The following is a 56346-nucleotide window of genomic DNA, read 5'->3' as shown; positions in this document are numbered from 1 at the left end:
AATGTCACCCCGGTCCAGAGCACCCTGGAGGTAAAGTAGCCGCGATGATCTTCATCGTGGTGAAATTCGCGGTCAAGCCGGAGTGGGCTGAGCGCTGGCCGCAGCTGGTGGCCGGCTTCACCGAAGCCACCCGCGCTGAGCCGGGCAACCTGTGGTTCGAGTGGTCGCGCAGCCTCGACGACCCCAACGAGTACGTACTCGTCGAGGCTTTCCGCGACGCTGACGCCGGTGCCGCGCACGTCAACAGCGACCACTTCAAGCAGGCCATGGCTGACACGCCGCAGGCGCTGGTGTCGACTCCGAAGATCATCAGCCAGCAGATCGACGCCACCGACTGGTCGCCGATGGGCGAGTTGACTATCGACTGAGGTCCACCTGGCACCCCGGGGCGCCGGGCCTGCGGTCGTCTAGCGCACGACCACGATCTCGCGGCCCAGCTGATAACCGGGGGCCAACGGCAAGATGTCGCCGCTCCAGAATGACCCGGGGTCAAACCAGTTCGAGCTCTTGTGGGTAGACAGCAGCCCCATCTCCTCGTAGGTGATGGCCACGGTCTCGGCACAGTACGCGGTCTGCAAGCCGGTTTTGCTGCGTGCCTTGCGCCGCTGGCTGAGTTCTTCGACCTTGCGGTCCACAAATGGGATACCACGGGTCCAGTCCCGGGCCGTCGGCAGCCGGCCCCGCAGCCACCGGCCGGTGAGCCGCGCGGTGGTGGGAAACGCGGTGCCGTCCAACCGCGCGATCGTCTGCAGCAGGCGGTTCTCCTGCTGGCGGGTGATGGTCCCGCTGAGTTGGCGTAGCCAGCAGCGCTGCTCGTAGCGGCCCATCCACTGCTCGACGGCTGCCCGGGCGTCGTTGAGCTGCACGCCACGGTGATTGGTGCCGGTCCAGTAGTCGTGCAGTTTGTCGCCGAGCTCGGCATGCCAGATCAGCGGCGGCAGGTCATCGAGGGCCACTGTCATCCCGACGTGATTCACCGGAGCGTTGGACAGCGTTTGGATGGCGCGGTCGGGACCGGAACGGCCTCGGAACAGCCAGATGTCGCCCGTGCGCGTTTCAGCGAGTGCACGCTCCAAAGTCACGGTGTGTTCATCCACGTTCAGCACCATAAAGTGTGAGCGTGCGCAACATCTGGAAATGGATCGGCCTGGCGGGCGTGGTCGGGGTTGCCGCCGGGGGGGTGCTGGTGGTGCGGGACCAGCGCCGGCGACGGGCTTACACGCCCGAGGAAGTCCGTGCGCGGCTGCATGAGCGGCTGGCCGAGGCCGGCGGAGACGGGTAGCGCGGATTACTCGCCGTCGACGTCGACCGCGTAGAGGCGGTGCGTGCCGGCGAAGCCCTTCAGTTCGGCGTCGCGGCCGGTGCCGACGGTGATGTCGTCGCATTCCTTGACGGCCTCGCGCACCGGTCCGCTGATCAGGATCTGGCCGCCCTCGGCGGCCGCGGCCACCCGCGCGGCCATCGCGACGTTGCGTCCGAACAAGTCGTCACCGCGGCGCACCGAGCGGCCCATGTGCACCCCGATCCGGACCCGGATCTGCTGCTGCGATTTGCGCCCGCGCCGCGACTGCAGGGCGTGCTGGATGGCGAGGGCGCAGCGCACCGCCTGGTCGGGTTGGGCGAACGCGATCATGAAGCCGTCGCCCTGGCTCTTGACCACATGCCCGGAGTGCTGGGCGACCAGACGTTGCACCATCTCGTCGTGCCGGGCGATCAGCTTCACCCAGGCGCGGTCCCCGATCCGCTCGTTGAGCGCGGTGGACCCCTCGATGTCGGTGAACAGCACCACCACATGACCGTTCGGGGTCAGGCGGGCCAAGTCGGGTCGTTCCACCTCCGCCCAGTCGGCAAGGTCCTCGATCGAACTGCGCACGGCCGCGCCAAACCCCTGCCTGCGCACCAGGTTCGCGGTCTGCCACACCGTCTTGACGGCCTCACGTCCGCCGGAAAGCAACAGGTTGCGGGTGTCGACCCGGCCGCGCAGCGCCTCGAGCTGGGCTTGAGCCGTCCGCAGCTGCCGGGTCAACGCCGCCAGGGCCACGGCCTCGGTGATCGCCACCGTCGCCAGCACACCGGCCGCCAGCAGCGTCGGTGTCAGCCATCCGATCCCGAACATTCAGCCCGACACGAACTCGACGACGGCGGCGCTGAAGGCATCGTTGTCGTCGCCGGCCGCGGTGTGCCCGGCGTCGGACAACTCGACGAGGCGCGCGCCGGGGACCTTGGACAGGAAATCCGCGACGCCCTCGACGCTGACCACATCGGACAGCTTGCCGCGGATAAGCAGGATCGGGATCTGCAGCCCCATCGCGGCGGCCTCGATCTTCTCGGTGCGCAACGCCGGATCGTCACCGGGTTTGGTCATCAGCGCCGGATCCCAGTGCCAATACCAGCGGCCGTCGCGAAACCGCAGATTCTTCTTCAATCCCTCGGGACTGCGGGGCTTGGTCCGGTGCGGCAGATATGCGGCGACGGCGTCGGCGGCCTGTTCGAGGGAATCGAAGCCGTCGATGTGGCTGAACATGAAGTCGCGGATCCGGGCGCTGCCGTCCTTCTCGTAGCGCGGGACCACGTCGACCAACACCAGCTTGGTCACGCGCTGCGGCCCGGCCTCCTCGGCCACCAGGATGCCGGTCAGCCCGCCCATGCTGGCCCCGATCAGTGCCACCGGCCGGCCGATCGCATCGATCACCGCGAGGGCGTCGGCGGTGAGCGTCTCGATGGCGTAGTCGGCGTTCGGTGAGCGGGAGCTGTCACCGTGGCCGCGGGTGTCGAGCGCGACGACGTGATAACCGCGGTCGGCCAGGATCTGGCCGGTCTTATGCCAGGAGTGCCGATTCTGTCCACCGCCGTGCAGCATCACGATCGTCGGGTGCTGTGCGGCTTCGGCGGCGCCCCGGTTCCACTCGTCGGCGACCAGCACCACTCCGCCGACGCCGTCGTACTCGACGGTCTGGGCTGTGCGCATCTCAAGATGGTAGATAGTTTGGACGACAGGACGGACAGAAACGCCTGCCCGGACCGGTCTGGGGGTATCAGATGAGTGAACCGCGGTGGATCGATGTCTCGACGCCCGGGGTCGCGCTCAAGGCATTGAGCTGGGGCACGCCGGGTGACCCGGTGGCGTTGTGCCTGCACGGGTTTCCCGACACCGCCTACGGCTGGCGCCGGCTGGCGCCGCGGCTGGTCGAGGCCGGCTGGCATGTGGTGGCGCCGTTCATGCGCGGCTACGCGCCGTCGTCGATCCCCGCCGACGGCAGCTACCACGTCGGCGCGTTGATGGATGACGCCTTGCGGGTGTACGCCGCGGTCGGCGGGACCGGCCGCGACGTGGTGATCGGTCATGACTGGGGTGCGTTGGCCGCCACCGGTCTGGCTGCGTTGCCGGACAGTCCGTTCAGCAAGGCGGTGATCATGGCGGTGCCCCCGCCGGCGGCGCTTCGGGGGGCCCGCGGCGCGGGCCGGTTCAGCCTGCTCGGCCGCCTGCCGGGGCAACTGCTGCGCAGCTGGTACATCGGCTATTTCCAGCTGCCGTGGCTGCCGGACCGTTCCGCCTCGTGGGTGCTGCCGCTGTTGTGGCGGCGGTGGTCGCCGGGGTATGCCGCCGACGAGGATCTGCGGCACGTCGATGCGGCTATCGGAACGCCGGAGGGCTGGCGGGCAGCACTCGGGCCGTACCGGGCGCTGCGCAGTCTGCGGGTGCCCGATCGCTACGCCGATCTGCACCGGCATTGGCTGCAGTTGCCGCGGTTGCAGACCCTGTATCTGCATGGGCGCACCGATGGCTGCATGTCGCCGGCGTTCACGCGGTGGGTGCAGCCGGTGTTGCCAGCGGGCAGTGCGCTGGCCGTCGTCGAGAATGCCGGTCATTTCCTGCAACTCGAGCAGCCCGATGAGGTCGCCGATCGGGTGCTGCAATTCCTGACCCCATGAGCGGGGCCTGACCTGATGCGTGCGCGCCCGATGGCCGCGATCGACGCGCAGTTCTATTGGATGTCCGTGAAGATCCCCAGCGACCAGTTCCTGCTGTATGCCTTCGCCGGGGTGCCCGCCGACCTCGATGAGGCGATCGCCGAGCTGCTCGACCGAGCCCGAACGATCCCGGACCTGAACATTCGGGTCGCCGATGCCGGTGCGCTGCGCTACCCGCGGTGGGTGCCGATCACCGAGCCGATCGGTGCGGTGCGGCATCGGGCGCCCGGCGACAGCTGGCCCGGGTGCCTGGATGCGGTCGCGGGCCTGACCGACGACCAGCTCGACGTCCGAACGGCGCCGTGGCGGTTGCATGTGTTCGCACCGGTCCACGACATCCCCGGGCACCGGGGGGCGGGCACGGTGGCGGTGCTACAGGTGGCGCATGCCCTCGCCGACGGTGGGCGGGCCTCAGCCTTGGCCGCCTGGCTGTTCGGCCGGGACGCACCGGTCGGCGCGGTGCAGGCGCCAAGTCGTGAGTGCCTGCCGTGGCGTGCGGTTGTCGCGGCGCGCGCCCACCGCAGCCGGGTGGCAGACACGGCGGCGGGTCTGTTGCCGCCTCCGGTCGGCGACCGCCCGCCGTTGGCCACCAACAACCGGCCGGCCGGCGCCCGGACAGTGCGAACCCTGGTGCGGCGGCGCAGCGAACTGCGCGGGCCGACCGTCACCGTGGCGGCGCTGTCGGCGGTGTCGGCAGCGCTGGCGGAATACCTCGACGAGCCCTGCGGTGAGTTGGGCGCCGAAGTGCCGATGGCCAAAGCGGGTGCGCGCCAAGCCCACAACCACTTCGGCAATATCGCGGTCGGGCTCTACCCGCTCCTGGGCCACGATGCCCGCTGTGAGCGGATCGCCGCGGACGTCGCCGGGGGCCGGCTCCGCGGCCGCCACCCCGCTGCGGCGGCGGCCGACCGGGCCTTCGCCGCCACACCCGCGGCGCTGCTGCACTGGGGCGTAGCCCATTTCGATCCCGACACCCGGCCGGAGCGGGTCACCGGAAACACCGTGGTCTCCAGCGTGTACCGCGGCGCCGCGGACCTGCGTTTCGGTGCGGCGCCGGTATTGCTGACCGCAGGGTTTCCGGCACTGTCCCCGGCCATGGGCCTGACCCATGGGGTGCACGGCATCGGCGACACCGTGGTCGTGAGTGTGCACGCCGCCGAATCCGCGGTCGGCGATATCGGGGTATATCTGCAATTGCTGGACGCCGCATTGTAGTTTGAGCACATGGTCACTGCTGCTGATGTCGCATTGCTGCTCCTGCGTCTGGTTCTCGGCCTGACTATGGCCGCTCACGGGTTCAACAAGTTCTTCGGCGGCGGCCGAATCCCCGGTACCGCGGGATGGTTCGAAAGCATCGGGATGAAGTACGGCAAGTTGCAGGCAGTGACGGCGGCCACCGCGGAGATCGTCGCCGGGCTGGGGCTGGCGGTAGGTTTGCTGACCCCGATCGCCGCCGCGGGATTCGTGGCGCTGATGGCGGTGGCGGTGTGGACCGTGCACCGCGGCAACGGCTTCTTCGTGCTGACCAACGGCTGGGAATACAATCTGGTGCTTGCCGCCGGCGCCGTCGTGGTGGCGATGCTCGGGCCGGGCTATCTCAGCGCGGACCACCAGATCTTCAGCCACTGCTGGAAGAACGGCTGGCCGGGCCTGTGGATCTCGCTGGGCCTCGGCCTGGCGGGCGCCATCGGTCAGCTGGCCCTGTTCTACCGTCCGGTCGGCACCGACACCACCGGCGAGTAGGGCAGCCCGCTGCCGGCGTTCTCGTCGACGACGACCCGCCGGCCCAGATAGGGGAATGCTCGCTGAGGGCACGCCTGCCGTTCGCAGATCTTGCAACCCGCTCCGATCGGCACCACGGTGGCGGCGTCATCCAGGGCCACGCCGGTCGAATACACCAGCTTGTCCGCATGCGCCAGGTCGCAACCCAGTCCCACGGCGAAAGTCTTGTGCTGGCCCAGATAGCCGCGCCCCTCGGGCGGTGTGGTGGTGGCGATCCAGAAGTACTTGCGGCCGTCGGGCATCTGGGCCACCTGGGTCACGATCCGGCCCGGTTGGCTGAACGCGTCGTGGACCACCCACAGCGGGCAGCTTCCGCCGACGCGGCTGAAGTGAAACGCAGTGGCCGACTGCCGCTTCGAGATGTTCCCCGCCTTGTCGGTACGCACGAAGATGAACGGCACCCCACGTCGTCCGGGCTGTTGCAGGGTCGACAGGCGATGGCACACCGTTTCGAAGCCGACCTCGAACCGGCGTCCCAGTAGGTCGATGTCGTAGCGCAGCTCGGTTGCAGAACGCTGAAACTGCCGATACGGCAACAGGAACGCTCCGGCGAAGTAGTTGGCCAGACCGATCTTGGCCACATCGCGAGACTCCGGGCTCAATGCCTGGTCTTGCGCCACGATCTCCGACATCAACTCCTGCTGGGTCAGTAGTGCCAGTTGGGTGGCGATCTGGAAGGCTCGCTGCCCCGCCCGCAACCAATGCGCGATGCGCAGCACCCGCGTCGCAGGGTCGAAGACACGCTTGATTCCCGCGGGCAGGTCGTCGACGATTGCCACGGTGATGTCGAATCGGTCAGCCATCAACGTGGACAGCTGAATATCCAAGCCACCGAAGCGCATCCCGGTCTCGGCGAACAGCCTCTCGGCGGCATTGTCGAGGTCACCGATGTAGTTGTTGCGGTCGTAGAAGAAGTCGCGGACCTCCTCAAACGGCATGGGCGGCGTCACTGCCTGCGCCGAGTCACCCGCGATCTGTGAACGGTAGGACTCCAATTCCTCGGTGGCCGCGCGCAGTTGGCGATGCATGGTCAGCAGGCTGTTACCGATCTCGGGCATGCGCGCGACGAGTTCCTCGATCTGGCTGTCGCTGGCGGCGTGTTCGCCGGCCGTTGCGGTGAACATATCGCGCAGTTCGGCCACCAGCCGGGCATCGGCGTCCCCGGAGAAGTACTGCGCGGGCAGGCTGAACCGATCGGTGAGCGCCAGCAACACCGGAACGGTGATGGGCCGCTGGTCGTTTTCGAGCTGGTTGACGTAGCTGGTCGACAGGTTCAGCGCGCGTGCCAGGGCCACCTGGGTCAGGCCATGCTCTTGTCGCAGGCGGCGCAGCCGGGCCCCGGCGAACGTCCGTGCGGTGGTGGGTGCCATGGGATGCAGCGTAACTCGCCAAGGCATTCGCAAGGTTCGCAATTCCGGGGCTGTTAGGACGCATTAATACGCATTTCCAGGGTATGTCGGGGTCCAACTGTCGTGCGTAGGGTGTGGAATATGCAGCTACACGACGTCCGGACCCGACGCAGTGCCGAGGACTTCCCCCGCTCCGAGCACCTCGCTTGGAAGATCGCGCAGGTGGCCGCCGACCCGGTGGAGGTCCCCGAGGACACCGCCGCCATGATCATCAACCGGATCATCGACAACGCCGCCGTCAGCGCCGCTTCGGTGCTGCGCCGGCCGGTGACCGTGGCCCGCCGCCAAGCCCTGGCACACCCGTCGGCCCCCGGCGCCACCGTCTTCGGCGTCGAGGGCAGCTACTCCGCCGAATGGGCCGCCTGGGCCAACGGCACCGCGGTGCGCGAACTGGACTTCCACGACACCTTCCTGGCCGCGGAGTACTCGCACCCCGGCGACAACATCCCCCCGCTGGTGGCGGTCGCCCAGCAGCTCGGGGTCAGCGGGGCCGACCTGATCCGCGGCCTGGCCACCGCCTACGAGATCCAGGTCGACCTGGTCAAGGGCATCTGCCTGCACGAACACAAGATCGACCACGTCGCGCACTTGGGCCCGTCGGTGGCCGCCGGAATCGGCACCATGTTGCGGCTGGACCCCGAGGTGATCTACTCCGCCGTCGGCCAGGCGCTGCACCTGACCACCGCCACCCGCCAGTCCCGCAAGGGCCTGATCTCCAGCTGGAAGGCCTACGCGCCGGCCTGGGCCGGCAAGGTCGGCATCGAAGCCGTAGACCGCGCGATGCGCGGTGAAGGCGCACCGGCCCCGATCTGGGAGGGCGAAGACGGTGTCATCGCCTGGATGCTGTCGGGCAAAGACCACACCTACCAGGTGCCGCTGCCCGGCCCGGGCGAGGCCAAGCGCGCCATCCTGGACACCTACACCAAGGAGCACTCCGCGGAATACCAGAGCCAGGCCCTGATCGACCTGGCCAAGCGGCTCCGCGAGCGGATCGCCGACCTGAGCCAGGTGGCCACCATCGTGCTGCACACCAGCCACCACACCCACTACGTGATCGGCACCGGCTCAGGCGACCCGCAGAAATTCGACCCGGACGCCTCGCGGGAAACCCTGGACCACTCGGTGATGTACATCTTCGCCGTCGCCCTGGAGGACGGCAGCTGGCACCACGTCCGGTCTTACAGCCCAGAACGTGCACACCGGCCCGAGACCATCGCACTGTGGCGCAAGATCTCCACCGTCGAGGACCCGGAGTGGACCCGGCGCTACCACTCGACCGACCCAGGCGAGAAGGCGTTCGGGGCGCGCGCCGAGATCACCTTGGTCAGTGGCGAAGTCATCACCGACGAGCTCGCGATCGCCGACGCTCACCCGCTGGGAGCCCGACCGTTCGAACGCAAGCAGTACATCGGCAAGTTCACCGAACTCGCCGAGGGCGTGGTGAGCTCGGCCGAGCAGGAGCGGTTTCTCGCCGCGGCGGAGGGGCTGGCGGGACTGAGCGGTGCGCAGCTCACCGGGCTCAACATCGTCGTCGAACAGTCGGTGCTGGACCAGGCTCCGGCGACGCCCGACGGGATCTTCCGGTGAGTGGGCTGCTCGGGTCCGCCGCGGCTCCGGCAGAGAAACGAGCGGCATTGCGGGCCGGTCTGGAATCCGGACGGCTGCAACGGTTCCCGGGGGCCCTCTCGCCCCTGGTCGCCAAGCTGGTGGCCGAGATCGGATTCGAAGGCGTCTACGTCTCCGGTGCGGCGCTCTCGGCCGACCTGGGACTGCCCGACATCGGGCTGACCACGCTGACCGAGGTGGCCGGGCGCGGCGCAGCGATCGCGGCGGCCACCAACCTGCCCACCTTCATCGACGCCGACACCGGCTTCGGCGAGCCGATGAGCGCCGCACGCACCGTCACGATGCTCGAAGACGCCGGGCTGGCCGGGTGCCACCTCGAGGACCAGGTCAACCCCAAGCGGTGCGGGCACCTCGACGGCAAAGCCGTGGTGCCGGTAGATGAGATGGTCAAGCGGCTGCGGGCCGCGGTCGCCGCCCGGCGGGACCCGAATTTCGTCATCTGTGCGCGCACTGATGCCGCCGGCATCGAAGGGCTTCGGCCGGCGATCGATCGTGCGAAGGCCTATGCCGACGCCGGGGCGGATCTGATCTTCACCGAAGCCCTACGCGGGCCGGCCGAATTCGAAGCATTCCGCGCCGCGGTGACCACGCCGCTGCTGGCCAACATGACTGAGTTCGGCAAGTCGGAGCTGCTGACCGCCGCCCAACTGTGCGATCTCGGCTACAACGCGGTGATCTACCCCGTCACCACGCTGCGACTGGCGATGTTCGCCGTCGAAGCCGGCCTGCGCGAGATCGATTCGGCGGGAACGCAGTCGGGGTTGCTGGATCAGATGCAGCAGCGCAGCCGGCTTTACGAGCTGCTGCGCTACGCCGAGTACAGCCAATTCGATGACGACATCTTCGCCTTCACGTTAGGAGCGGGCCAGTGACTATCTCCCCGGATGTGCCGGAAATCCGCAAAGGGCTCGCCGGCGTCGTCGTCGACACCACCGCCATCTCCAAGGTGGTGCCGGAGACCAACTCCCTGACCTACCGCGGTTACCCCGTGCAGGATCTGGCCGCGCACTGCACCTTCGAGCAGGTCGCCTACCTGTTGTGGCACGGCGAGCTGCCGAGCGACGCCGAGCTGGCGCTGTTCTGCCAGCGGGAGCGGGCGGCGCGGCGGGCGGACCGCTCGCTGCTGTCGTTGGTGGACAAGCTGCCGGAGAACTGCCATCCGATGGACGTGGTGCGCACCGCGATCAGTTACCTGGGCGCCGAGGATGCCGAAGAAGACGACGCCAGCGAGTCGGCGAACTTCACCAAGGCGCTGCGGATGTTCGCGGTGCTGCCCACCATCGTGGCGGCCGACATGCGCCGCCGGCGCGGTCTGGACACGATCGCGCCGCACAGCCACCTCGGCTACTGCGAGAACTTCCTGCGGATGTGCTTCGGCGAGGTGCCCGATCCGGTGATCGTGGCGGCCTTCGAGCAGTCCATGACGCTGTATGCCGAGCACAGCTTCAACGCATCCACGTTTGCCGCGCGGGTGGTCACCTCCACCCAGTCCGACATCTACAGCGCGGTCACGGCGGCCATCGGCGCGCTCAAGGGTTCGCTGCACGGCGGTGCCAACGAGGCGGTCATGCACGACATGATCGAGATCGGTGAGCCGGCCCGGGCGGCGGCGTGGCTGCACGCCAAGCTGTCACGCAAGGAGAAGGTGATGGGCTTCGGTCACCGCGTGTACAAGCACGGCGACTCCCGGGTGCCGACCATGAAGGCAGCCTTGGAGCGGATCGCGGAGGCAACGGACGGCCGGGTCTGGCTGGACATCTACCGCATCTTGGAGACCGAGATGTACGCCGCCACCGGGATCAAGCCCAACCTGGACTTCCCGACCGGTCCGGCCTACTACCTGATGGGCTTCGACATCCCGATGTTCACCCCGTTGTTCGTGATGAGCCGTATCACCGGATGGACCGCCCACATCATGGAGCAGACGGCGTCCAACGCGCTGATCCGACCGCTGAGCGCCTACTCGGGCAGCCCGCAGCGCGTCCTCAAGGCGGTGTGACGGCGCCGGTGGCCGTCCGCGTGTTCGCGGGGCCGGGTTTCGGCCCATAGATCTAGAACACGTTCTAGTCTTGGCTGCATGGGATTTCTCAAACCTCAACTGCCCGTAGTCGACTTCGCGGAGTGGAGCAAGGGCACGCGCAGCGAGAAGATCCGGCCGATGGCCCGGCACTGGGCGGAGGTGGGTTTCGGCACGCCGGTGGCGCTGCACCTTTTCTACGTATTCAAGATCGGCCTCTACGTCTTGGGTGCCTGGCTGTTTGTGCTGACCACCGCCGGTATCGACGGCTTCACGCAGGTGCGGCAGTGGTGGAGCGAGCCGATCGTCTTCGAGAAGGTCGTGCTCTACACGATGCTGTTCGAGGTGATCGGCCTGGGCTGCGGCTTCGGCCCGCTCAACAACCGCTTCTTCCCGCCGATGGGTTCGATCCTGTACTGGCTGCGGCCTGGCACCATCCGGTTGCCACCGTGGCCGGGGCGCATCCCGCTGACCTCGGGCACCGCCCGCACCCCCCTGGACGCAGCGCTCTACGCGGCGCTGCTGGCGCTGCTGCTGGTGGGGCTGGTCTCCGACGGCACCGGCCCCATCGCCGCATTGCGCACCGAGATCGGGGTGCTGCCGCACTGGCAGATCGTGGCGATTCTGGCGGTGCTGGCGGTGCTCGGCCTACGCGACAAGGTGATCTTCCTGGCCGCCCGCGGCGAGGTGTACGCGCCGCTGGCCGCGGCGTTCCTGTTCACCGGTGCCGACATGATCATCGCGGCCAAGGCGATCTTCATGGTGATCTGGCTGGGCGCGGCTACCTCGAAGCTCAACCGGCATTTCCCGTTCGTGATCTCGACGATGATGAGCAACAACCCGCTGATCCGGCCGAAGGCACTCAAACGCGCCTTCTTCAAGAACTTCCCCGACGACCTGCGCCCCGGCGGGCCGTCGGTGGCACTGGCGCACATGAGCACCGCGATCGAGATGCTGGTGCCGCTGCCGCTGTTCTTCTGTCACGGTGGCCTGCCCACCGCCATCGCGGCAACCGTGATGGTCGCCTTCCATCTGGGGATCCTCGCAGCCATCCCGATGGGCGTGCCGCTGGAATGGAACGTCTTCATGATTTTCGGAGTGTTGTCGCTGTTCGTCGCACGTGCCGACCTGGGACTGTCCGACATCACCAATCCGCTGCTGGTGGCACTGCTGTTCGCCGTCAGCGCCGGCACCGTGGTGCTGGGAAACCTGTTCCCGCAGAAGATCTCGTTCCTGCCCGGGATGCGGTACTACGCCGGTAACTGGGACACCACGCTGTGGTGCCTGAAGCCCTCGGCTGAAGAGAAGATCGCGCGGGGAATCGTCGCGATCGCCAGCATGCCCGCCGCGCAGCTGGAACGTTTCTACGGCAGCCCCGAGGCCGCCCAGATCCCGATCTACATGGGCTACGCGTTCCGCGGGTTCAACACCCACGGCCGGGCGCTGTTCAGCCTGGCGCACCGGGCCATGGCCGACGGCGACGAGAGCGACTACTCGCTGACCGACGGGGAGCGGATCTGTTCCACGGCGGTGGGTTGGAACTTCGGCGACGGCCACATGACCAACGAGCAGCTGATCGAGGCGTTGCAGCAGCGCTGCGGATTCGAGCCGGGGGAGGTGCGGGTGGTGATTCTCGATGCGCAGCCGATCCACCGCCAGACCCAGACCTATCGGCTGGTGGACGCGGCCACCGGCGAGTTCGAACGCGGATACGTCAAGGTGGCGGACATGGTGCAGTGCCAGCCGTGGCAGGACGATCTGCCTATCTACGTCGAAGGCGCCCCGACGGTGTGATCCAGATAACTGGTCCAACCAGTTGACCAGTAGTGCTCGGGTGCCTGACGATGGAACCCATGGATTTGGCGCCCATCTCCCGCACCGCGATCTCCGACACGATCTTCGTGCGGCTGGTCGAGGAGATCCTGACCGGACGCCTGCCCGCCGGCGAGCCCCTTCCGTCGGAACGCGAATTGGCGCTGACCCTGCAGGTCAACCGCCACGCCGTGCGCGAAGCCCTCAAACGGCTGCAGCAGGCGGGCCTGGTCCGGATCAGCCACGGCGGCAAGACACGGGTGCTCGACTGGCGCCAGAGCGCCGGCCTGGATGCCCTGACCGGGCTGGCCGTGGCCGGGGCGATCCCCACCCGCCAGATCATCGGCGACGTCGCCGTGATGCGACGCTCCATCGCCGCAGACGCCGCACGCCTGTGTGCGCGCAACGCCACCCCGCAGCAGCGGGCCGCGATCACCGCTGCCGCGGCGGCCTACCCGCCCGCCGACGACCTGCACGCCCTCGCCGAAGCCGACCTGACGTTCTGGATCGCCGTTATTGACGGGTCCGAAAATATTGCCTACCGGCTCGCCCTCAACACCCTCGTCGCGGCATACGAGGAGATGGGCCGCGAGGGCATCTACGCCCTGGGCGTCGCCGAGTTCGCCGACCGCAGCGCTCACATCGAGCTGGCCGCCGCCATCGCGGCCGCCGACGAGGACGAGGCCTACCGCCTCGCCGACGAGTTGCTGACCCGGTTCGTCACGGCCTGCCAGTCCGGCGCCGAGGGAGAGGAATAGTCGGCATGTTCGACCTCATCGCGCACGCCATTCCGGTCTTCGTGCTCTGCCTGGTCCTGGAAGCCGTGTCATTCGCCGTGCGGCCCGACGACGACGAGCTCGGTTACGAACTGCGCGACACCGGCACCAGCCTGGCGATGGGCATCGGCAACGTCATCATCAACATCGGCTGGAAACTGGCGGTGCTGGCCATCTTCAGCGCGGCCTACCTGCTGGCGCCGGTTCACCTGCCCGCGTCCAATCCACTGACCTGGATCGCGCTGTTCGTCGCCGACGACTTCGCCTACTACTGGTATCACCGCACCCACCACACCATCCGGGTGTTCTGGGCCAGTCACGTGGTGCACCACTCCAGCCGGCACTACAACCTGTCCACGGCCCTGCGCCAGACCTGGACGCCGTTCACCTCGGTTCCGTTCTGGATCCTGCTGGCCTTCGCCGGATTCGCCCCGTGGATGATCCTGCTGCAGCAGTCGGTCAGCCTGCTCTACCAGTTCTTCATCCACACCGAGCGCGTCGGAAAGCTCTGGCGACCCGTCGAATTCGTCTTCAATACCCCGTCGCATCACCGGGTGCACCACGGGGCGAACGCGAAGTATCTGGACAAGAACTACGGCGGAATCCTCATCGTCTGGGACCGGCTGTTCGGCACCTTCGAGCCCGAGGACGAGCGCGTCGTCTACGGCTTGACCAAGAACATCGACACGTTCAACCCGGTGCGGGTGGCTACCCACGAGTACGTCGCGATCTGGCGTGACATCCGCGCGGCCCGCTGCTGGCGTGCGGTGTGGGGCCACCTGTTCCGCGGTCCGGGATGGCAGCCCGCTGGTTAAGAGCCGGGCACCCACTCGTCGTAGAACGGCGGCATCTGCGAGGCCCGAGCGCTGAAGTGCGGGGCGCGCTTTTCCAGGAAGGCGCGCACGCCGTCGGCGCCGTCGCCGATGCTGGTGTAGAACATCGCCAGCGAGTCCACCCGGTGTGCCTCGACCGGGTCGGGCTGCGCGGAGTTGCGGTAGAGCATCTGGCGGATCAGCGCGAAGGAGACCGGCGAGCGGCCCTTGGTCCAGGCATCGGCCAGCGCCCGCGCCTCGGCCAGAAGTGTCTCCGGTTGGTGAATCGCCTGGGCGATCCCACATGCGTGCGCAGCCTCGGCATCGAGAATGTCGGCGCGGTAGAGCAGGTCCAGAGCCGTTGGCACGCCGACGATCCGGGGCAGGAACCACGTTGAGCACGCCTCCGGCGTGATACCCAGTTTCCCGAACACCAACCCGAACCGTGCGGTGGTCGAGAACAGCCGGGCGTCCATGGCCAGCATCATGGTGGCCCCGATTCCGACAGCGGCGCCGTTGACCGCCGCGATCACCGGCTTGCGGCAGCCGTAGATCGCCAGCGTCACCCGCCCGCCGGTGTCGCGCACCCGCGCCAGCTCCGGATCGTCGAGGTCGGCCATATCGGCCAGTGACGGCGACTTGGACTCATCGAGGCCGAACACGTTGCCCGAGCTGGACAGGTCCATGCCCGCACAGAACGCACGCCCGGTGCCGGTGACGATCACCGCGCGGACGTCGTCGTTGTCGTTGACGTCGATGAAGGTGCGCTCCAGTTCCTCGGCCATCTCGACGGTGAATGCGTTGAGGTTGTCCGGTCGGTGCAGGTACACGGTGAGAATGCCGTCTTCGACCTCGTGGTGCAGCGTGGTGAAGTCCATCAGCCGAGGCTAGTTGCAGCGATCTGTTGACTCTGCCCCTGGGGGAGATTCGACACGGGACAAGAAGCCCCGATGGGCAACAGGGTCGGCATGCTGACCGAACCGCAACTGGGACTTCGTCTGCACCAACAGGGCAGGGCCGACCCGGGCGGCCGGCACGCTTCCGGACGGTTCCGCCATCCGATGGCGGGACTTATCCGTGCGCCGAGTGTGCGTCCAAGGCGAAAAACAGGTGAAAATCCCGCCCTGGACGCACACTCGGTGAGCCTCTCTACACCCCGGCCCGGACCTGCTGGGCCGCGGCGACCATGTTGGCCAGTGAGGCGTTCACCTCGTCGGGCTTGCGGGTCTTCAACCCGCAGTCCGGATTCACCCACAGGCGCTGCGCCGGAACGGCGTCCAGTGCCTCGCGCAGCGACGCGGCCATCTCGTCGGCGCTCGGTACGCGCGGCGAGTGGATGTCGTAGACACCCGGTCCCACCGCGTTGGCGAACCCGATCGCGTTGAGGTCGTCGAGCACCTCCATGTGCGAGCGCGCCGCCTCGATCGACGTGACATCGGCGTCCAGGTCGGCGATCGCGCCGATCACCTCACCGAACTCCGAGTAGCACAGGTGGGTGTGGATCTGGGTCGCATCCGACACCCCCGACGTCGCCATCCGGAACGCGCCGACCGCCCAGTCCAGGTATGCCGCTTTATCGGTGTCTCGCAGGGGCAGCAGCTCGCGCAGGGCGGGCTCGTCGACCTGGATCACCGCGATGCCGGCGGCCTCCAGGTCGACCGTCTCCTCCCGGATCGCCAAGGCCACCTGGTCTGCGGTGTCGGCCAACGGTTGGTCATCGCGGACGAACGACCAGGCCAGGATGGTGACCGGGCCGGTGAGCATGCCCTTGACCGGCTTGTCGGTCAGCGACTGGGCGTAGGTCGCCCACTGCACCGTCATCGGCTCGGGCCGGGTGACGTCGCCGAACAGCACCGGCGGTCGCACGCAGCGGCTGCCGTAGGACTGCACCCAACCATTGCTGGTGGCGAAGAATCCCTCCAGCTGCTCGGCGAAGTACTGCACCATGTCGTTGCGCTCCGGCTCACCGTGCACCAGCACATCGAGGCCGAGGTTTTCCTGCAACGTGATGACGGCGGCGACTTCGGCTTTCATCCGGTCGGTGTACTCGGCGTCATCGATTTCGCCGGCGACCAGGGCCGCGCGGGCCTTGCGAATCTCCACGGTCTGTGGGAACGAACCGATGGTGGTGGTCGGCAGCGGTTGCAGGTGCAGACGCTCCTCCTGGGCAACACGACGCGCCTCCGCCGAGCCACGCTGGACACCGGCCGCTGTGATCTCGGCGATCTGCGCGCGCAGAGCCGCGTTGTTCAGTCGCGGGTCGGTCTTGCGGGAGGCGACCGCGGCGTTGGACGCGTCGATCTGCGCTGCCACGGCTTCTCGCCCCTCGCGCAGGGCACGGGCCAAGGTGGCCACTTCGGTTACCTTCTCGGCTCCGAACGCCAACCAGCTGCGCAATGCGTCATCCAGCCCCGTCTCGGGCTCCAGCGAGTAGGGCACATGCAGCGTCGAGCACGACGTCGACACCGCTACGGCGGCAGCGCTTCCCAGCAGCGATGCCAGCTTGGCCAGGGCGGCCTGCAGGTCGGTGCGCCAGATATTGCGGCCGTCCACCACACCGGCGACCAGAGTCTTGGACGCCAATTGGGGCACGGAGGCGATGGCGGTGACGGAGCTGGAGACCAGGTCGACACCGATCGCCTCGACCGGGGTGCGGGCCAGCGCCGCCAGCCCCGCGCCGGGGTCACCGAAGTAGGTGGCCACGAAGATCGCCGGCCGATTGGTCAGCCCGCCGAGGCGGCTGTAGACCTGCTCGGCCAGGGCTGGGGCGTCCGGGGCGATATCGGTCACCAGCGCCGGCTCATCGATCTGCACCCACTGGGCGCCGGCGTCGGCCAGCTTGCCCAACAGTTCGGCGTAGACGTCGGTCAGCTCGGCCAGGCGCGAGATCGGCGGAGATGCACCGTCGACGGCCTTGCTGAGCAGCAGGAATGTGATCGGGCCGATGATCACCGGCCGGGCGTTGATGCTTTGGGCCCTGGCCTCGGCCAGCTCACCGAGCACCTTGGCGGGGTGCAGCGAGAAGCTCGTGTCCGGACCGATCTCGGGAACGATGTAGTGGTAGTTGGTGTCGAACCACTTGGTCATCTCCAGCGGAGCGATGTCGGCGTTGCCGCGGGCCGCGGCGAAGTAGCGATCGAGCTCGTCGGCGATGCCGGTCACCCGGGCCGGCAGGGCGCCCAGCAGTGCTGCGGTGTCGAGCATCTGGTCGTAGTAGGAGAACGTGTTCACCGGCACCGAGTCCAGGCCCGCGGCGGTCAGCTCAGCCCAGGTGTCGCGGCGCAGGCCGGCAGCCACCTTCTGCAGTTCGTCCTGGTCGATCCGGCCGGCCCAGTAGTTTTCGGTGGCGCGCTTGAGTTCGCGTCGCGGTCCGATGCGCGGTGAGCCGAGGACGGTGGCGGTGAAAGGTTGAACGGTCACGATGTGATCCTTCGGTTGACGAGGGTGGGTCAACGCCAGCAGCCGCCCAGCTGATCCGGTCCCGTGCCTATATATAAAGCACTATAACCCTCAAAACCAGACGCCTATTCCGCGAGGCGTTGATCCGCCGGGCGCGGCGCGCCCGGCACAACGGGCAGGTATTCGGACTCGCAGGCGCGCACCGAGGTGCTCCTAATGGCCGTCGCTTCCCAGTCGGTGGGCGAACCCGTGACCAGTGCTCATGACGGCGGTCGTTCCTGCATACCGCTGCGGGACAGTCCCGGATTCTCACCGGGTTCCCTCTTGCGCTGCGCGGAGAACCGCACTGCGCTCGATGCCGAAGCCGCCTGGCGGCGACAACGGCAAACCAGTTGCGGAATCGAGGCTACTCCGCGTGACCGGCCGCGAGCGCCTCTGGGATCGGCGTCTGCCCGTCGTTGAATTCGATGGTGCGGCCGATGGTCGCGTCGTCGGTCAGGCAGGCCGCGATCGCCAACGCGACGTTGCCGCGCGAGACCTGTCCTTTGCCGGTGCCCGGGCCGACGGCGATGTGGCCGGTCGCGGGCTCCAGGGTCAGCCGGCTGGGGCCCAGCACCGTCCAATCCAGATCCGTCGCCCGCAGATGGGCGTCGGCCGCGGCCTTGGCCTGCGCGTACGGATAGAACGAATCGCCTTCGGCCACTCCGTGTTCGGGGCCCGCGCCGAAGTAGGACACCATCACGAAGCGCCGCACACCGGCTTTGGCGGCGGCGTCGATGGTGCGGATGGCGGCGTCGCGGTCGACGGCGTAGGTGCGTGCCGGGTTGCCACCGCCGGCGCCGGCCGAGAAGACCACCGCATCATGACCGGCCACCAGCCGGGCCAGCCCATCGGTGTCGAGCTGCTCGATGTCGGCAACCACCGGAACCGCGCCGGTGGCTGCGACCTCCTCGGCATGGTCGGGGTTGCGGAACACCGAGCTGACGTGGTCGCCACGGCCGGCGAGGATGGGGGCGAGCAGCAGGGCCACTTTGCCGTGGCCGCCGAAGATCACGACGCGTGCCATGGAGTCGACCGTACGCGATCTATTCGGCTACCCGCCCGGGCCGTTGGGCCACTTGAGCAATGAGCCGGCGTCGACGCGGATGTGCTGGCCGGTGATGTAGCGGGCGTCATCACTGGCCAAGAACACCCCGAGGTTGGCCATGTCCTCGGGTTCCACGTAGGGGATCGGCATGGCCTGGAAGAGCGTGAACAGGGGCTCGGCGTCCTCGCGGGTGGCCTTCTTGCCCTGGGCGGTCAGGTCTGGGCGGAACATGGAATACATGCCGTCGTTCTGCAACAGGTGGGTGTTGCAGTTGGTCGGGTGGATGGCGTTGACCCGGATCATCCTGGGCGCCAAGTGCAGAGACATCTCGTCGACGTACTCCATCACGATGCGCTTGCTCCACCCGTAGCCGGCGCCCCCGGGTCCCATGTTCGGGTTGTCGGTGGTGCCACGGATCATGCCCGCGGTCGAGCCGGTGACGATGATGGATGCGCCATCGGGCAGATGCGGAATGGCGACGGCGACGGTATTCATCACGCCCAGCAGATCCACATCGGAGGCGTCGACGAACTGCATCGGGTCGGGCTTGCCCATCGCCATCGGCAGAATTCCGGCGTTTGCGACCACAATGTCGATGCTGCCCAGGTCGGCCAGTCCGGCCTCGACGGCATCGCGCAACTCGTGGCGCTCACGGACGTCGGCGATCCGGGCGACCACCCGGCGGCCGAGTTCCTTGACGGCACGCTCGGTCTCGGCCAGATCGTCGGGGGTGGCCAGCGGGTAGGGGTTGGACTCGATCTGGCGACAGATGTCGATGGCGATGATGTCGGCGCCTTCTCTGGCCATCGCGAGGGCATGGGCGCGGCCCTGGCCCCGGGCAGCGCCAGTGATGAATGCGACCTTGCCGCTGAGCTTTCCGGACATGGACCGAACCTATGCGACCGCCCGGGCTTTATCAATAGGTATTCGGAACAAAACTTTGGTAGCGCTTTCGCGCCGTTGTCCTTACCCCTCGAGGTCCCGCCGCGCGGCCCCTCGGACCAGCGTGTCGCGCGCCAGGGTCAGCGCGGCACGTGTGCCCTGGTCTCGCACGATGTTCTCCGGCATCCACAGCAAGTCCATGACGCACCGGGACAACATCTCCATGGAAGGTGTGTCGATGCGGATATCGCCCGATCGAGTTCCGTCGGACAACAGCGATTTGAGCTGCCGCAGCCGCGTGGTGAACGCCAGACCTGGGTTGGGGGTGTCCGGCGGCGAATAGCGCATCCACGCGAGTTGTATCTTCCACTCGTCCGGGAACTGGTCCAGCGCATTGATATTGATCCAGCTCAGAGCGTCGAGCTTCTCGATGGGCGTCGCGTCAGCGCGCAGCACCGCCGCAAAGCCGCCCCCGGCTTTGGCCCCGAACGACGCCATGATCGATGCCAGGAGTTCGTCTTTGGAACCGATCAACCGGTAGACCGTGCCGGTTCCCATGCCGGCTGCGGAGGCGATGTCGCGGACCGTGGTGACCTCGTAGCCCTTGCTGCCGAACTCCGCACGAGCCACCGCCCGAATGTGGGCGGCTTTGTCGTTCTCATCCGCGCGGTTGTCATCAGCCCAGGTCTTGATGGCCTCTTCAGCGGCCACGAATGCCGGGGAGTGGTCCAACTCCTCATCGCTTTGCTCGCGAGTGGCCAAGCCCTGCAACATGATGCGGCTCAGCAGTGCTGCGGTCTGATCGGCGGCGGCCTTGTGTCGGATGACGTCGAGTCCCACGTGCATCATCGACTGAGTTATTCGGTCGGCCAGCGTCGGAAGGTCGATGTCGGGCCGGATGTAACCGCTCCATCGTGCTGCCCTCAGGGTCTGCAGCATCGCCTGTTGCGCAGTGGTGGGGGGCTCGCGAAGCAGCTTGACCAGTTCGGGGTTGGCGCTGGGCGCCTCATAGAACGACATCTGCAGCGCGGCGCGATGCGCGACGGCGCACCGCGCGATGGCCGAGCCCAGTTCCACGATGGCGTCTGCGCCCGGCGCCGGGCCGAGCTCGTCCAGCCGCTCATGCGCCACCGCGCCAAGGTTCTCCAGGTCGGCGTGGTAGCGCCGGACCAGTTCGACCAGGATGGCCTCTTTGGAGTCGAAATGGTGGTAGAGACTGCCGGGCAGAATCCCGGCCGCGTCGGCGATCTCCTGCAGCGAGGTCCGCAGGCCCGACGAGGCGATCAGCGTGGCGGCCGTCTGCAGAATCTCGGTGCGCCGTGTCCCGTCGTCATAGCCGCCGGTACGCTCCGCAGAAGATGCCGCTCCGGCTGGCTTTCGGCGCCCCACCGCACCTCCACTGCTCCCGTGATCAGCTGGGACCGACCCGAGCCCTACGACCGAATATTTGTTTGAAACGCTACCAGAATGCCGCTGTCCGACCGCGCGGTTGGTGCCACGTACCGGTCATGTTCCGGTGGGCAGCTTGGCGGCCAGGTCCAACACCGTCACGGTATCGGTCCCGGTCTTCTTCAGCCGTTGGGACGAGCGGTAACCCAGGTCGACATCGGCGGCCTGTGCCCGCAGCGCGCCGACGGTGGCCCGGTCTCGGGGCAGGTGGGTGAACATGTCAAAGGAGAAGAGCCGCAGCGCGTTCTGGTGGGTGATCTTGTCGATCTCGTGATCCGGCAGCCCTGCCAGGTAGCCGGCGAGCGACTCCGGTGCTACCGGCCAGGTCGAGTCCGAGTGGGGGTAGTCGCACTCCCAGGTGATCATGTCCAGGTTGAGCTTGTCCCGGTTCTCGATGCCGAAGCCGTCGTCGATGAAGCACGTCACGATGCGTTCCAGAAACACCTCGCTGGGCAGCTTGTCGCCGAAGTTCTGATGTGTCCAGCCTCGGTGCATCTTGTAGACCCGGTCGACACGCTCAAGAAAGTACGGAATCCAGCCGATGCCGCCTTCGGAGAGAGCGAAGGTCAGGTCCGGGAACTTGCGCAGCGTCGGTGACCAGACCAGATCTGCCGCGGCATTGACGATACTCATCGGCTGCAGGGTGATCATGGTGTCCACCGGAGCGTCGATCGAGGTGATCACCACCGATGACGATGACCCGATGTGCAGGCAGACGACAGTGTTCTCGTCACTACAGGCCTGCCAGAACGGATCCCAGTGCGGGTCGTGCAGCGAAGGGTAGTTCAGCTTGGTCGGGTTCTCCGAGAAGGTGACCGCATGGCAGCCCTTCTTCGAGACCCGCCGGACCTCATCGGCCATCAGCTGCGGGTCCCAGATCGGCGGCAGCGCCAGCGGGATCATCCGGCCCGGATAAGTGGCGCACCACTCGTCGATGTGCCAGTCGTTGTAGGCCCGCAGTACCGCCAGCCCGAGGTCCTTGTCCTGGGCGCGGGCGAAGTACTGACCGCAGAACTGCGGATAAGACGGGAAATTCATCGCCGCGGCAACACCGTTGGCGTTCATGTCCCGGATTCGCTCGTGAATGTTGAAGCAGCCTTCGCGAATCTCGCTCAGTTTGGTCGGTTCGGCGCCGTACTCGTCGGGTGGTCGGCCGGCGACCGCGTTGAGGCCGACGTTGGTGGCCTCTTGGCCCTCGAATATCCATGCGTCGGTGCCGTCAGCCCGCTGAATCAACTTTGGCACGTCGTCCTTGTACTTCGCCGGGATGTGGCCCTCGAACATGTCGGGCGGCTCGACGAGGTGATCGTCAACGGAGACGAGGACGAAGTCGTCCATATTCATGCGGGCTCCTCGCACTACGCGGACAGGGAAGAGGTGTCGCCCGCACGACTCTACGGCGGAACAGATATTTGGTCAACGGACGCCGTTACTCGGCGATGGACGCGAACTCCGGCGTGATCAGGTCATTCAGTTCGGACCAGGGCACGGTCACCACCTTGAGGCCGCGACCGAACTGAACCTCGGGGATCTGCAGGGCAATACCTTCGCGAGTGGGGACCCAGTACCTGAAGTTCACATCGACGGGTGCGAACTGGCCGGCGCGGCGCCAGTCGCGCAGCTGCGTCGGCGTGGCGACCGCGGCCAGCTGTGCCTCCGTTCGTTCGCCGAGTCGCGTCAGGCCAGCGGTTTTGTCGCGAAACAGGTTGTCCCACGTGATGATCTCGCCGTTTCGTGCGTCGCACACGACCGTTCCCACGGTGCGCATCGGCATGTGCGGTTCGGCGGTGTCATAGGACCCGACGAAAACCTCGGAGACGGTGTTGGCTCGCACGGTCAGCGTTCCGCTCGCGTCGAACCTCCACGGCCGTCGGGTCGAGCCATCCCACGTCGCCTGGGTGACTTCACGGTTCGCCTCGGCATCGATGTGATTGTTGATCGACTGGGCCGCCGGCGAGTCGCTGTCGGCAAGGCGCTGATAGCGCACCGTCCACGTTCCCAGACCGTCGGGGCTGTTGCCGGAGATCAGCGTATCGACAGGTTGGGCCCGGGCCACCCCGGCCAGGACCGTGCTGCTCAGTGCGAACAGCACGAGCACCGCCGGGATACGGCTTGCGGCGGACACTATTTCAGCTCGACGTGACTGGCCAGCCATCGGCCGTCGACCCGCTCCATGGTCACGTCCACCCGGCTGCGGTCGATCCGGGCGGACGGACTGGCGACATTGGTGATCGCCTGGTCCACGAACAGCAGGATCTCGACGCTGTTCTTGGATGCCGACTTGACCGCGGCATCGAGCACGACCCCTTTGCTCATCGCCTTGTTGTCGATCAGTACCTGACGTAGTTGGGTGGCGGACTGGGTGTACATGTCCTTGAATTGCCCTGTGGCGCCGTCGATCACCGTCGCGAAGTTGTCGTCGACACTGGTGGAGTCGATACTGGTCAGCGCTTCGGCGTAACTGCGGGCAGCGGCCAGTGCCGCGCTGCTCGCGGAAGCGATGGTCCGCTGCTGCTGGTATTGCCACCCCAGATATCCCAGCGCAACCACTGCGGCGATGCAGATACCGGCAGCGGGGGCGCGGACCGCGCGCCGCGGTCGAGGACTGGCCTCGGGGCGGCGCGCAGCCTTCGCGTCGTCTGCGGCGGCGGTATCGGCAGAGTCCAGTCTGGAAACGTCGGACGCGGCCTCGCCGATCTCGGCTGTCACGGTGGCCTCCTTCCTCATGGCGGGTCAGGTGGCAGTGGCGTATTCATTGGCGCACCGCCGAAGGGTGTGGGCAGCCTCAGGGGATCCGGCGGCACCGGGTCGGTCTGTGCCAACGGGTCGGAGCCGGGGGGTGGACCGGCCGTGTCGTCCCCGGGCGGACGCGGAGCGTTGCGGGCCCCGCGCACCAGAATGGAGGGGTCGGGGTTGGTGCAGTAGGTGTACAGATAGGGCTCGGGGTAGTTGGGGATAGACGGGGGCAGCGGTGGTAGCCCGTAATCGCAGCTGTAGCGCGGATACAGGTCGGCGAGCACCCAGAACGCGTGGTCGCGCACCACGCCGGTCAGCGCCTCCACCGCCGAACCACCGCGACTCGAGTTGACGATCTCGTTGAGAGCGGGCAACCGCGCGTAGGAGAGTTGCGCCGTGCTGACCAGGTTGCCCAGCAGCTGAACCATGGTGTCGGAATTGTCCTCGATGATCTGGTCCATCATTGCGAACGGACGCCCGCCACGATCGGCCAGGACTCGGAACCCGCCATCCATTGCCTGGGCTCCCGTCATGATGTCCCGCAGGTTCTCGGCGGTGCGCGTCATTCCGCCCTGGGTGTCGACGAACGTGGTCAGTACGGTCCTGCTGGTTCGCAGCACACGCACGGTCTCGGGAAGCACTGAGTCGAGGGTCGAGATGAGGAACGCTCCGCCGTCGAGCAGGGCCGCGAGCTTATCCGGCCCCTGACCCGACACCCGAAGTTCGGTGGTGATGGTGGCAAGCCTCTCCGGATCGACCTGCGCCAGTAGGCCGTTGGCGTCGGCCAGCAGTTGCGCCAGCGACACCGGTACCGCGGTGCGCTCTTCGTCGATCACCGCACCGTCGGTCAGGGCCGGTCCGCCCGGTTGCTCGGGGGAGAAGTCAAGGTACTGCTCTCCGGCCGCCGACAGCGCGGAAACGCGGACGCGACTGTTCTGTGGCACGCGTTTGCGGCTGTCGATCGCGACGGATGCCACCACACCCGTATCGCCCAGTGACACCGACGTGACTTTGCCGATCGGCACCCCGCGCAGCGTGACGTCCTGATTGGGCAGCAGCCCTCCTGACTCGCGCAGGTGGACCTGTACGGCGATAGTCGATCGGAATGGGCTGATGCCCAGAGTTCCACCGACGATGTAGATCAGCACCACGATCAGGGTCAGTGCGATCCCGGCCACGGATACGGCGACCCGGTGGTTGCGCAGCGCCGCCACGGAGCCGATCAGCAGTCGCGCCAGCCCGTCCAGCAGGTGCAGGGTGCGGCTCCTCATCGCGGCTGGTGCTCCGGTCCGTAGATGCGGCTCAACAACAGGTTCCACTCGTAGCGCAGGCTGCCGATCATGGCGTGCCAGTCGGTGCCGTCGGGGCCGTGGGTTCCGGGGTCGCCGGGATAGTTCTTGTCGGGCAATGCCCCCAGCGCCAGCTGGGTGATGATTCCGACGGCGTGGATGTCGGGGCCGCTGGTGATGTGGGTGATGCCGGAGATCATCCGATTCCAGACGTTCATATTCAGATCGGGGTCGGCGGCGATCTGATTGAAGACATCCGACAGGTGGTTGAGGTCGCTGATGGTGCTGCGCGTATCGGTGCCCCGCATGGAGGGGAAGCGGTTGAGCTGAGTGGTGATTCGACCCGATGTCGAAACCAGGTCGGCGATGCCGGTGACGTTGTCGGCCAGGGTCTGCGTCGCCGGGGCGGCGGCGGTGAGAACGTTGTTGAGACTTTCGCGCCGTGCCGACAGCGTGGCGGCCAGATCGGAGGTGTTTCGCAACGCCTCGTCGAGCTGCGCGGAGCGATCGTTCAGGTGTGCCAGCAACGTACTGGAGTTGTGCAGCAGGGCGGCCACCTTCTCGCCGCGCCCGCCCACTGCTGTACCCGCACCGTTGACGGTGGAGACCAGTTGGCGGATCGCACCGCCGTTGACCAACAATGCGGCCGAGCCCAGGACGTCTTCGATGGTCGCCGCAGATGTCGTGTGGTCCAGCGCGATGGTGTCGCCGTCGTGCAGTCGTCCGGCATCCGTCGGCGTATCCGGTCCGGGGCGCACGGCGATGAAGATGTCGCCGAGCGGGGTCGCGGATCGCAGCTCGGCGACGGTGTCGCGGTACAGCGCCACGCCTGCGCTGACCTTCATGGTGACCAGCGCGGTGAATTCCTGGGCAGCAATGGATTCGACCTCACCGATATCGGCGCCGTTGAGCTTGACCTTCGCCTTCACCGGAAGGTTCAGCGCATTGCTGAATTCCGCCCGCAGGGTGATGTCGCCGTCGGTCCGTCCCGGTGCCGGCAACGGAATGCCGGCCAGGCCGCCGCCCGCACAGCCCGCCAGTGCCCACACCAGCCCCGCGATCACCACGGACCGGAGCGCCTGACGAACACCGGTGGCCACGTCGTGCCGCGTCATCGCCCGGTTCCCGCCATGTTCTCAAGCAGCCCGGTCATTCCCTCCACGAAGAACGTGGTGCCGAACGCGGGCGCATTGTCGGCGACCGTGCCGGTGGCACAGCCCAGGTCTTTGATCCCCGCGAGATTGCAGACCTCCTTGGCCATCTGACCGTTGAGCATCAACTTGTCGAGCAGGGGATGGATCCGAAGGGTCCGGCCGCTGGGATCGATGGCGTTGTAGATGTTGGTGCCCACCAGTGGCAGCACGTCGAGGATCTCCTCGACCTGGCGGCGGCTCTGCGTAAGGGTGGTCGTCAGCGCACCGAAGTCACCGACAACGCCCTTGATGGTGTCCCGGTTCTTTTCCAGTAACGCCGCGGCTTGGTCGAGAATCTGGTTGGCCTTGGCGCCGGTCCTGCCCGTACCGAGGTTTTCGGCGGCGATGAGGTCGCTGAGCGCCCGAATGTTGGTTCCGAAGTCACGTATCGCGGTGTCGTTATCCGCGGCTGCCTCGGTCAAGTCGGCGAGGCTGGCGGCAATGGAGGCAATGGTCTTCTCGGTGGCGGCGCCATTGTCGGAGCTCAAGCGCAGGGCCTGCGAGAGTTGATCGAGGGCTGCTTTGATGTCGGGTCCGCTGCCGGTGGAGATCCTGGCCCCGATCCCGATCAGGTTGGCGAGTGGGCCGTGGCCTTGGCTGTCTCCGTCCAGTGCACGAGAAAGCTTGTCGGCCATGGCCAGTGTGCGATCGAACTCGACGGGCGTTCTGGTGCGGGGCAGGCCCACGACGTCGCCGTCGCGCAGCTTCGGGCCACCTTCGTAGGGCGGTGTCAGTTCGACGTGCCGATCGGTCAGGATGGAGGTGGACACGGTGACCGCCTGAACATCGGCGGGGATGTCGATGTTCTTGTCGATGGCAAGCTTCACCTCGACGTAGCTGTCTTTGGGGTTGATCTCGGTGACCCGGCCGACGGGCATGCCGAGCACGGAGACGGAGTTGCCCGCGTACAGGCCCACCGCCTCCTCGAATTGTGCCGTCACGGTCATCGCGCGGTGCGAGCCTCCGGATGCCAGGTACCAGAGCAGTAGTGCGGCGCAGGCCAGCAGAGCCGATCCCATCGCGATCGACTTGGTTCGGCGGGTTGGCCGGCTCATCCGGGCAACCTTGCCGGGTCCGGTGGTGGCCACCCCGGGAAGGGATCGGCTGCCGGTTGGCAATCGGTGAAGTACTGTGCCAGCCCGAACTGCTTGCCGCGCGCACTGAGTGCGCACATCCACGAGTCGATCAACACCCCGGCGGGCAGGTTGATGTCCAGCGCCGTGCCGCTGCCGCTGGCATTGGCGAGATTACGGAATGCGACCGGCATGACCTGCAAGGTGTTACGCACCAGCTCGTCATGCGTGGCGGCCATCTGGGCGAACTCCCGCATGTTGGCCAACAAGGCGTTGATCGCCGGCTCGTCGTTGAAGAGCGTCTTGAGCGTGTCGACCAATGCGGTGACGCCGTCGAGCAGCCGGTGCAGCGACGCCTGCCGGGCATTGATCGTCTGCAGCAGGTCGGCGCCCTGAATGACCAGCGCGCCGAGATCGGCTTTCTGGTCGCGGATCACTGCGGTGATGGTGTCGACGTTGCGCAGCAGTGATCCCATCTGGTCGCGGCGCGCGGCGATCACGTCGGCCAGGGATTTGACGTTGCGCAGGGCCTCGGGCAGTGCCTCGGGAACACCTTCTAACCCGCTGCTCAACTCCGCCATGGATTGAGCGATGCGGTCGGCGTCGACCTGTTCGAACGTGGTGGTCGCATCGGCCAATGTCGCCTGGAGATTGTAGGGAACCGAGGTGTTCGCCAGTGGGATGGTCCGCGACGTCAGCTCGCCGGGCCCGGCGGGGGAGAGCTCCAGGTAGCGTCGCCCCAGCAGTGTGGTCAGCTTGATCGCGGCGTGCGAGGCGCCACCGAGCCGAATGCCCTTGCTCGCGGTGAATTTCACCGTGACGTGGTTGCCGGCGAGCGCGACGTCTTTGACCGTGCCGACTTCGATTCCCGCCACAGTGACCTGATCTCCGGGCCTGAGCTGGGCGGCTTGGGCGAACTGGGCCTGATACGTGGTGCGGCCCACCGACAACTTGCCGATACCGACAAGGGCGAGGACGACCACCGCCATCACCGCTACCGAGACCGTGCCCACCCAGACGGGGTTGTATGCCTCGATGGGGCGCCGGGGTCTCCGCAACATCAGCCGCCTACCTGCAGATCGGTGAATGTTGGACGACATTGCCCGGGGAGGCGAGCTTGACGGTGCCCGGGATCACCCGGCCCAGGAACGCGAACACCGTGGCATTGATGTCGCAGATGTAGCCGTCGATGTAGCTGCCGCTCTGGGTAGCTCGGGCCAGACCTTTGAGCACCAGCACGAGATTCGCGCCGTAGTAACCGAAGCGTTGCCTCCCCTCGCCGGTGAGGTGGCCGACGAATCCCGGCTCGCGCAGCAGGAATTCCTGGAGCTGGGGATAGACGGCGTCCAGCATGACGGCCAGTCGGTCCGTGGCCGCAGTGATCGACCCGGCCGAGTTCATCAGCTCGTCGCGCCGGCTGGCCAGCGTCGCCAAGGAGCTGCGGGCGTTGTCGATCACGGCGTGCAGGTCGCGGTCCTGGCGGGCCAGGATCGCAGTGACTTCGTCGAGGTTGGCTATCACCTCGCCGAGGATCTGATCGGGCCCGGCGAAGGACTCGGCCAGTGCGGAGGTCTGACTGATCAGTGTCACCAACGAGGCGGAGTCGCCCTGCAGCGCCGCAATGATGCCGCTGGTGAGGTTGTCCACCTGTTGCGGGCTCAACAGGGTGAACAGCGGCTCGAATCCGTTGAGCAGATTCGAGATGTCGAATGACGGTTGGGTGCGCTCGACCGGGATGCTGGCGCGATCCGGCAACCGCGTGTGCGAGGGTGCGTTGCCGGCGGACAATCCCAGATAGCGCTGGCCGATGATGTTCTGATACGTCACCGATGCGGTGGTGTCGTCGTAGAGGGCGTACGTCTTCGGGACCCGGAAGGTGACCCTGGCGACGTTGCCGTCCAACACGACTCGATCCACGCGGCCCACCCGTACCCCGGCGGTGCGGACATCGTCACCGCTGTGCAGACCGGAGACGTCGGTGAACACCGCGCTGTAGGTGTTTGTCGGGCCGGTGACTTCACGACGAAGCGTGCCGAAGACCAGGAACGTAGCGGTGGTGGACAGCACCAGGAACAGCGTCAGTCCGAGCAGCGCCTTGCGGTATCTCATCGCTGCCCACCGGTGTCTGCTGTCATCCGAACCGTGTTGCCGCGCAGCAGTGGCGCGAGCAGGAGCTCGGCGGCCGGGCTGGCGTGATCACCCAGGATGACCTTCAACTGTCGTTTCTCGCGAGCGCTGCCGACCGGGCCGACGTTGCCGCCGAAGACTGCCGCCTGGGGTTGGGCCGGGGGATCGGAGTCCGGTGGCGCGGGCTGCGGAGCGGGGAGTTCGGGTCCGGCCGGCGGGGGCAGCACCGAGCCTCGCGGCGGAGCAGAATTCGGGCGGTTCTCGGTGATGCCGGGAGGCAGCGGAAATCCGCGCGATTCCAGTGACGGCGTCAGCGCCGGAGCGGTGGGTACCTCGGGCGCGGTGAAGCAGCTGGGGCCGGCCATGTCGCCATATCGAGGGCAGTCCGCGCGCACATAGGTCCGGGTCGGGTTCAACGAGATGACGGCCTTGGCCACCAGCTGATTGGTGTCGTAGTTCCACGCGACGTCCATGACGCGGCCCACCAGCGTGGTCAGGCGGCTCGCGATCGCGTGCAGCGTGTCGCCGTGATCGCTCAGCACGCCCAGGACCGGCGTCAGCTTCGTGGAGATCTCGATCATGCGGTCGGTGTTGTGGTCGAAGGCATCACCGAGTACGCCGGCCGTGCCGAGTCCGGCGGAGAGCAGATTCGTCAGTTCCGAACGCTTCTCGGCCAGCGTGCGCATGGGTGTGACCGCCTCATCCAGTGCGTCGAGAAGGTCCGGGGCGGTCTGCCCCAGAGCCGCCGTTGCCGCGGTGAGCGCCGACATCGTCGACGGGCTCATCGGGTCTCCGGTGACGACGGCGTTGAGTTCGTCGACGATCTCGTTGAGGTCGCGACCGGCCTGCTGCAGTCGTTCGCCGCGCCCGCGGGTGGCGTCGCCCAAGGCGGTGAGCCATCCCACGCTGTCCGCGGTGGGCCGGCGTGCCACGGCGGCCAGCAGTTGGCGGAACTTGTTGAGCGTGGTCTGGAATAACACGGTCGGCAAGGACTGATCCTCAGTGATCACCGCTCCCGATCGCACCGGGGCCGAGCCGGAGCCGTTGTCGATCAGCTGCACCGACGACACGGCGAAGACGTTGGAGGGCACCACTCGGGCGGTCACGGTGTCGGGAATGCCGGACGCGTGCGCGCGGTGAAGGTCGATTCGCACGATATTGGGCCGACCCGCGGTAGCGGGAGTGACGGCAGAGACGAATCCGACCAGAACGCCACGGAATTTCACATCTGATTTCACCGGCAGCCCGTCACCGACGTTGGTGAGATCGGCGGTGATACGCACGGAATGCTGCAGAACGCCCTGGGATTGTGCGATCAGCAGCGTCACCGCAATGGACACGATCGCCAGCAATGCCAGCCCGGTGAAGAACAGGCGAAGGTTGGACGGTCCGCGGTCGTTGGTGTCGAAGGCGTTCGGCATTATCAGCCACCGAACCTCGCGCCGGCGTCGACGCCCCACATCGCCATGGTCAGCAGTGCGTTCAGAATGATCACCACGGTGATGGTGGCCCGCATCGCGTGCCCCGCCGCGACTCCGACGCCCTGCGGGCCGCCCGAGGCGAAATAGCCGTAGTAGCACTGGATCACTGCGGCGAAGAAGATGAAGATGACGCCTTTGGCCGTAGCGTAGAAGACGTCGCGTCCACTGCTGAACAGGGAGAAGTAGTGTCCGTAGGTGCCCGCCGAGGTGTCCGCGATGATTCCGACCACCACTTGCGCGGAAAGGTATGCCGCGGCCAGGCAGACCAGGAACAGCGGGATCGCCGCCACCACGGACGCCGCTACGCGGGTGGTCACCAGATAGGGGATCGGTTTGATCGCCAGTGCGTCCATCGCGTCGATCTCCTCGGCGATGCGCATGGCGCCCAGTTGGGCGGTGAATCGGCAGCCGGCCTGGGTGGTGAATGCGATGGCGATCATGACGGGAACCAACTCGCGGGTCGAACCCCATGAGGACAACAGCCCGGTGGCCGGGCCCAGGCCCAACAGGTTCAGCGCGTTGTAGCCCTCGATGGCCAGCAGTGCCCCGGCGGTTATCCCGAGCACCAAGGACACGCCCATGGTTCCCCCGCCAACAACGAGAGCGCCGTTGCCCCAGGCGATGTCGGACAGACTGCGGGTGAACTCCCGACGGTAGCGAGCCAGCATGACCGGGACCGCGACCAGCACGCGACAGATGAAGTCCAGCATGTGGCCGGCCTTGGCGATCGGTCGCCAGACCAACTCGGCCAACCGGAGGATCTGGTGTACCGCGCTGGGGCGGTAGACGGCGACGGTCATGGCGGCTACAGGCTCGCTCTGGGAAAGAGCAGCAGGTAGAGCTGGCTCATCCCGACGTTGACGATCATCAACAGCAGGATCGATTCGACCACCGCCGCATTCACCGAGTTCGCGACCCCGGCTGGCCCTCCTCGGGTGTCCAGGCCCTTATGGCAGGCCACCACCGCCACGATCGCGCCGAAGGCGATCGCTTTGGCCAGCGCCAGGACCATGTCATCGACCGTGGCGAACGACGCGAACGTGGCGACGAAAGACCCCGGTGTCCCGCTTTGCACATAAACGTTGAACAGGTACCCGACGAAGAAACCTGCGCACGTCGCGAGTCCGGTCAACGCCACACCCACCAGGATCAGCGCTGCGAAGCGCGGAACGACCAGCCGGCGGATCACCGAAACGCCCATCACCTCCATCGCGGCGACTTCTTCGCGCATGGTCCGCGATCCCAGGTCCGCGCTGACCGCCGACCCGACCGCCGCCGCGAGCAGTATCGCGGCGACCAGCGGAGCGCCCTGGCGGATCACCACCAGCCCGTTCGCGGCGCCCGACAGGGACTCCGCGCCGACTTGGCCGGCGAGTACGGAGAACTGGATCGACAGCGTGACCCCGACCGGAATCGTCACCAACAACGTGGGAAGTAATGCGGTGCCGGCCATGAAGGCCGCCTGCTTGACGAACTCCGACACGGCGAAGCGTCCGGTGAACAGGTCGATGAACAGGTACTGCACGGTGCGCAGACCCAGAGTTGTCTGCCCACCGACGGTTCCCAGCGAGCGCAGCGGATGCGACCAGACATAGGACCGAAGCCACCCTCCGATCTCGGCGAGCGCAGCACCTTCAGCATGCTCGCCGCGCTCCGATGTGACAGCCAGCGGAACCTCCCCGTTCTGCTCGACGATCACGACTCAAAAGTCGCCATCGGACGCCAAGCCGTCGACCGACCTACGGACCGAACCGGCCCTACCTCGTGCAGCCGTCAGGCGGCCGCTGCGGCATTGCGGACCCAATGTTTGGTTTCGTGAGCGGAGCCTATCCTGCGTTGCCGCATGCGGTCAACGCCTTGGCGCCGTCGTGTCGGCGCCCTTCCTCGAACCGGATCGTTGACGCTGTCAACGGCCCACCAGTGGCTGATTCGGCACTCCCGGGAACAGTTGCTCGCTGGGTCCGGAGTTGACCCAGCCGCCGAGCTTGGTGGCCAGATGGGGCGCGAACACCGCACCGTACAAGCCGTTTCCGATCACGACGACGGTGAGAATCGACAGGATCGACGCCTGCAGTCGCGTCTTCGCGCGGCTGTCCGCCCACATCTCGATGACGTTTCGCCCTTGCGAATCGGTGCGTCCGAGGAGGTAGGTGAAGACCATCATCTGCACCCCCATCGCCAGGGAGTCGTACAACGGGTACTGGTGAACGGTCCCCTCCCGCAGCGCCAGGCCGGGGATGACGTAGCCGTAGTGGAAGATCCCGAAGCGGGCTCCCAGGAAGGCATTGAACAGCAGTGCCCAGCAAAATCCGACGACCAGGCCCACGCTCAGCAGTGTGATCGGCCGGCGCCAGCGCAGTCGCGTGCTCAGCCAGCGCCCGAGCGTCGCGCCGAGGACGGCGGGCAGTACGAAGTAGGCGATATAGCCGACCGGAACCGACGAGGGCAGGCCGCCCCACGTCATGTTCAACGGCCACCACGATGGCATGCGCGGCAGAGCCGGTGGGAACTGTGCGTATACCGCCCAGTCGTAGGGCGCCTCGATCCACGAGAACGAGATGGCCGAGATGCACAGCAGGAGAAGTGGATGCAGCCGGCCTCGCCGAACACTCAGATACACCCCTGCTGCGGTGAACCCGATACCGCCGAGGTAGGCGAAGGAAATGCCGGCAATCAGTAGGGGAGTCAGCTCGGTGTTCACGCCCGGACCTCATCAGGCTTGCTGCGGGCTTCGGGATCGAAGCGCCAGACGACGCCGAAAATCAAGGCGATCAATCCGAACAGCGTGCCCAACATGATCACAGCACCCACGTCCCGCTCTCCTTCGGCTTTGGACGGATAGTGGACACTATCCAATCTAGGTAGTGGATACTATCTTGAAGTCGGGTTGTATCGGGCGTGATTCGAGGAGTGAAACAGGTTGAACCAGCGAGCGTCCACGGCGCGAGGCAACGCTCCGGCGGTCCGCAGATCGCGCGGCGAACCGCGCCGCCTGCTGCTCGACGCGGCGCGCGAACTCTTCGGCCGACAGGACTACCGCAGCACGACCACGCGCGAGATCGCCCAGGCGGCCGGCGTCACCGAGCCGCTGTTGTTCCGGCATTTCGGCTCGAAGGCGGCGCTGTTCCGGGAGGCGCTGGTCGCCCCCTTCACCGGCTTCGTCGAGGACTTCGCCCAGACCTGGCAGTCGCTTGACCCCGATCAGACCAGCGAAGAAGAGCTGGCCCGCCACTTCGTCGGACGCCTCTATGACGTGTTCGTCCGCCATCAGGGGTTACTGGTGACCCTGATGGCGTCGGAATCCCTCACCGAGGAAGAGGCGGCGCAGGCCGGCATCGCCGATGTCCGGCGGGCGCTCACGCTGCTCGGCAGGATCAGCGCCGAAGGGATGAACCTGCGATCGATCGGATCGACGCACCCGAATCTGCCGGCGCACTCCACGGTGGCGATGATCGCCGGCATGGCCGCGCTGCGGTCCACCTACTTCGGGTCCAGGCCGCCGTCGAGAAAAGTGATCGTCGAGGAGCTCACACAGGCGAGCCTGCACGGCTTCCTGCACCGCAACGGCTGAAAGCGCCGAACCAACGCTTCGTCGAAGGGATGTGACCTATGAGTGCCAGCACCGTCGAGTTGTACTACGACCCGTTCGACCGCGATATCGACGACGACCCCTACCCGGTGTGGAAGCGCATGCGCGAAGAGGCGCCCCTGTATTACAACGAGAAGTTCAACTTCTACGCACTGAGCCGCTACGACGACGTGGCTCGTGAGCTGCCGAATTGGGAGACCTACCGTTCCGGTCGCGGCACCACTGCTGACATCTTGTTCAACAATCTCGAGGTGCCGCCGGGCATCCTGCTGTTCGAGGATCCGCCGTTGCACGACTTGCACCGAAGTCTGCTCTCACGGGTGTTCACCCCCCGGCGGATGCTGTCGGTGGAGCAACTCGTGCGGGACTTCTGCGTCAAGGAACTGGACCCGCTGGTGGGCGCCGGCGGCTTCGACTTCATCGCTGATCTCGGCGCGGTGATGCCGATGCGGACCATCGGCTATCTCCTCGGCATCCCGGAGAAAGACCAGGAGGCGATACGGGACCGCAACGGCTCCTTCATCGAGATGGCCGAAGGGCGTCAACCCGGTGACTTCACCCAGCAGATATTCGCCGACAGCATCGTGATGTTCTCCGAATACATCGAGTGGCGCGCCAACCACCCCTCAGACGACCTGATGACCGACCTGTTGTGCGCTGAGATCGATGAGCCGGACGGGACGCGGCGCCCGTTGTCGCGCACCGAGGTACTCGCCTACACCGCGATGATCGCCGGGGCTGGGAACGAGACCACGGCACGGCTGATCGGTTTCATGGCGCAGCTGCTCTCGGACCACCCCGATCAACGCCGTGAGCTGGCCGCCGATCCCGGCCTGATTCCCGGCGCGATCGAAGAGACGCTGCGCTATGAGCCGCCGTCGCCGGTGCAGGCCCGCTATGTCGCTCGCGATGCCGAGTACTACGGCCGCCGGGTTCCGGAGGGCTCATTCATGTTGCTGCTGAACGGGTCCGCCAACCGAGACCCCCGGCACTTCGACGACCCCGATCGCTTCGACATCCACCGCGAGGGTGGACACCTCAGCTTCGGCAAAGGCGTGCACTTCTGCCTCGGATCGGCACTGGCCCGACTGGAGGCGCGAGTCGCCTTCGAGGAGGTGCTCAAGCGATGGCCGGACTGGGAAGTCGACTATGCGGGCGCCGAGCGCGCACACACCGCCAGTGTGCGGGGGTGGGCGAGGCTGCCGGTAGCCGCTCGGTGACGCTCGCATAGGCCACGGCGGGCCCGACCAGCGCCGCGCCTCGAGCGATTGACTGTGGCCGTGACGAACTCTACGGTGGAACAGATATTTGGTCGCCAGGTGGACGAGGAGCCCGTGAACCATCACGATGCTGACGAGTCCCTACAGCGCTGGAACTTGTTGGCCTCCGCGCTATCCGGGATGCCGCTTTCGGTGGCGGCCGTTGCCGTCGGCGAAGCCGCGTGGACCGACGGCAAGACCGTCTACATCGACCCCGGCTTGGAAGCGATCCGTCAACTCACAGCGGTGACGGTTCAGGCCTGCCTGCTTGCGGCCGGAAGCCTGGACGCCGAGTTGATGCGCAGGCTGGGCCGGCGTGGCGGGCTCGCGGCGCGCTATCTGGCCATCGAGGGACATCGGGCGCTGGCGGCCAATGCGGACCTGTTGCCACCGGCAGTGGCGGCGCTGATCGATCATGGCCTCGCCGCCCGCAGTGACTCACCGGCGGCATCACTGATGCTGGCGAGCACCGCCGACCACACGCCGCCGGCAGATTTCGGTGTTCTTCGGCCGGGAAAGCTGCTGGCTGAGCGCAAGAGTCAGGCCGCGTCCGATGCGTCGCAACCGCACGCCCCGCGGCATCAGCGCACGCCGTTGGCCGACCTCGACGACGGCGGCGCCGAGAGCGCCGAAGACGCCGTCGATATCTTCTCCAGCCCGGTCGGCGGCAGCGGGGTGCTCGGGCGGCTGGTCGCCAAGATGCTCTCGGTGACTCGCCGGCTGAGCGGAAACGGGCCGCCGGGCGCCGATGCCTCCACCCATCGGACGCGCTCGGGAGTCCGGGGCGCCGGCCATGCCGTGTCCTACGCCGGCGGTCTCACCGATGACAACATCGCCGGCGCCACCTCCGGCGCGACCTATCACGAATGGGATGTGCATCGTCGGTGCTATCGGCCGAACTGGTGCACCGTTCTGGAAGTCGCCGCCAGTCCCGATACGTCGACGTCGCTGCGGCCGGCGGACCACAGCCTGCGTCGGCCGCTGGCGAGACTCGGCGTGGGTTTGGACCGTTACCACCGCCAGCCGCAGGGCGACGACATCGACCTGGATGCGGCGATCGAGGGCCGGGTCGAAGTGCTGGCCGGCTCGGCGCCCGACGAAGCGGTCTACGTGGACAGCCTGCGCCGGCGGCGGGAGCTGTCGGTGCTGATTCTCCTGGACGTCTCGGGCTCGGCGGCCGAGCCCGGCACCGCCGGTCAGACCGTGCATGACCAGCAGCGCGCGACGGCCGCTGCCTTGGCCACGGCGCTGCATGGCCTGGGGGATCGCCTCGCGCTCTATGCGTTTCACTCGCAGGGCAGGTCGGCTGTACACGTCACTCCGGTCAAGCGCTTCGACGATGCGCTCCACGTGGGGGTGATGCGGAGGTTGCAGGGGCTGAAACCTGGCGCCTACTCGCGGCTGGGCGCCGCCATCCGGCACGGCTGCGCCATCCTGGAAAGCCGTGGGGGGACACCGCGGCGACTTCTCGTCGTGCTCTCCGACGGGCTGGCCTATGACCACGGCTACGAACGTGTCTACGGCGCGGCAGATGCGCGCCGTGCACTCGCTGAAGCGCGCCACCGTGGCACCGGTTGCCTGTGCCTGACCGTCGGCGCGGCCACCGACGTCGACGAATTGCGCCGGGTGTTCGGCAGCGCCGCACACGCGACCGTGCCCCGGCTGGACCAACTCAGCCGGGTGATCGGTCCGCTGTTTCGTTCGGCGTTGAGTTCGGCCGATCTGCGACGACGGGTTGCGTGACGAGAAGGGTATGAAGAGCATGACGGCTGCGGCCCCGGGTCCGCGTCCCTACTACGTAGCGACCGGCAACGAGGAGCACGTTTTCAAAGCTGCTTTCCGGCAGGGGTTGTCGATTGTCCTCAAAGGACCCACCGGGTGCGGGAAGACTCGCTTCGTCGAGGCGATGGCCCATGATTTGGGCCGCCCGTTGGTCACCGTCGCCTGCCACGATGACCTGACCACCGCTGATCTGGTCGGCCGATTTTTGTTGCGCGGTGGTGAGACGGAGTGGGTAGACGGGCCGCTGACGCGAGCGGTGCGCGAGGGTGCGATCTGCTACCTCGACGAGGTGGTGGAGGCCCGCCAAGACACCACCGTTGTGCTGCATCCGCTGGCCGACCACCGCCGCCAGTTGCCGATCGAACGGTTGGGCGTGACCCTCGATGCAGCGCCCGGGTTCGGCTTGGTGGTGTCCTACAACCCCGGGTACCAGAGCGTGCTCAAAGATCTCAAGGATTCGACCCGGCAGCGGATGGTGGCTATTGAATTCGGCTTCCCCGCAACCGACGTCGAGGAGAAGATCGTTGCGTGCGAGGCTGGTGTCGACCATGAGCGAGCCGCCGAGCTGGTCCGGCTCGGCCAGGCGATACGCCGTGTCGAGACCGGTGGTCTGCGCGAGGTGGCGTCGACGCGGGTGCTGATCGCGGCCGGCCGACTGATCGCCGAGGGGCTGACTCCTCGTGAGGCGGCCCGCGCTGCCATAGCGGGCCCTCTCACCGATGACTCCCTGGTGGCCGGTGGTCTGCTGGAGATGATCGACGTGTACCTGCCCCAGCGATGATTGACGGTCGACCGGGTGCGCGATAGGGTCTGAACAAATATTAGGTTCATCACGGAGGCGAGATGTCCTACGAGAGCACCGCGGAGCCGATCAAGATCGGGTATCTGATGGACTTCCGGCTCCCCGAAGGCTTTCCGAAGACCTATTTCGAGGACCTGACTCAGCCATTCGACCTGGTTTTCAAGCAGGCGACCGAGCGCGGCCTGTTGGATCGGCCGATCGAGATCGTCTATCGCGAAGTCGAGGGCCTGCCCAAGGGCTCGGTCAAGGCGGTCATCGACGCCTACGGCGAACTGTGTGACGAGGGGTGCCTGGCGGTCTTCGGGCCGCACATCACCGACAACTGCGTGCCGACACGGGAGGCGATCGAGGACCGCTTCAAGGTGCCGTGCATCAGCGTCACCGGATCTGACGAAGCATTGGGGGAGTGGTTCTTCGCATTCCCGCAGGGCTCGCTGACAGACGAGCCGATCTTCTGGACCGACCTGCTAGCCAAGGGAGGACATACCGAAGTCGGCGTGCTCAAAGAGCAGTCGCTGGTGGGCGAGACCTATCTGAAGAACTTCCGCGAAGCGTGTCGGCGAAAGGGCATCCGGATCGTCGCCGAAGCGACGATCGCGCAGACCGCGCAAGATGTCTCGGCGGCCGTACGTACCCTGCACGAGGCCAAGGCGCCCGCGATCGTGCACTGCGGCTTCGGCTTTGGCGTGGTCTTCATCAATCCTGCACTGCAGGAGCTGAACTGGGATCCGCCTCGATTCACCTCTACCGCGTTTCAGAACGCTTGGATCAACCCGATCATGTGGAACGCGTTCATGGGCTGGGTCGGCATCGACCAATACGACGAGGGCAACCCGGTCGGGCAGGCGTTTCTCGACGACTACGAGCAGGCCTATGGCCGCCGTACCGAGTGGTGCGTGTCGGTGGTCAACCGCGACGTCGCGATGACACTGGTTCGCGCCCTGAGCGACGCCCACCCACTGAGCCCGCGCGGCGTCAAGGAAGCCCTGGAGCGGGTCAAGATGATGCCCGCCGCCTCCGGCGCTCCGGGCACCCGGGTCTCATTCGGCAACTGGACCCGCCGCGCCTGGATGGGCGCCGGATATCTGGTTGCTCGCCGACTCGATGCCGACGGCGTCAACTCTCATCTCGTCGATCGTTTCGGAGAGGAATAACCCGATGACCGCAGAGCCGACGGCGCCCCCCGCCCCTGTCTCACCTCGCGAGCCTCAGCGGGGATCGCCTTGGCTGTGGATCTGGATCGCCGTCGCGGTCGGCGTGTTGGCCTTCTTTCTGGCCAACGCCCGAACAGGTTTGAGTTCTGACCGGGTCCGTAATCCGGTCGACGTCGGGTCGCCTCCACCGCGGCCGGTGCCGGTGCTCTTCGGCTTCGAGCACTGGCTCGGACTCCTGGAGACGTTCACCGTCGTGGTGATGGTCCTCATCACCGTGGTCTATGTGGTCGCGTGGCGCCGCCATCCGTATCACCCGGTGCTGCTGATGGGGATCGTCACGACGCTGATCGTCTGGCAGGACCCGATCATGAACTGGGCGCCATACGCGGTCTACAACCCGGAGCTGCATCATCTCCCAGAGGATTGGCCACTGGTTTCGCTGTCGCCGACTGTCGAGCCGTTTGTGGTACTGGGCTACATCATGTTCTACTTGGCCCCCTACTTCCCGGGGATCTGGCTGCTGCGCAAGATCCAAGCGCGTCGTCCCGTCGACTCGTTCGTATGGCGCCATCCGCTGATCAGTCTGGCGATCTGCATCCTGCCGTTCGGGATGGTGATCGATGCGGCGCTGGAGATCACGCTGGTACAGACCGGCATGTACATCTACTCCCAGGTTCCGTTCGGCTCGATCTTCATGGGCGAGACGCATCAGTTCCCGTTCATCTTCGAGATCTTGGCGGTGAACTTCGTGATGGTGCCCGCAGGAGTCTTGCTGTACCGCGACGACACCGGACGCACCGTGGCCGAGAAGCTGGCCCAGCGGGCGAAGATCTTCGCCGGCCGCCCCGTACTCGGGATGTTCCTGGTGATGCTGGTCCTGATCAACCTGGGCTACTTCTGCTACGGCGGCACGTTCGCCGCGGTCAGGGCGGCTCACCTGTCCCGGACCGTGGCCTGCCCGTGGCCGTACCCGGAGGCCAAGATCTACGACCCGCAGGGCTTCTACGAGAAGGCGGGCCAACCGGGTCCGTACTCGGTGGGCATCTGGTCGACCTGGCTCAGCGGCCAACCCAACGGCCGACCCGACGTGGAGCTGCCCGCCGACGGGGGACGGTGCGGACCGGGTGATGACTGAGCCGCGCAGCGTTGTCATCACCGGCGCCTCGCGCGGGCTCGGATTGGCCTCGGCGGCGCACCTGTACCGCCGCGGCTGGCAGGTGGTGGCGGCGATGCGGTCCCCGGAGACGGGCCTGCAGGCACTGCGCCAGGCCAGCGGGGCGTCCGAGGACGACACCCGCCTGATCGGGATCCCGCTGGACCTCACCGACGCCGCGTCGGTGGCGGCAGCGGCCAAAGCCATTGAGGCAGCGGTCGGCGCGCCGTATGCGGTGGTGCACAATGCCGGGATCTCCGCCGCCGGCATGGCCGAAGAAACGCCGGCCGAACTGTGGGAGCGCATGTTCGCCACCTCGGTCTTCGGGCCGGTGGCGCTGACCAACGCCCTGCTGCCCGCGATGCGCGCTGCTGGGCGCGGGCGCATCGTGCTGGTCTCCAGTGCGGGCGGGGTGCGCGGCATGCCCACGACCGCGGCGTATTCCGCGGCCAAGGGCGCACTGGAACGGTGGGGTGAATCGTTGGCCAACGAAATCGCACCCTTCGGACTCGGCGTCACCGTACTCGTGACGGGCACCTATGACACCGAGATCATCACCGACGCCGGCACCACCGACTGCCGCGATTTCGCCGGAGCCTACGCACGACACCACGCCACCATCGACAAACGGGGCCGCTTGGCCACCAAGGTCGCAGCCCGCTCACCGGAGCGCTTTGCGTCCGGGCTGGCCAAGGCGCTGGAATCCCACGCGCCGTTCGCGCGGCGACCGGTTGGTCCCGATGCGCGAATGCTGTTGATAGTCAGTCGGTTACTCCCCGCCGCGGCACTACACCAGATGATCCGAATCATGATGGGTCTGCCGCGGTTCGGCTCTTTGACGAAGGACCACAATGTCTGAGTTACCCCAGGTGCGCTTCGAATCCCGGATGATGATCGACGGCAAACTCGTCGACGGGCAAGCCGGCACCTTCGCCAACATCAACCCGGCCACCGAGGAACTGATCGGCGAGGTCGCCGACGCATCGCCGGCAGATATGCACCGGGCCATCGACGCCGCCCGGCGGGCCTTCGACGACACCGACTGGTCGGCCGACCACGCCTTCCGGCAGCGCTGCCTGCGCCAACTGCAGGAGGCGCTGGAAAGCGAACGCGAAGAGCTGCGGGAAGAACTCATCGCCGAGGTCGGGTGCCCGCGGGCGATCACCCACGGCCCGCAGCTGGATGCGCCGCTCTCCGATGCTCTGAATTACCCGGCGCAGTTGATCGATGACTACCCGTGGGAGACGTCGCTTGGTGATGCGTTCGTGTCGGTCACCGGGGTCAACACCACCAGAAGGGTCTGGCGGGAGGCCGTCGGTGTGGTCGGGGCCATCGTGCCGTGGAACTTTCCCTTCGAGGTCACCATCCACAAGATCGGTCAGGCGCTGGCGACCGGCAACACCGTCGTCCTCAAACCTGCACCCGACACACCGTTCAACGCCACCAGTTTGGGCCGGTTGATCGCCGAGAACACCGATATCCCTGCGGGTGTCGTCAATGTCGTCACGGCATCCGACCCACTGATCGGCGAGGAGCTGACGCTGTCGCCCAAAGTCGACATGATCTCATTCACCGGGTCCACCGCGGTGGGCAAGCGCATCATGGAAAAGGGCGCGGCCACCATGAAGCGGCTCTTCCTGGAACTCGGCGGCAAATCGGCGACCATCGTGCTCGAGGACGCCGACTTCGCCTTGGGCTGCATGATGGGCATCGCGCCGTGCATGCATGCCGGTCAGGGGTGCGCCAACCCGACCCGGCTGCTGCTGCCACGATCGCGCTACGACGAGGGCGTCGGCATTCTGCAGGGCATCTACGAAGGCGTCGCCCCGGGTGACCCGCAGAACCCGGCAACCCTGTGCGGCCCGGTGATCTCGGCCAAACAGCGCGACCGTATTCGCGGCTACATCCAGAAGGGTGTCGAGGAGGGCGCCCGCCTCCTGGTCGGCGGTGTGGAGCCCCCAGAGGGCTTGGAACGCGGATTCTATGTTCGCCCAACCCTGTTCACCGATGTCGACAATTCGATGACCATCGCCCAGGAAGAGATCTTCGGGCCGGTGCTCGCCGTCATTCCCTACGACGACGAGGACCATGCGGTGCGGATCGCCAACGACAGCGTCTACGGGCTGGCCGGAAACGTCATGTCCGGGTCGCTGGATCACGCTCTGGCCGTGGCCAAACGCCTTCGCGCCGGCTTCCTCGGCATCAACGGCGCCGCAGGTTATGGAGCCGACACACCCTTCGGCGGCTACAAGGCCAGCGGCGTCGGACGCCAGAACGGGGTCGCCGGATTCGACCAGTACACCGAGATCAAATCCGTCGCCTACCCAGCCGTCTAGAAGGAGTTACCAGTGCAATTGTTTGACGATCTGGAGGATTTCGGCGCCTTCGACGACGTGGTCTCCGGGGACGTGCGTGACCCCTACACCGAGCTTGCCCGGCTGCGTCGCGAGGAACCGGTGCAGCGCATCGACATGTCCGGGATGCCCCATGAGGAATCCAAGCCGGTATTCATGGTGTACCGCCACGAAGACGTGCTGAAGATGCTGCGCGACAACGAGACATTCTCGTCGTCGATCATCATCGACACCTTCGGCGACGTGCTCGGCGAGCAGGTGATGCTGGGCATGGACGAGCCGGTGCACGGTCGGCACCGTGCACTGGTGTCCAAGGCGTTCTCACCCCGGGCGGTGGCCGGCTGGGAACACGAACTGGTGATACCGGTGGCCAACCAGCTGATCGACCGGTTCGCCGACCGCGGCCACGCCGATCTGGTCAAAGAGTTCAACTTCGAGTACCCGACCAGGATCATCGCGCGGATCCTGGGACTACCCGAGCAGGACTACGAACAGTTCCAGCGCTGGTCCATCTCGCTGCTGTCCTTCACCATCAACCCGGAGCGGGGCCGGGCCGCCTCGCTGGCGTTGCGCGACTACTTCACCCCGATTCTGGCCGCCCGCCGCAGCGAGCCGCGCAATGATCTGATCAGCCGGCTCGCCGACGCCGAGATCGACGACCAGAAGCTCTCCGACGAGGAGATCTTCTCGTTCCTGCGGCTGCTGCTGCCGGCCGGCATCGAGACCACCTACCGTTCCCTGGGCAACCTGCTGCTCGCGCTGCTCACCCACACCGATCAACTCGACGCCGTCCGGGCCGATCGCTCCCTGCTGCCGCAGGCGATCGAAGAGGGGGTGCGCTGGGATGCGCCGCTGCTGACGATCACCCGGGTGGCCGTCCGCGACACTGAGTTGGGCGGGGTGCACATTCCAGCCGGGTCCGCGGTGATGCCGATGCTGGGCGCCGCCAACCGACAGGAGGACCGCTACCGCGACCCGAATGTGTTCGACATCTTCCGCGAGTCCAAGGTCCATGTGTCGTGGGGCCACGGAGCCCATGTCTGCCTGGGCAGCCACCTCGCCCGGATGGAGATGCGCGATGCGGTCGGCCTGATGTTGGACCGGCTGCCCAACCTTCGGCTGGATCCCGACGGTGGCGATCCACACATCCGCGGCCAGGTGTTCCGGTCGCCGACCGCGCTGCCGGTGCTCTTCGATGCGCCATGAGCCCGTTGCGGTTTGACGGTCGGGTCGCCGTTGTCACCGGAGCAGGGCGCGGGGTGGGGCGGAGCCACGCGATGTTGTTGGCAGCCAAGGGAGCTCGCGTGGTGGTCGCCGACTATGGAGCCGGCATCAACGGGGACGGCTCCTCATCGGCGCCGGCAGACGAAGTGGTGCGCGAGATCACCGACAGCGGTGGCCAGGCGGTCGCGTGCTTTGCGTCGGTAGCCGAACCACACGGCGCGCAAGCGATCGTCGACACCGCGGTCGAAGCCTTCGGCCGGATCGACGTGGTGGTCAACAACGCGGGCATCCACGATCCGGGCCTGTTCGAGACACTGTCGAGGGACCGCTTCCGCAACATGTTCGACGTGCACTTCTACGGCACGGTTTTGGTGACCCAGGCGGCCTGGCCGCACTTCGTCGCGGCGGGCTACGGCCGCATCGTCAACACCGTCTCCGAAGCCATGCTGGGCGGCATCTCTGAGCTGAGCAGCTACGGCGCCGCCAAGGGGGCGGTGTTCGGCCTGACCCGCAACCTGGCAACAGAGGGCCTCACCCACGGCATCCGGGTCAACGCCGTCGCACCGCGCGCGTACACCCGGATGTCGGCGTCGCACTCCGATTCCGTGGCCGCCCAGTTGTCTATACCCAAAGAGGTCATGGACACCATCAATGCCGGCATGCCTCCCGAATTGTGCGCGCCCGCAGTGGCATTTCTCGCCCACGAAGACTGCCCGCTCAACGGAGAGGTACTGCAAGTCGGTATGGGCGGGGTGGCACGCATCGCCGTGGTCCGCACCCCGGGAATCGTGCGTACACCGCTGACCGCCGAGGACATCGCCGAGAACCTCGACGCGGTCATGGACATTTCAGACGCCCAGGTGACTGCCGTCACCGAGATGGTGCAGTGACAACCGCAGGAGGCACAGCGTGAGCGAATTCGAGTCGGTCGACTTCTTCAGCGACCAGTCGTTGATTCCCGACCCGTACCCCTACTTTGACAGCCTGCGGGCCAAGTGTCCGGTCGCACACCAGCCGCACCTGGGCGTGCATGCCGTCACTGGGCATGCCGAAGCCCTTGCCGTGTACAAAGATCCGGCATTCTCGGCATGCGTCTCGGTCGCCGGCCCGTTTTCTGGACTGTCATTCGAATCCGTGGGAGAGGATGTCCGAGACGTCGGTGATCTCATCGATGCGCGCCGGCACGAGATCCCGATGAGTGAGCACATCGTTACCCAGGATCCACCGGAGCACACCCGAACCAGGGGGCTCTTGAGTCGGCTGCTGACCCCGAAGCGGCTCAAGGAGAACGAGGAGTTCATGTGGCGGCTCGCCGATGAGCAGCTGGACAGGTTTGTCGCAAAGGGCCGGTGTGAGTTCATCGAGGACTATGCGAAGCCGTTTTCCACGCTGGTCATCGCCGATCTGCTCGGGGTGCCCGAGGGCGATCACCGGGACTTCCGGCAGGTGATGGCGGGCGAGCAGGTGGGCGCGCTGGATGAGGACCCCATCTCCCACAACCCGCTGCAATGGCTGGACGAACGGTTCTACGCCTACGTCGAAGACCGTCGCAAGCAACCGCGGGGGGACGTGCTGACCGAACTGGCCCAGGCCAAATACGACGACGGGTCCACACCCGAGATCATCGACGTGGTGCGGCTCGCCACCTTCCTGTTCGCCGCGGGCCAGGAGACCACCGTCAAGTTGCTCAGCGCCGGCCTGCGGGTGATCGCCGAACGTCCCGACCTGCAGGCGCTGCTGCGTGAGGATCGCAACCGCATCCCGGTGTTCCTGGAGGAGACGTTGCGTACCGAGAGCCCGGTCAAAGCGCACTTCCGGATGGCGCGCACCACGACGACCGTGGGGGAGACGACGGTGCACGCCGGCACCACCGTCATGCTGCTGCCCGGGGCGAGCAACCGTGATCCACGCAAGTTCGAAGAGCCCGCCGAGTTCCGGATCGACCGGGCCAACGTGCGCGAGCATGTGGCATTCGGGCGGGGGGTGCACTCCTGCCCCGGCTCACCGCTGGCCCGCGCCGAGGGCAGGATCTCACTCAACCGGATCCTGGACCGGATGGCCGATATCCGGATCTGCGAGGACAAGCACGGCAGCCCGGAAGCGCGTCACTTCAATTTCGAGCCGACGTTCATCATGCGGGGGCTGCAGGACCTGCATTTGGAGTTCGATCCCGTGGCCTGACCGGCCGATGTCCACCCCCCCTTGGGGCTCCGCCTACCGGTTGGTTGACAATCGAGGTCAACTACACCTCGTCGAATGAAGGAGCACCATGGCTGAAGCCGTCATTGTGGAAGCAGTGCGTTCGCCGGTCGGCAAGCGCAACGGCGGCCTGTCGGGGGTCCACCCCGCGGAGTTGTCCGCCCAGGTTCTCAATGGACTGGTCACGCGCGCCGGTGTTGACCCGGCGCTGGTCGACGACGTGATCTGGGGCTGCGTCATGCAGGCCGGCGAGCAGGCCCTGGACATCGGCCGGACCGCTGTGCTGAGCGCGGGCTGGCCTGAGAGCGTCCCCGCGGTGACGGTGGACCGCCAGTGTGGTTCGAGCCAGCAGTCGGTGCACTTCGCAGCCGCCGGTGTGATCGCCGGACACTACGACGTAGTCGTCGCCGGTGGTGTCGAGTCGATGTCGCGGACCCCGATGGGCTCGTCGCTGGCCAACGGCGGCCGGCCCTACGGCGAATCCTTCAAGGCGCGCTACGAGCAGACCCCCAACCAGGGCATCGGTGCGGAGATGATGGCCACCAAGTGGGGCCTGAGCCGTACCGCGCTCGACGAGTTCGCGCTGGCGTCGCACGAAAAGGCCGCTGCCGCCCAGGACGCGGGCGCCTTCAAGGACGAGATCGTCTCGATCACCGACCCCGAGGGCAATGTCATCAGCGAAGACGAAGGCATCCGCCGCGGCACCACCCTGGAGAAGATGGGCCAGCTCAAGCCCGCCTTCAAGGAGGACGGCGTGATCCACGCCGGCAACTCCAGCCAGATCTCCGACGGCTCGGCGGCGCTGCTGTTCATGTCGGCGGAGAAGGCCAAGGAGCTGGGCCTGACCCCGCTGGCGCGGGTGCACACCGCGACGCTGGCCGGCTCCGACCCGGTGATGATGCTGTCCGCGCCGATCCCGGCCACGCAGAAGGCGCTGCAGCGGTCCGGTCTGAGCGTCGACGACATCGGGGCCTTCGAGGTCAACGAGGCGTTTGCCCCGGTGCCCATGGCCTGGCTCGCCGACATTGGTGCCGACCCGAAGAAGCTCAACCCCAACGGTGGGGCCATCGCACTGGGCCACCCGCTCGGCGGTTCCGGCGCGCGGATCATGACCACGCTGCTGTACCACATGCGCGCCAACGGGATTCGTTACGGACTGCAGACCATGTGCGAGGGCGGCGGTCAGGCCAACGCGACTATTCTGGAGCTGCTGTGAGTACTGGAGCTGCTGTGAGTGAAGGGGCCGTTCTGCTAGAGCGGCGCGGCAACGTCCTGCTGGTCACGATCAACCGGCCCGAGGCGCGCAACGCGATCAACGGCGCGGTGAGCAAGGGCGTCGGCGATGCCCTGGCGCAGGCGCAGGCCGACGACGAGGTGCGCGCGGTGGTGCTCACCGGAGCCGGCGACAAGTCGTTCAGTGCCGGCGCCGACCTCAAGGCGATCGCCGCCCGGGAGAACATCTACCACCCCGACCACCCGGAGTGGGGCTTCGCGGGCTACGTGCAGCACTTCATCGACAAGCCGACCATCGCGGCGGTCAACGGCACCGCGCTGGGCGGTGGCACCGAGCTGGCGCTGGCCAGCGACCTGGTGATCGCCGAGGAGCGCGCCCAGTTCGGGCTGCCCGAGGTCAAGCGGGGCCTGGTCGCCGGAGCGGGCGGGGTGTTCCGCATCGTCGACCACCTGCCCCGCAAGGTTGCTCTGGAACTGCTCTACACCGGGGAGCCCATCTCGGCGGCCGACGCGGCCCGCTGGGGACTGGTCAACCGGGTGGTCGAGGACGGCAGCGCCCTGGAGGCAGCGCTGGAGCTGGCCGAACGCATCACCGTCAACGCACCGCTGTCGGTGTGGGCCACCAAGCGGATCGCCTACGGGGTCGACGACGGCGTCGTCGTCGACGAGGTGGCCGCCTGGGCCAGGACCGGCCGGGAGTTCTCCAAGGTGTTGCGGAGCGAGGACGCCAAGGAGGGGCCCCGGGCGTTCGCCGAGAAGCGTGCCCCGGTGTGGAAGGCGCGTTGAGCGACCGGCCACAGCCGCTGCTGATCCCCATCGGGGATCACGCCCCGCAGCTGCACCCCGAGTCCTGGGCTGCGCCCAACGCCAGCCTGATCGGCCAGGTCCGCCTGGCCGATCGGGCGAGCGTGTGGTACTCGGCGACGCTGCGCGCCGAGGTCGAACCGATCGAGATCGGTGCGGAGTCCAACATCCAGGACGGCGTGACCGTCCACGTCGACCCGGGGTTCCCGGTGCGGGTGGGCCAGCGGGTCAGTGTGGGGCACAACGCGGTGCTGCACGGCTGCACCATTGAGGACGACTGCCTGATCGGCATGGGTGCGATCGTCCTCAACGGTGCCGTCGTGGGGGAGGGCTCGCTGGTCGCGGCGGGCGCCGTCGTCCCGCAGGGGATGGTGGTGCCACCCCGGTCCCTGGTCGCAGGGGTGCCGGGCAAGGTGCGACGGGAACTCAGCGAGGACGAGGTCGGCAACAATCGGCTCAATGCCGCGGCCTACCGGCACCTGACGGAAGTCCATCGAGCGAACTAGCGCATTTGGGCCACCGGCCGCCATTCGGTCGCTACGTTAAGGGACGTTGGCTAACCCGCTGCTGATGGGACGTCCCTCTATGACCCAGATCAGTCCACCTCGCCCCGGCCTGCTGCGCGAGATCACCGCCATCATGTCCAGGGTGGCCCCGCCCTATCACGAACCACGGGCCGTGGTGCAGCGCCGTCGAGTCGTCGTCGGGGTGGTGGTGCTGATCGGCGCCGCGGTCCTGGTCGCCATGCACAGCAAACTTCCAGGAGACGCGTCGTTCTACTGGCTGTCGCTGGTCTTGGCCGCGGTCTGGACGGTGGGGGCGGTCGTGGCCGGACCGCTGCACCTGGGCGTGTTGAGGTTCCGCGGACGCAACGAGCGGCCGGTGTTCACCGGCACCGGCGTCGGCCTGTTGCTCGGCGGGGTGTTCCTGCTGGGCGGGCTTGCGGTGCAGGACATCCCACCGCTGGCCGATCAGGTGGTCGCAATCCTGGCCTACACCACCGAGGTCTCCTGGCGGCTGGTGGTGCTGATCGCACTGTGCAACGCGATCGCCGAGGAGCTGTTCTTCCGCGGCGCACTGTTCAGCGCGTTCGGTCGCCGCTCCCCGTTGGTGTGGTCCACCCTGCTCTACATCGCGGCGATGATGGCGGCCGGCAACCTCATGGTCGGGGTGGCCGCACTGATACTCGGCACCGTGTGCGCCTTCGAACGGCGCGCCACCGGCGGCGTGCTGGCGCCGGTGCTGACCCATCTGGTCTGGGGGCTGGTGATGGTGCTGGCGCTGCCCCCGATCTTCGGGATGTAGCTCTCACTTCGCGGGATCATTGCCTCATTCATTGGCGCGAGTGTGCGTGTCTGTACAGGGACACGCCGTTGAGCGCGGCATTCTGCGCACGCTCGGCACCGGTGAGGCGCGCCGCTTAGGAGTCGGTGAAGACGGCCGGACGCCGCTCCTGGAATGCGCGGGCTCCCTCGCGGAAGTCGTGGGCGTTCAACAGGATTGACTGGCCGACGTATTCGCGGTCCAGGGTGGCATCCAGCTCGGTCAGGGTCGCGGAGTTGATGGCGTGCTTGGTCTTGGAGAACGCCGCCGCGGGGCCGGCGAGCACGGTGGCCAGCAGCTTGTCCACCTCGGCGTCGAACTCCTCGGCCGGGTACACCGCGCTGACCAGGCCCCACTCCAAAGCGTCTGCCGCGGAGAGCCGTTCGGCCAGCAACGCCAGCCGCAGGGCGCGAATCCGGCCCACGGCCGCCGCCACCAACGCAGAGGCGCCGCCATCGGGCATCAGCCCAATCTTGGTGAATGCCAACAGGAAAAAGGCCTTGTCCGAGGCCACGACCAAGTCGCAGGCCAACGCCAGGGACACCCCGATGCCGGCGCACGGGCCCTGGACGACCGCGACCACCGGCCGCGGCAGCGCGGCGATCGCCCGGATCGCGCGATTGGCCTCGACGATGATGTCGGTCTGCACGCCGTCGACCTCGTCCTCGGCGCCGATCCCCGCACCGGAGCTGAACCCGCGTCCCGCCCCACCGAACCGCACGACGCGCACCCGCGGGTCGCGGGCAGCGGCCTCCATGGCGTCGGCAATACCGGCCAACACCGGCGTGGTCACCGAGTTGAGGCTCTCGGGTCGGTCGATGGTCACCGAGAACACTCCGTCGTTCAGGGCGACGGTCAGTCCCGCGACTGGGGCGAGGGAGTCGATGGCGGCGTGGCTAGCGGTCATGGGTGTCACTTTAGGATGCAGGTCACACACGCTTACGACGAGGAGGCAGAAATGGCGGGACCACTGGCGGGGCTGCGGGTCATCGAATTGGCCGGCATCGGACCAGGGCCGCACGCGGCGATGATCCTCGGCGACCTCGGGGCCGACGTGGTTCGGGTGGATCGGCAGCCGAAGTTCGGCGGTGGACCCAGCAAAGACGCCATGCTTCGCAACCGGCGCTCGGTGACCGCCGACCTCAAGTCGCCGGAAGGCCGTGACCTGGTGCTGAAGCTGGTGGCCAAGGCCGATGTGCTGATCGAGGGTTTCCGGCCGGGCGTCACCGAGCGCCTCGGCCTCGGCCCGGAAGACTGCGCCAAGGTCAACGAGCGGCTGATCTACGGCCGGATGACCGGCTGGGGACAGTCCGGTCCGCGCGCCCAGCAGGCCGGTCACGACATCAACTACATCTCGATCACCGGCGTGCTGCACGCGATCGGGCGCAACGGCGAGAAGCCGGTGCCGCCGCTGAACCTGGCCGGCGACTTCGGTGGTGGATCGATGTTCCTGCTGGTCGGCATCCTGGCCGCGCTGTGGGAGCGCCAGACCTCCGGCAAGGGCCAGGTGATCGACGCCGCGATGGTCGACGGCGCCAGCGTGCTGTCGGCGATGATGTGGAGCTTCCGGGCTCAGGGCATGTGGAGCGACGAGCGCGGCGTGAACATGCTCGACACCGGTGCGCCCTACTACGACACCTACGAATGCTCCGACGGCAAGTACGTGTCGGTCGGTGCGATCGAGCCGCAGTTCTACGCCGAACTGCTGGCCAAGCTGGAGTTGGACCCCGCAGAATTGCCGGGGCAGAACGACGTCAGCGGATGGCCGGTGCTGCGCGAGAGGCTGACCGCGGCGTTCGCCGCCCACGACCGCGACCACTGGGCCACGGTGTTCGCCGGCTCCGACGCCTGCGTGGCACCGGTGTTGGCCTTCAACGAGGTGTTGGACGATTCGCACATCGCCGAACGCGATACCTTCTACGACGTCGACGGCTATCTGCAGCCGCTGCCGGCGCCGCGGTTCTCCCGCAGCGTTCCCGACGTCCCCACCCCGCCGGCCGTTCTGGGAGCCGACAATGAGTCCATCCTGAGCGACTGGGTATAGTCCCGACCAACCAGACGGTTGGGATTGAGAGGGGCCAAGAGAGTGCAGATCAAGGACGCGGTTGCCGTTGTCACCGGCGGTGCTTCCGGTTTGGGTTTGGCGACCGCCAAGCGCCTGCTGGACGCCGGCGGACAGGTCGTGGTGATCGACCTCAAGGGCGAGGACGTGGTCGCCGAGCTCGGTGACCGGGCTCGTTTTGTCGAAGCCAACGTGGCTGACCCCGAGGCGGTCGGTGCGGCGCTGGACGTCGCGGAATCTCTTGGCCCCGTGCGGATCAACGTCAACTGCGCCGGAATCGGCAACGCGATCAAGACGCTGAGCAAAGACGGCGCTTTCCCGCTGGACGCCTTCACCAAGATCATCCAGGTCAACCTGATCGGCACGTTCAACGTGCTGCGGCTCTCGGCCGAGCGGATCGCCAAGACCGAGCCGATCAACGGCGAGCGCGGCGTCATCATCAACACCGCCTCCGTGGCGGCGTTCGAGGGTCAGATCGGGCAGGCCGCCTACTCGGCCTCCAAGGGCGGCGTGGTCGGTATGACGTTGCCGATCGCTCGTGACCTGTCGCGTGAACTGATCCGGGTCTGCACCATCGCCCCGGGCCTGTTCAAGACGCCGCTGCTGGGCTCGCTGCCCGAGGAGGCGCAGAAGTCGCTGGGCGCGCAGGTGCCCCACCCGTCTCGCCTGGGCGACCCCGACGAGTACGGCGCCCTGGCCGAACACATCATCAACAACCCGATGCTCAACGGCGAGGTGATCCGCCTCGACGGTGCGATCCGGATGGCCCCCAGGTAAGGAATGACATGGCTCTGACAACGAAGTTCACCGAGGCGTTCGGGGTCGAGCACCCCATCGCCCAAGGCGGCATGCAGTGGGTGGGTCGCGCGGAGCTGGTGGCCGCGGTCGCCAACGCCGGCGCGCTCGGCTTCCTCACCGCGCTCACCCAGCCGACGCCGGCCGACCTGGCCAACGAGATCGCCAAGACCCGCGATCTCACCGACAAGCCGTTCGGGGTGAACCTCACCATCCTGCCGGCGATCAACCCGCCGCCCTACGACGAGTACCGCCAGGTGATCGTCGACGCCGGCATCAAGATCGTCGAGACCGCCGGGTCCAACCCGGCGCCGCACCTGCCGATGTTTCACGACAACGGCATCAAGGTTCTGCACAAGTGCACCTCGGTGCGGCACGCGGTCAAGGCGCAGAGCCTGGGCGTGGACGGCATCAGCATCGACGGGTTCGAGTGCGCCGGTCACCCGGGTGAGGACGACATCCCCGGCCTGGTGCTGATCCCGGCCGCGGCGGCGCAGATCGAGATCCCGATGATCGCCTCCGGCGGTTTCGCCGACGCCCGCGGCCTGGTCGCGGCGCTGGCCCTGGGTGCCGACGGCGTCAACATGGGATCGCGGTTCATGTGCACCGTGGAGTCCTGCATCCACCAGAACGTCAAGGAAGCCATCGTCGCCGGCGACGAGCGCGGCACCGAGCTGATCTTCCGGACGTTGCACAACACCGCTCGGGTGGCCAGCAACGCGGTGTCCCGTGAGGTTGTCGAAATCCTCAACAAGGGCGGCCAGTTCCCCGACATCCAGGACCTGGTGGCCGGCGTGCGCGGACGCCGCGTCTTCGACGAAGGTGACATTGACGCCGGGATCTGGACGGTGGGCACCGCGATGGGCCTCATCAACGACATCCCGACCGTCGACGAGCTGGTGTCGCGGATGGTGTCCGAGGCCGAGGACATCATCCTCGGACGCCTGAGCAGCATGATCGAGGTAGACGACGAGGAGAATGTCGCCTGACCGTGGTCTTGAGGCCATTGGCCTGAGGCTGTAGAGGCATTACCTGCGCCGAACGTGTAATCAGGCCGGAGAATCCACCCACGGATTTTTCGGCCTGATTGCACGTTCGGCGTTGTCGTTTAACGACACCGGGGATGGCTGGGCGGCGGCCAGGCGCACGGGTGTAGTCACCGCAGCGCGGGGCCGATCCTGAATGTAAGAGAAATGGGATGACTCAAAATTGGCGGCCCGCTCGGACGGGGCGGCCGTCGCCACGCAATAGCGCGACCGTGAACGACGCCGCTCTCGCGGCGCCGATCAATCAGCTGGCCAGCAGTGCGTGCAAGCCGTCGAACTGCTCGGAGGTGTCGCCCTCGACGAGGAAATCGCCGTGGTAGAGAGCCTCGAAGTCGACCTTGATGACGTCGGCACTGGAGTCGTCGATCCACATAACCCTGAGCGTATGGGTCACTATTAAGGAATCATTGAGTTACGTTTCGGGAAATGATGGCAATATTACTGACCGGTAGCGTTAACAAGATCGTTCCCTTGAGGCCACTGCTGCCGAGGGTAGGGCCGCGACCCGCTTCACCCGGCTCCGCCGGTCTCGCGATCGCGGCGGGGCTTGATGGCCGCGACCCGCTTCACCCGGCTCCGCCGGTCTCGCGATCGCGGCGGGGCTTGATGGCCGCGACCCGCTTCGCCCGGCTCCGCCGGTCTCGCGATCGCGGCTAGGGTGGCTCCCATGACCGCTCCGGACACGCTCGACAACCCGCTGTTCGCCCGGATCTGGACCTTCATGTCCAGCCACGAGACCGACTGGTTGCGCGACCGTCGCCGCGAAAACCTGGCGGGATTGTCGGGCCGCGTGCTGGAGGTCGGCGCCGGCACCGGAAGCAACTTCGCCTTCTACCCCGACACCGTGACCGCGGTGGTGGCAGCCGAACCAGAGTCACAACTGCGGGAGGCCGCCGAAGTTGCCGCGGCGGCGGCGCCGGTGCCGATCACGGTGGTGGCCAGCACCGTCGAGGCCTTGGACCCCGCGGAGCCCTTCGATGCGATTGTGTGCTCGCTGGTCTTGTGTTCGGTCGAGCGCCCCGAGGCGGTGCTGCGTCAGCTGTTCTCATTGCTGAAGCCCGGCGGCGAGCTGCGCTACTTCGAGCATGTCGCCAGCCCCGGCGTGCGCGGTGGACTCCAACGGCTGGCCGACGCCACCTTCTGGCCCCGCCTGTTCGGTAACTGCCACACCCACCGCGAGACCGAACAGATGATCACCGCTGCCGGCTTCGTCGTCGACAGGGCGCGGCGTGGGCAGCAGTTCCCGGCCTGGGTGCCGTTGCCGGTCTCGGAATTCGCGCTGGGCTCGGCCAGCCGCCCGGCCTAGAGTCAGCGCAGCAGGAACGGCAGGCGCTGCGCCATCCCCGGAAGGGCTGCCGAGGCGGTAGTACGCAGGAACACGGTGGCCCGCTCCGACAGTGGTGTGGGCTCGGGATTCACCTGGATGACGGGCTTGCCAAGCTCCAGCGCCCGCTCGGGCAGGCTGGCCGCCGGATAGACCACCCCGGACGTGCCGACCACGATCATCGCGTCGGCAGCCTCGACGGCTTCCACTGATGCGTTCCACGGCCCGTCGGGCAGATCTTCGCCGAACCACACCACGTCCGGGCGGATCAAGCCGCCACACTCGCACTGCGGCGGCATGATCTCGAGAACCGGCTCCGCCAGCTCCGGCAGCTGCGTGTCGTGCGGTTGACTGCAGTCCGAGCAGCGGAAGGTGAACATCCGCCCGTGCAGATGGTGCACCGTGGAGCTGCCGCCGCGCTCGTGCAGATTGTCGACGTTCTGGGTGATGACCTGGACCTCGGCGTGCTGTTCCCAGTCCGCGATCGCGGTGTGGCCCAGGTTGGGCTCATAACGGCGGGCCAGCTGGCAGCGCCAGACATACCAGCCCCAGACCAGCTCTGGCTGCCGATTCCAGCCGTCGATGCTGGACACCTCGTAGGGGTCGTATTGGGACCAGAGGCCCTTCTCGTCGTCGCGGAATGTAGGTATCCCGCTCTCCGCTGAGATACCTGCGCCACTGAACACCACCACCCGCACGTCACCAACATAGCGGGATACTGGCCGCATGGACTTCTCCGACCTGCTGAAAACCGACGTGCATGCCGACGGGCCGCTGTTCGAGCAGATCAGAGTCGCGCTGATCGAGGCGGTCCGGGCCGGATCACTGCCCGCCGGCACCCGGCTGCCGACGGTGCGCGAGCTGGCGAGTCAACTGGGTCTGGCGGTCAACACGGTCGCGCGCGCGTACCGCGAACTGGAGGCCGGCGGCGTCGTCGAAACTCGGGGCCGCTTCGGCACCTTCGTGGCCAGCCGTGACCCCGCCGATGCGGCCATGGCCCGGGCGGCGGCCGCATTCGCCGCCGCGGCCCGCGCGGTGGGGCTGGGCAAGGCCGATGCCCTGCGCTACCTCGACGCGGCCTTCGAGAGCAATGTCTCCTAGCCGAATTCCAGCAGGGTCAGCGACGGGCGCACATTGGCCAGCGCCCGCAACCGGTATGCGGCCGGCAGCAGCGTGTTGAACAGCAGCCCGCGGCCTCGCGGCAGCTGCAGGTCATGGACGGCCCGGACGCCCGGCACGGTGTCCACCAGCTTGGCGATCTGCGCCGCCGACAGCGTGAACGGCATCGCCGGCGCGCGGTAACGCAGCGAGGTCGGAACGC

At 67.0% G+C, this 56346-nt stretch carries 57 protein-coding genes and 1 riboswitch (2 of these 58 cut by a window edge); of the genes, 32 read left to right on the top strand and 25 right to left on the bottom strand.

From position 1 onward, the window contains the following. Together AWC18_RS16555 and AWC18_RS16550 are read left to right on the top strand one after the other, a co-directional pair. Positions 1-39: the 3' portion of an OsmC family protein gene (locus AWC18_RS16555; RefSeq protein ID WP_085139429.1), read on the top strand. The gene continues 474 nt to the left of window position 1, outside the view; only the last 39 of its 513 coding nucleotides appear in the window; its start codon lies beyond the left edge, outside the window; it ends in the stop codon at positions 37-39. A 5-nt stretch (positions 40-44) separates the two neighbouring features. Continuing rightward, entirely contained in the window at positions 45-368 is a 324-nt protein-coding gene (locus tag AWC18_RS16550) for a putative quinol monooxygenase (RefSeq protein WP_085139428.1), read from the top strand. A 39-nt stretch (positions 369-407) separates the two neighbouring features. Here the strand turns inward: AWC18_RS16550 and AWC18_RS16545 are convergent, their stop codons facing one another. Beyond that, positions 408-1109: a guanylate cyclase gene (locus AWC18_RS16545; protein WP_085139427.1), complete on the bottom strand. Its 702-nt coding sequence runs from the start codon at positions 1107-1109 to the stop codon at positions 408-410. Positions 1110-1120: 11 nt separating this feature from the next. Between AWC18_RS16545 and AWC18_RS21225 the strand changes: the two genes are divergently transcribed. Next, entirely contained in the window at positions 1121-1282 is a 162-nt protein-coding gene (locus AWC18_RS21225) for a hypothetical protein (protein ID WP_109560119.1), read from the top strand. A 6-nt stretch (positions 1283-1288) separates the two neighbouring features. Here the strand turns inward: AWC18_RS21225 and AWC18_RS16540 are convergent, their stop codons facing one another. Together AWC18_RS16540 and AWC18_RS16535 are read right to left on the bottom strand one after the other, a co-directional pair. Continuing rightward, on the bottom strand, positions 1289-2116 hold the full coding sequence (locus tag AWC18_RS16540; RefSeq protein WP_085139426.1) for an adenylate/guanylate cyclase domain-containing protein: 828 nt from the start codon (positions 2114-2116) through the stop codon (positions 1289-1291). Beyond that, the gene (locus tag AWC18_RS16535) at positions 2117-2968 is read right to left on the bottom strand and encodes an alpha/beta fold hydrolase (protein ID WP_076047254.1); all 852 of its coding nucleotides are present in this window, start codon (positions 2966-2968) and stop codon (positions 2117-2119) included. It lies immediately after the preceding gene. A gap of 71 nt (positions 2969-3039) precedes the next feature. Between AWC18_RS16535 and AWC18_RS16530 the strand changes: the two genes are divergently transcribed. The 3 genes from AWC18_RS16530 to AWC18_RS16520 are packed head-to-tail and all read left to right on the top strand — an operon-like array spanning position 3040 to position 5715. Continuing rightward, positions 3040-3933, top strand: a complete 894-nt coding sequence (locus tag AWC18_RS16530; protein WP_085139425.1) for an alpha/beta fold hydrolase — start codon at positions 3040-3042, stop codon at positions 3931-3933. Between the two features lie 15 nt (positions 3934-3948). Continuing rightward, a complete protein-coding gene (locus AWC18_RS16525) occupies positions 3949-5187 on the top strand; it encodes a WS/DGAT/MGAT family O-acyltransferase (protein WP_085139424.1) in 1239 nt (412 codons plus the stop codon). A 9-nt stretch (positions 5188-5196) separates the two neighbouring features. Beyond that, entirely contained in the window at positions 5197-5715 is a 519-nt protein-coding gene (locus AWC18_RS16520; RefSeq protein ID WP_085139423.1) for a DoxX family protein, read from the top strand. Here the strand turns inward: AWC18_RS16520 and AWC18_RS16515 are convergent. Further along, positions 5679-7124 carry a short-chain fatty acyl-CoA regulator family protein gene (locus AWC18_RS16515; protein ID WP_085139422.1) on the bottom strand — a complete coding sequence of 482 codons (1446 nt, stop codon included), beginning with the start codon at positions 7122-7124 and terminating at the stop codon, positions 5679-5681. The genes AWC18_RS16520 and AWC18_RS16515 overlap by 37 nt on opposite strands. 120 nt (positions 7125-7244) lie before the next feature. Between AWC18_RS16515 and prpD the strand changes: the two genes are divergently transcribed. From prpD to AWC18_RS16485, 6 genes are all read left to right on the top strand, one after another. Then, positions 7245-8750, top strand: a complete 1506-nt coding sequence (gene prpD, locus AWC18_RS16510; protein ID WP_085139421.1) for a 2-methylcitrate dehydratase PrpD — start codon at positions 7245-7247, stop codon at positions 8748-8750. Further along, entirely contained in the window at positions 8747-9661 is a 915-nt protein-coding gene (gene prpB / locus AWC18_RS16505; RefSeq protein WP_085139420.1) for a methylisocitrate lyase, read from the top strand. Before prpD ends, prpB begins: the two co-directional genes overlap by 4 nt. After that, positions 9658-10788 (top strand): bifunctional 2-methylcitrate synthase/citrate synthase, encoded by a 1131-nt coding sequence (locus AWC18_RS16500; RefSeq protein WP_085139419.1) that lies wholly within the window; start codon positions 9658-9660, stop codon positions 10786-10788. The genes prpB and AWC18_RS16500 overlap by 4 nt, the downstream gene beginning before the upstream one ends. A gap of 78 nt (positions 10789-10866) precedes the next feature. Next, the gene (locus tag AWC18_RS16495; RefSeq protein WP_085139418.1) at positions 10867-12600 is read left to right on the top strand and encodes a DUF3556 domain-containing protein; all 1734 of its coding nucleotides are present in this window, start codon (positions 10867-10869) and stop codon (positions 12598-12600) included. Positions 12601-12659: 59 nt separating this feature from the next. Next, complete coding sequence (locus tag AWC18_RS16490) at positions 12660-13376, top strand: FadR/GntR family transcriptional regulator (RefSeq protein WP_085139463.1); 717 nt, start codon at positions 12660-12662, stop codon at positions 13374-13376. Between the two features lie 5 nt (positions 13377-13381). Further along, positions 13382-14209 (top strand): sterol desaturase family protein, encoded by an 828-nt coding sequence (locus AWC18_RS16485; protein ID WP_085139417.1) that lies wholly within the window; start codon positions 13382-13384, stop codon positions 14207-14209. Here AWC18_RS16485 and AWC18_RS16480 read toward each other — a convergent pair. From AWC18_RS16480 to AWC18_RS16400, 17 genes are all read right to left on the bottom strand, one after another. Beyond that, positions 14206-15084 carry a crotonase/enoyl-CoA hydratase family protein gene (locus tag AWC18_RS16480; RefSeq protein WP_085139416.1) on the bottom strand — a complete coding sequence of 293 codons (879 nt, stop codon included), beginning with the start codon at positions 15082-15084 and terminating at the stop codon, positions 14206-14208. The genes AWC18_RS16485 and AWC18_RS16480 overlap by 4 nt on opposite strands. Before the next feature lie 271 nt (positions 15085-15355). Beyond that, a complete protein-coding gene (gene metE, locus AWC18_RS16475) occupies positions 15356-17626 on the bottom strand; it encodes a 5-methyltetrahydropteroyltriglutamate--homocysteine S-methyltransferase (RefSeq protein WP_085139415.1) in 2271 nt (756 codons plus the stop codon). A gap of 136 nt (positions 17627-17762) precedes the next feature. Next, positions 17763-17967, bottom strand: a riboswitch (cobalamin riboswitch). Positions 17968-18011: 44 nt separating this feature from the next. Then, the gene (locus tag AWC18_RS16470; protein ID WP_085139414.1) at positions 18012-18671 is read right to left on the bottom strand and encodes an SDR family oxidoreductase; all 660 of its coding nucleotides are present in this window, start codon (positions 18669-18671) and stop codon (positions 18012-18014) included. 27 nt (positions 18672-18698) lie between these two features. Beyond that, on the bottom strand, positions 18699-19577 hold the full coding sequence (locus AWC18_RS16465; RefSeq protein WP_064998920.1) for a mycofactocin-coupled SDR family oxidoreductase: 879 nt from the start codon (positions 19575-19577) through the stop codon (positions 18699-18701). A gap of 81 nt (positions 19578-19658) precedes the next feature. Further along, positions 19659-20963: a TetR/AcrR family transcriptional regulator gene (locus tag AWC18_RS16460; protein ID WP_085139413.1), complete on the bottom strand. Its 1305-nt coding sequence runs from the start codon at positions 20961-20963 to the stop codon at positions 19659-19661. Between the two features lie 117 nt (positions 20964-21080). Beyond that, positions 21081-22367, bottom strand: coding sequence for an amidohydrolase family protein (locus AWC18_RS16455; RefSeq protein WP_085139412.1), 1287 nt, complete (start codon positions 22365-22367; stop codon positions 21081-21083). A gap of 85 nt (positions 22368-22452) precedes the next feature. Then, positions 22453-23148 (bottom strand): hypothetical protein, encoded by a 696-nt coding sequence (locus AWC18_RS16450; RefSeq protein WP_085139411.1) that lies wholly within the window; start codon positions 23146-23148, stop codon positions 22453-22455. Further along, a complete protein-coding gene (locus AWC18_RS16445; RefSeq protein WP_208858385.1) occupies positions 23148-23732 on the bottom strand; it encodes an Rv1363c family protein in 585 nt (194 codons plus the stop codon). The genes AWC18_RS16450 and AWC18_RS16445 overlap by 1 nt, the downstream gene beginning before the upstream one ends. 14 nt (positions 23733-23746) lie before the next feature. Then, complete coding sequence (locus tag AWC18_RS16440; protein ID WP_085139410.1) at positions 23747-25030, bottom strand: MlaD family protein; 1284 nt, start codon at positions 25028-25030, stop codon at positions 23747-23749. Continuing rightward, a complete protein-coding gene (locus AWC18_RS16435; protein ID WP_085139409.1) occupies positions 25027-26163 on the bottom strand; it encodes an MCE family protein in 1137 nt (378 codons plus the stop codon). Before AWC18_RS16435 ends, AWC18_RS16440 begins: the two co-directional genes overlap by 4 nt. Beyond that, the gene (locus tag AWC18_RS16430) at positions 26160-27296 is read right to left on the bottom strand and encodes an MCE family protein (RefSeq protein WP_085139461.1); all 1137 of its coding nucleotides are present in this window, start codon (positions 27294-27296) and stop codon (positions 26160-26162) included. Before AWC18_RS16430 ends, AWC18_RS16435 begins: the two co-directional genes overlap by 4 nt. Then, positions 27293-28375, bottom strand: coding sequence for an MCE family protein (locus tag AWC18_RS16425; RefSeq protein ID WP_085139408.1), 1083 nt, complete (start codon positions 28373-28375; stop codon positions 27293-27295). Before AWC18_RS16425 ends, AWC18_RS16430 begins: the two co-directional genes overlap by 4 nt. 7 nt (positions 28376-28382) lie before the next feature. Then, positions 28383-29423, bottom strand: a complete 1041-nt coding sequence (locus AWC18_RS16420) for an MCE family protein (protein ID WP_085139407.1) — start codon at positions 29421-29423, stop codon at positions 28383-28385. Beyond that, a complete protein-coding gene (locus tag AWC18_RS16415) occupies positions 29420-30862 on the bottom strand; it encodes an MlaD family protein (protein WP_085139406.1) in 1443 nt (480 codons plus the stop codon). The genes AWC18_RS16420 and AWC18_RS16415 overlap by 4 nt, the downstream gene beginning before the upstream one ends. Positions 30863-30864: 2 nt before the next feature. After that, a complete protein-coding gene (locus AWC18_RS16410; protein ID WP_085139405.1) occupies positions 30865-31722 on the bottom strand; it encodes an ABC transporter permease in 858 nt (285 codons plus the stop codon). Positions 31723-31727: 5 nt separating this feature from the next. After that, a complete protein-coding gene (locus AWC18_RS16405) occupies positions 31728-32537 on the bottom strand; it encodes an MlaE family ABC transporter permease (protein WP_085139460.1) in 810 nt (269 codons plus the stop codon). Between the two features lie 291 nt (positions 32538-32828). Next, positions 32829-33623: a spirocyclase AveC family protein gene (locus AWC18_RS16400; RefSeq protein WP_085139404.1), complete on the bottom strand. Its 795-nt coding sequence runs from the start codon at positions 33621-33623 to the stop codon at positions 32829-32831. 219 nt (positions 33624-33842) lie between these two features. Here AWC18_RS16400 and AWC18_RS16395 point away from each other — a divergent pair, with 219 nt between their 5' ends. From AWC18_RS16395 to AWC18_RS16325, 15 genes are all read left to right on the top strand, one after another. Continuing rightward, positions 33843-34493, top strand: a complete 651-nt coding sequence (locus tag AWC18_RS16395) for a TetR/AcrR family transcriptional regulator (RefSeq protein ID WP_085139403.1) — start codon at positions 33843-33845, stop codon at positions 34491-34493. Between the two features lie 38 nt (positions 34494-34531). Then, complete coding sequence (locus AWC18_RS16390; RefSeq protein WP_085139402.1) at positions 34532-35731, top strand: cytochrome P450; 1200 nt, start codon at positions 34532-34534, stop codon at positions 35729-35731. 180 nt (positions 35732-35911) lie between these two features. Beyond that, positions 35912-37513 (top strand): nitric oxide reductase activation protein NorD, encoded by a 1602-nt coding sequence (locus tag AWC18_RS16385; RefSeq protein ID WP_085139459.1) that lies wholly within the window; start codon positions 35912-35914, stop codon positions 37511-37513. A gap of 10 nt (positions 37514-37523) precedes the next feature. Continuing rightward, positions 37524-38333 carry a CbbQ/NirQ/NorQ/GpvN family protein gene (locus AWC18_RS16380; RefSeq protein ID WP_085139401.1) on the top strand — a complete coding sequence of 270 codons (810 nt, stop codon included), beginning with the start codon at positions 37524-37526 and terminating at the stop codon, positions 38331-38333. A gap of 62 nt (positions 38334-38395) precedes the next feature. After that, entirely contained in the window at positions 38396-39508 is a 1113-nt protein-coding gene (locus AWC18_RS16375; protein ID WP_085139400.1) for an ABC transporter substrate-binding protein, read from the top strand. Between the two features lie 4 nt (positions 39509-39512). Then, entirely contained in the window at positions 39513-40643 is a 1131-nt protein-coding gene (locus tag AWC18_RS16370) for a spirocyclase AveC family protein (RefSeq protein WP_085139399.1), read from the top strand. Further along, entirely contained in the window at positions 40636-41520 is an 885-nt protein-coding gene (locus tag AWC18_RS16365) for an SDR family NAD(P)-dependent oxidoreductase (protein ID WP_085139398.1), read from the top strand. The genes AWC18_RS16370 and AWC18_RS16365 overlap by 8 nt, the downstream gene beginning before the upstream one ends. 28 nt (positions 41521-41548) lie before the next feature. Then, complete coding sequence (locus AWC18_RS16360) at positions 41549-42997, top strand: aldehyde dehydrogenase family protein (protein WP_085139458.1); 1449 nt, start codon at positions 41549-41551, stop codon at positions 42995-42997. Between the two features lie 12 nt (positions 42998-43009). Then, positions 43010-44221, top strand: a complete 1212-nt coding sequence (locus AWC18_RS16355) for a cytochrome P450 (RefSeq protein WP_085139397.1) — start codon at positions 43010-43012, stop codon at positions 44219-44221. Next, positions 44218-45129, top strand: a complete 912-nt coding sequence (locus AWC18_RS16350) for an SDR family NAD(P)-dependent oxidoreductase (RefSeq protein ID WP_085139396.1) — start codon at positions 44218-44220, stop codon at positions 45127-45129. The genes AWC18_RS16355 and AWC18_RS16350 overlap by 4 nt, the downstream gene beginning before the upstream one ends. Before the next feature lie 19 nt (positions 45130-45148). Further along, complete coding sequence (locus AWC18_RS16345) at positions 45149-46420, top strand: cytochrome P450 (protein WP_085139395.1); 1272 nt, start codon at positions 45149-45151, stop codon at positions 46418-46420. A gap of 88 nt (positions 46421-46508) precedes the next feature. After that, complete coding sequence (locus AWC18_RS16340; protein WP_046319824.1) at positions 46509-47654, top strand: thiolase family protein; 1146 nt, start codon at positions 46509-46511, stop codon at positions 47652-47654. Positions 47655-47668: 14 nt separating this feature from the next. Then, the gene (locus tag AWC18_RS16335; RefSeq protein WP_085139394.1) at positions 47669-48457 is read left to right on the top strand and encodes a crotonase/enoyl-CoA hydratase family protein; all 789 of its coding nucleotides are present in this window, start codon (positions 47669-47671) and stop codon (positions 48455-48457) included. Then, a complete protein-coding gene (locus tag AWC18_RS16330) occupies positions 48454-48981 on the top strand; it encodes a gamma carbonic anhydrase family protein (protein ID WP_064998975.1) in 528 nt (175 codons plus the stop codon). Before AWC18_RS16335 ends, AWC18_RS16330 begins: the two co-directional genes overlap by 4 nt. 79 nt (positions 48982-49060) lie before the next feature. After that, positions 49061-49780, top strand: a complete 720-nt coding sequence (locus tag AWC18_RS16325; RefSeq protein ID WP_085139393.1) for a CPBP family intramembrane glutamic endopeptidase — start codon at positions 49061-49063, stop codon at positions 49778-49780. A 115-nt stretch (positions 49781-49895) separates the two neighbouring features. Here AWC18_RS16325 and AWC18_RS16320 read toward each other — a convergent pair whose 3' ends face one another. Then, a complete protein-coding gene (locus AWC18_RS16320) occupies positions 49896-50705 on the bottom strand; it encodes an enoyl-CoA hydratase (protein WP_064998923.1) in 810 nt (269 codons plus the stop codon). A 51-nt stretch (positions 50706-50756) separates the two neighbouring features. Here AWC18_RS16320 and AWC18_RS16315 point away from each other — a divergent pair, with 51 nt between their 5' ends. From AWC18_RS16315 to AWC18_RS16305, 3 genes are read left to right on the top strand one after another with little or no spacing between them, the layout of a single operon-like run. Beyond that, entirely contained in the window at positions 50757-51842 is a 1086-nt protein-coding gene (locus tag AWC18_RS16315; RefSeq protein ID WP_064998976.1) for a CaiB/BaiF CoA transferase family protein, read from the top strand. Between the two features lie 42 nt (positions 51843-51884). Then, positions 51885-52637, top strand: coding sequence for a 3-hydroxyacyl-CoA dehydrogenase (locus AWC18_RS16310; RefSeq protein ID WP_064998924.1), 753 nt, complete (start codon positions 51885-51887; stop codon positions 52635-52637). An 8-nt stretch (positions 52638-52645) separates the two neighbouring features. After that, complete coding sequence (locus AWC18_RS16305; RefSeq protein WP_064998925.1) at positions 52646-53644, top strand: NAD(P)H-dependent flavin oxidoreductase; 999 nt, start codon at positions 52646-52648, stop codon at positions 53642-53644. 301 nt (positions 53645-53945) lie between these two features. On the opposite strand, the gene AWC18_RS22240 is transcribed toward AWC18_RS16305, so the two are convergent. Next, positions 53946-54074 carry a hypothetical protein gene (locus AWC18_RS22240; RefSeq protein WP_109470432.1) on the bottom strand — a complete coding sequence of 43 codons (129 nt, stop codon included), beginning with the start codon at positions 54072-54074 and terminating at the stop codon, positions 53946-53948. A 294-nt stretch (positions 54075-54368) separates the two neighbouring features. On the opposite strand from AWC18_RS22240, the gene AWC18_RS16295 reads away from it, so the two are divergent. Beyond that, positions 54369-55007, top strand: a complete 639-nt coding sequence (locus AWC18_RS16295; RefSeq protein ID WP_064998926.1) for a class I SAM-dependent methyltransferase — start codon at positions 54369-54371, stop codon at positions 55005-55007. A 2-nt stretch (positions 55008-55009) separates the two neighbouring features. On the opposite strand, the gene AWC18_RS16290 is transcribed toward AWC18_RS16295, so the two are convergent. Beyond that, the gene (locus AWC18_RS16290) at positions 55010-55723 is read right to left on the bottom strand and encodes an SIR2 family NAD-dependent protein deacylase (protein ID WP_064998927.1); all 714 of its coding nucleotides are present in this window, start codon (positions 55721-55723) and stop codon (positions 55010-55012) included. A 28-nt stretch (positions 55724-55751) separates the two neighbouring features. Between AWC18_RS16290 and AWC18_RS16285 the strand changes: the two genes are divergently transcribed. Continuing rightward, positions 55752-56126, top strand: a complete 375-nt coding sequence (locus tag AWC18_RS16285) for an Rv1152 family transcriptional regulator (protein WP_085139391.1) — start codon at positions 55752-55754, stop codon at positions 56124-56126. Here AWC18_RS16285 and AWC18_RS16280 read toward each other — a convergent pair. Continuing rightward, positions 56123-56346: the 3' portion of a class I SAM-dependent methyltransferase gene (locus tag AWC18_RS16280; RefSeq protein WP_085139390.1), read on the bottom strand. It continues 598 nt past the right edge of the window; the window shows 224 of its 822 coding nt (coding positions 599-822); the start codon falls outside the window, past its right edge — the gene reads right to left on this strand; it ends in the stop codon at positions 56123-56125. The two genes, AWC18_RS16285 and AWC18_RS16280, sit on opposite strands and share 4 nt — an antisense overlap.

The organism is Mycolicibacter nonchromogenicus (genome assembly GCF_002101775.1).
GTDB lineage: Bacteria > Actinomycetota > Actinomycetes > Mycobacteriales > Mycobacteriaceae > Mycobacterium > Mycobacterium nonchromogenicum.
Note: the sequence above shows the minus strand (reverse complement) of the source record. Positions and strands in the feature narration are given on the sequence as shown.

What these genes read in the sequence shown, in the direction of transcription:
- AWC18_RS16550 (WP_085139428.1), top strand. Translation starts at nt 45, where the DNA reads ATGATCTTCATCGTGGTGAAATTCGCGGTCAAGCCGGAGTGGGCTGAG.
- AWC18_RS16545 (WP_085139427.1), bottom strand. Translation starts at nt 1,109, where the DNA reads ATGGTGCTGAACGTGGATGAACACACCGTGACTTTGGAGCGTGCACTC.
- AWC18_RS16540 (WP_085139426.1), bottom strand. Translation starts at nt 2,116, where the DNA reads ATGTTCGGGATCGGATGGCTGACACCGACGCTGCTGGCGGCCGGTGTG.
- AWC18_RS16535 (WP_076047254.1), bottom strand. Translation starts at nt 2,968, where the DNA reads ATGCGCACAGCCCAGACCGTCGAGTACGACGGCGTCGGCGGAGTGGTG.
- AWC18_RS16530 (WP_085139425.1), top strand. Translation starts at nt 3,040, where the DNA reads ATGAGTGAACCGCGGTGGATCGATGTCTCGACGCCCGGGGTCGCGCTC.
- AWC18_RS16525 (WP_085139424.1), top strand. Translation starts at nt 3,949, where the DNA reads ATGCGTGCGCGCCCGATGGCCGCGATCGACGCGCAGTTCTATTGGATG.
- AWC18_RS16520 (WP_085139423.1), top strand. Translation starts at nt 5,197, where the DNA reads ATGGTCACTGCTGCTGATGTCGCATTGCTGCTCCTGCGTCTGGTTCTC.
- AWC18_RS16515 (WP_085139422.1), bottom strand. Translation starts at nt 7,124, where the DNA reads ATGGCACCCACCACCGCACGGACGTTCGCCGGGGCCCGGCTGCGCCGC.
- prpD (WP_085139421.1), top strand. Translation starts at nt 7,245, where the DNA reads ATGCAGCTACACGACGTCCGGACCCGACGCAGTGCCGAGGACTTCCCC.
- AWC18_RS16495 (WP_085139418.1), top strand. Translation starts at nt 10,867, where the DNA reads ATGGGATTTCTCAAACCTCAACTGCCCGTAGTCGACTTCGCGGAGTGG.
- AWC18_RS16490 (WP_085139463.1), top strand. Translation starts at nt 12,660, where the DNA reads ATGGATTTGGCGCCCATCTCCCGCACCGCGATCTCCGACACGATCTTC.
- AWC18_RS16485 (WP_085139417.1), top strand. Translation starts at nt 13,382, where the DNA reads ATGTTCGACCTCATCGCGCACGCCATTCCGGTCTTCGTGCTCTGCCTG.
- AWC18_RS16480 (WP_085139416.1), bottom strand. Translation starts at nt 15,084, where the DNA reads ATGGACTTCACCACGCTGCACCACGAGGTCGAAGACGGCATTCTCACC.
- AWC18_RS16470 (WP_085139414.1), bottom strand. Translation starts at nt 18,671, where the DNA reads ATGGCACGCGTCGTGATCTTCGGCGGCCACGGCAAAGTGGCCCTGCTG.
- AWC18_RS16465 (WP_064998920.1), bottom strand. Translation starts at nt 19,577, where the DNA reads ATGTCCGGAAAGCTCAGCGGCAAGGTCGCATTCATCACTGGCGCTGCC.
- AWC18_RS16455 (WP_085139412.1), bottom strand. Translation starts at nt 22,367, where the DNA reads ATGAATATGGACGACTTCGTCCTCGTCTCCGTTGACGATCACCTCGTC.
- AWC18_RS16440 (WP_085139410.1), bottom strand. Translation starts at nt 25,030, where the DNA reads ATGAGGAGCCGCACCCTGCACCTGCTGGACGGGCTGGCGCGACTGCTG.
- AWC18_RS16435 (WP_085139409.1), bottom strand. Translation starts at nt 26,163, where the DNA reads ATGACGCGGCACGACGTGGCCACCGGTGTTCGTCAGGCGCTCCGGTCC.
- AWC18_RS16430 (WP_085139461.1), bottom strand. Translation starts at nt 27,296, where the DNA reads ATGAGCCGGCCAACCCGCCGAACCAAGTCGATCGCGATGGGATCGGCT.
- AWC18_RS16425 (WP_085139408.1), bottom strand. Translation starts at nt 28,375, where the DNA reads ATGTTGCGGAGACCCCGGCGCCCCATCGAGGCATACAACCCCGTCTGG.
- AWC18_RS16420 (WP_085139407.1), bottom strand. Translation starts at nt 29,423, where the DNA reads ATGAGATACCGCAAGGCGCTGCTCGGACTGACGCTGTTCCTGGTGCTG.
- AWC18_RS16415 (WP_085139406.1), bottom strand. Translation starts at nt 30,862, where the DNA reads ATGCCGAACGCCTTCGACACCAACGACCGCGGACCGTCCAACCTTCGC.
- AWC18_RS16410 (WP_085139405.1), bottom strand. Translation starts at nt 31,722, where the DNA reads ATGACCGTCGCCGTCTACCGCCCCAGCGCGGTACACCAGATCCTCCGG.
- AWC18_RS16390 (WP_085139402.1), top strand. Translation starts at nt 34,532, where the DNA reads ATGAGTGCCAGCACCGTCGAGTTGTACTACGACCCGTTCGACCGCGAT.
- AWC18_RS16385 (WP_085139459.1), top strand. Translation starts at nt 35,912, where the DNA reads ATGCCGCTTTCGGTGGCGGCCGTTGCCGTCGGCGAAGCCGCGTGGACC.
- AWC18_RS16380 (WP_085139401.1), top strand. Translation starts at nt 37,524, where the DNA reads ATGAAGAGCATGACGGCTGCGGCCCCGGGTCCGCGTCCCTACTACGTA.
- AWC18_RS16375 (WP_085139400.1), top strand. Translation starts at nt 38,396, where the DNA reads ATGTCCTACGAGAGCACCGCGGAGCCGATCAAGATCGGGTATCTGATG.
- AWC18_RS16370 (WP_085139399.1), top strand. Translation starts at nt 39,513, where the DNA reads ATGACCGCAGAGCCGACGGCGCCCCCCGCCCCTGTCTCACCTCGCGAG.
- AWC18_RS16365 (WP_085139398.1), top strand. Translation starts at nt 40,636, where the DNA reads ATGACTGAGCCGCGCAGCGTTGTCATCACCGGCGCCTCGCGCGGGCTC.
- AWC18_RS16360 (WP_085139458.1), top strand. Translation starts at nt 41,549, where the DNA reads ATGATGATCGACGGCAAACTCGTCGACGGGCAAGCCGGCACCTTCGCC.
- AWC18_RS16350 (WP_085139396.1), top strand. Translation starts at nt 44,218, where the DNA reads ATGAGCCCGTTGCGGTTTGACGGTCGGGTCGCCGTTGTCACCGGAGCA.
- AWC18_RS16340 (WP_046319824.1), top strand. Translation starts at nt 46,509, where the DNA reads ATGGCTGAAGCCGTCATTGTGGAAGCAGTGCGTTCGCCGGTCGGCAAG.
- AWC18_RS16325 (WP_085139393.1), top strand. Translation starts at nt 49,061, where the DNA reads ATGACCCAGATCAGTCCACCTCGCCCCGGCCTGCTGCGCGAGATCACC.
- AWC18_RS16320 (WP_064998923.1), bottom strand. Translation starts at nt 50,705, where the DNA reads ATGACCGCTAGCCACGCCGCCATCGACTCCCTCGCCCCAGTCGCGGGA.
- AWC18_RS16315 (WP_064998976.1), top strand. Translation starts at nt 50,757, where the DNA reads ATGGCGGGACCACTGGCGGGGCTGCGGGTCATCGAATTGGCCGGCATC.
- AWC18_RS16305 (WP_064998925.1), top strand. Translation starts at nt 52,646, where the DNA reads ATGGCTCTGACAACGAAGTTCACCGAGGCGTTCGGGGTCGAGCACCCC.
- AWC18_RS22240 (WP_109470432.1), bottom strand. Translation starts at nt 54,074, where the DNA reads ATGTGGATCGACGACTCCAGTGCCGACGTCATCAAGGTCGACTTCGAG.
- AWC18_RS16295 (WP_064998926.1), top strand. Translation starts at nt 54,369, where the DNA reads ATGACCGCTCCGGACACGCTCGACAACCCGCTGTTCGCCCGGATCTGG.
- AWC18_RS16285 (WP_085139391.1), top strand. Translation starts at nt 55,752, where the DNA reads ATGGACTTCTCCGACCTGCTGAAAACCGACGTGCATGCCGACGGGCCG.